General features: G+C 72.8%; 52 protein-coding genes (1 of these 52 running past the window's edge). 32 read left to right on the top strand and 20 right to left on the bottom strand.

The window, feature by feature from the left end; all coding sequences use genetic code 11:
* From QPJ90_RS08705 to QPJ90_RS08690, 4 genes are all read left to right on the top strand, one after another.
* A protein-coding gene (locus tag QPJ90_RS08705) for a nucleoside deaminase (protein WP_290134030.1) crosses the window boundary here: on the top strand, positions 1-152 show its 3' portion. 340 nt of this gene lie to the left of the window's left edge; only the last 152 of its 492 coding nucleotides appear in the window; its start codon lies beyond the left edge, outside the window; its stop codon occupies positions 150-152.
* Positions 153-228: 76 nt separating this feature from the next.
* Entirely contained in the window at positions 229-966 is a 738-nt protein-coding gene (locus tag QPJ90_RS08700) for a class I SAM-dependent methyltransferase (protein ID WP_290134029.1), read from the top strand.
* A 60-nt stretch (positions 967-1,026) separates the two neighbouring features.
* Positions 1,027-2,034, top strand: coding sequence for a LacI family DNA-binding transcriptional regulator (locus tag QPJ90_RS08695; protein WP_290134028.1), 1,008 nt, complete (start codon positions 1,027-1,029; stop codon positions 2,032-2,034).
* Between the two features lie 31 nt (positions 2,035-2,065).
* The gene (locus QPJ90_RS08690; protein WP_290134027.1) at positions 2,066-2,452 is read left to right on the top strand and encodes a VOC family protein; all 387 of its coding nucleotides are present in this window, start codon (positions 2,066-2,068) and stop codon (positions 2,450-2,452) included.
* Between the two features lie 161 nt (positions 2,453-2,613).
* Here QPJ90_RS08690 and QPJ90_RS08685 read toward each other — a convergent pair whose 3' ends face one another.
* Positions 2,614-3,336 carry an alpha/beta hydrolase gene (locus QPJ90_RS08685; protein WP_290134026.1) on the bottom strand — a complete coding sequence of 241 codons (723 nt, stop codon included), beginning with the start codon at positions 3,334-3,336 and terminating at the stop codon, positions 2,614-2,616.
* On the bottom strand, positions 3,333-4,106 hold the full coding sequence (locus QPJ90_RS08680) for an alpha/beta fold hydrolase (RefSeq protein WP_290134024.1): 774 nt from the start codon (positions 4,104-4,106) through the stop codon (positions 3,333-3,335). The genes QPJ90_RS08685 and QPJ90_RS08680 overlap by 4 nt, the downstream gene beginning before the upstream one ends.
* Before the next feature lie 84 nt (positions 4,107-4,190).
* Between QPJ90_RS08680 and QPJ90_RS08675 the strand changes: the two genes are divergently transcribed.
* From QPJ90_RS08675 to QPJ90_RS08665, 3 genes are all read left to right on the top strand, one after another.
* Positions 4,191-4,688, top strand: coding sequence for a hypothetical protein (locus QPJ90_RS08675; protein WP_290134023.1), 498 nt, complete (start codon positions 4,191-4,193; stop codon positions 4,686-4,688).
* Positions 4,689-4,713: 25 nt separating this feature from the next.
* Positions 4,714-5,262, top strand: a complete 549-nt coding sequence (locus tag QPJ90_RS08670) for a dihydrofolate reductase family protein (protein ID WP_290134021.1) — start codon at positions 4,714-4,716, stop codon at positions 5,260-5,262.
* 116 nt (positions 5,263-5,378) lie between these two features.
* Entirely contained in the window at positions 5,379-6,677 is a 1,299-nt protein-coding gene (locus QPJ90_RS08665) for an NAD(P)/FAD-dependent oxidoreductase (protein ID WP_290134020.1), read from the top strand.
* A gap of 283 nt (positions 6,678-6,960) precedes the next feature.
* Here the strand turns inward: QPJ90_RS08665 and QPJ90_RS08660 are convergent, their stop codons facing one another.
* A complete protein-coding gene (locus tag QPJ90_RS08660; protein WP_290134019.1) occupies positions 6,961-7,866 on the bottom strand; it encodes an SDR family oxidoreductase in 906 nt (301 codons plus the stop codon).
* Between the two features lie 95 nt (positions 7,867-7,961).
* Here QPJ90_RS08660 and QPJ90_RS08655 point away from each other — a divergent pair, with 95 nt between their 5' ends.
* The 4 genes from QPJ90_RS08655 to QPJ90_RS08640 all read left to right on the top strand — a co-directional run bounded on the left by QPJ90_RS08655 (position 7,962) and on the right by QPJ90_RS08640 (position 12,699).
* On the top strand, positions 7,962-8,534 hold the full coding sequence (locus QPJ90_RS08655; RefSeq protein ID WP_290134018.1) for a TetR/AcrR family transcriptional regulator: 573 nt from the start codon (positions 7,962-7,964) through the stop codon (positions 8,532-8,534).
* A gap of 92 nt (positions 8,535-8,626) precedes the next feature.
* Complete coding sequence (locus tag QPJ90_RS08650) at positions 8,627-9,859, top strand: acyltransferase (protein WP_290134017.1); 1,233 nt, start codon at positions 8,627-8,629, stop codon at positions 9,857-9,859.
* Positions 9,860-10,097: 238 nt separating this feature from the next.
* Positions 10,098-11,456 (top strand): MFS transporter, encoded by a 1,359-nt coding sequence (locus QPJ90_RS08645; protein ID WP_290134016.1) that lies wholly within the window; start codon positions 10,098-10,100, stop codon positions 11,454-11,456.
* Positions 11,457-11,514: 58 nt separating this feature from the next.
* On the top strand, positions 11,515-12,699 hold the full coding sequence (locus QPJ90_RS08640) for an NAD(P)/FAD-dependent oxidoreductase (protein WP_290134015.1): 1,185 nt from the start codon (positions 11,515-11,517) through the stop codon (positions 12,697-12,699).
* A 60-nt stretch (positions 12,700-12,759) separates the two neighbouring features.
* On the opposite strand, the gene QPJ90_RS08635 is transcribed toward QPJ90_RS08640, so the two are convergent.
* Both QPJ90_RS08635 and QPJ90_RS08630 read right to left on the bottom strand, forming a co-directional pair.
* Positions 12,760-13,620, bottom strand: coding sequence for a UbiA family prenyltransferase (locus QPJ90_RS08635; RefSeq protein WP_290134014.1), 861 nt, complete (start codon positions 13,618-13,620; stop codon positions 12,760-12,762).
* A complete protein-coding gene (locus QPJ90_RS08630) occupies positions 13,617-14,543 on the bottom strand; it encodes a DMT family transporter (RefSeq protein WP_290134012.1) in 927 nt (308 codons plus the stop codon). Before QPJ90_RS08630 ends, QPJ90_RS08635 begins: the two co-directional genes overlap by 4 nt.
* Positions 14,544-14,613: 70 nt before the next feature.
* On the opposite strand from QPJ90_RS08630, the gene QPJ90_RS08625 reads away from it, so the two are divergent.
* The 11 genes from QPJ90_RS08625 (at position 14,614) to QPJ90_RS08575 (ending at position 31,975) form a co-directional block, all read left to right on the top strand.
* Positions 14,614-15,465, top strand: a complete 852-nt coding sequence (locus tag QPJ90_RS08625) for a LysR family transcriptional regulator (protein WP_290134011.1) — start codon at positions 14,614-14,616, stop codon at positions 15,463-15,465.
* Positions 15,466-15,494: 29 nt separating this feature from the next.
* A complete protein-coding gene (locus tag QPJ90_RS08620; protein WP_290134010.1) occupies positions 15,495-16,322 on the top strand; it encodes a fructosamine kinase family protein in 828 nt (275 codons plus the stop codon).
* An 82-nt stretch (positions 16,323-16,404) separates the two neighbouring features.
* Positions 16,405-18,612, top strand: a complete 2,208-nt coding sequence (locus tag QPJ90_RS08615; protein WP_290134009.1) for a glycosyltransferase family 39 protein — start codon at positions 16,405-16,407, stop codon at positions 18,610-18,612.
* Positions 18,613-18,644: 32 nt separating this feature from the next.
* A complete protein-coding gene (locus QPJ90_RS08610) occupies positions 18,645-19,364 on the top strand; it encodes a response regulator transcription factor (RefSeq protein WP_290134008.1) in 720 nt (239 codons plus the stop codon).
* A 5-nt stretch (positions 19,365-19,369) separates the two neighbouring features.
* Positions 19,370-20,911 (top strand): HAMP domain-containing sensor histidine kinase, encoded by a 1,542-nt coding sequence (locus tag QPJ90_RS08605; protein ID WP_290134195.1) that lies wholly within the window; start codon positions 19,370-19,372, stop codon positions 20,909-20,911.
* A gap of 37 nt (positions 20,912-20,948) precedes the next feature.
* Complete coding sequence (locus QPJ90_RS08600; protein ID WP_290134007.1) at positions 20,949-21,224, top strand: hypothetical protein; 276 nt, start codon at positions 20,949-20,951, stop codon at positions 21,222-21,224.
* Between the two features lie 58 nt (positions 21,225-21,282).
* On the top strand, positions 21,283-22,587 hold the full coding sequence (locus QPJ90_RS08595) for a bifunctional glycosyltransferase family 2/GtrA family protein (protein WP_290134006.1): 1,305 nt from the start codon (positions 21,283-21,285) through the stop codon (positions 22,585-22,587).
* A 400-nt stretch (positions 22,588-22,987) separates the two neighbouring features.
* Entirely contained in the window at positions 22,988-28,564 is a 5,577-nt protein-coding gene (locus QPJ90_RS08590) for a glutamate synthase-related protein (protein ID WP_290134005.1), read from the top strand.
* On the top strand, positions 28,561-30,348 hold the full coding sequence (locus tag QPJ90_RS08585; protein WP_290134004.1) for a sulfite reductase subunit alpha: 1,788 nt from the start codon (positions 28,561-28,563) through the stop codon (positions 30,346-30,348). Before QPJ90_RS08590 ends, QPJ90_RS08585 begins: the two co-directional genes overlap by 4 nt.
* Before the next feature lie 214 nt (positions 30,349-30,562).
* Positions 30,563-30,907, top strand: coding sequence for a metalloregulator ArsR/SmtB family transcription factor (locus tag QPJ90_RS08580; RefSeq protein ID WP_290134003.1), 345 nt, complete (start codon positions 30,563-30,565; stop codon positions 30,905-30,907).
* An 84-nt stretch (positions 30,908-30,991) separates the two neighbouring features.
* Positions 30,992-31,975, top strand: a complete 984-nt coding sequence (locus QPJ90_RS08575; protein WP_290134002.1) for an SRPBCC family protein — start codon at positions 30,992-30,994, stop codon at positions 31,973-31,975.
* 161 nt (positions 31,976-32,136) lie between these two features.
* Here the strand turns inward: QPJ90_RS08575 and QPJ90_RS08570 are convergent, their stop codons facing one another.
* From QPJ90_RS08570 to mvk, 5 genes are read right to left on the bottom strand one after another with little or no spacing between them, the layout of a single operon-like run.
* Positions 32,137-33,297, bottom strand: coding sequence for a hydroxymethylglutaryl-CoA synthase (locus QPJ90_RS08570; RefSeq protein ID WP_290134001.1), 1,161 nt, complete (start codon positions 33,295-33,297; stop codon positions 32,137-32,139).
* Positions 33,294-34,358, bottom strand: a complete 1,065-nt coding sequence (locus tag QPJ90_RS08565; RefSeq protein ID WP_290133999.1) for a hydroxymethylglutaryl-CoA reductase — start codon at positions 34,356-34,358, stop codon at positions 33,294-33,296. The genes QPJ90_RS08570 and QPJ90_RS08565 overlap by 4 nt, the downstream gene beginning before the upstream one ends.
* Positions 34,351-35,451 carry a phosphomevalonate kinase gene (locus QPJ90_RS08560; RefSeq protein ID WP_290133998.1) on the bottom strand — a complete coding sequence of 367 codons (1,101 nt, stop codon included), beginning with the start codon at positions 35,449-35,451 and terminating at the stop codon, positions 34,351-34,353. Before QPJ90_RS08560 ends, QPJ90_RS08565 begins: the two co-directional genes overlap by 8 nt.
* Complete coding sequence (gene mvaD, locus QPJ90_RS08555) at positions 35,448-36,467, bottom strand: diphosphomevalonate decarboxylase (RefSeq protein WP_290133997.1); 1,020 nt, start codon at positions 36,465-36,467, stop codon at positions 35,448-35,450. The genes QPJ90_RS08560 and mvaD overlap by 4 nt, the downstream gene beginning before the upstream one ends.
* A complete protein-coding gene (gene mvk, locus QPJ90_RS08550; RefSeq protein WP_290133996.1) occupies positions 36,464-37,492 on the bottom strand; it encodes a mevalonate kinase in 1,029 nt (342 codons plus the stop codon). Before mvk ends, mvaD begins: the two co-directional genes overlap by 4 nt.
* 141 nt (positions 37,493-37,633) lie before the next feature.
* Here mvk and QPJ90_RS08545 point away from each other — a divergent pair, with 141 nt between their 5' ends.
* The 4 genes from QPJ90_RS08545 (at position 37,634) to QPJ90_RS08530 (ending at position 41,309) form a co-directional block, all read left to right on the top strand.
* Positions 37,634-39,286, top strand: a complete 1,653-nt coding sequence (locus QPJ90_RS08545) for a DHA2 family efflux MFS transporter permease subunit (protein ID WP_290133995.1) — start codon at positions 37,634-37,636, stop codon at positions 39,284-39,286.
* Between the two features lie 103 nt (positions 39,287-39,389).
* Positions 39,390-39,863 (top strand): MarR family transcriptional regulator, encoded by a 474-nt coding sequence (locus QPJ90_RS08540; RefSeq protein ID WP_290133994.1) that lies wholly within the window; start codon positions 39,390-39,392, stop codon positions 39,861-39,863.
* 22 nt (positions 39,864-39,885) lie between these two features.
* Entirely contained in the window at positions 39,886-40,308 is a 423-nt protein-coding gene (locus tag QPJ90_RS08535) for an organic hydroperoxide resistance protein (RefSeq protein ID WP_290133993.1), read from the top strand.
* 26 nt (positions 40,309-40,334) lie between these two features.
* Positions 40,335-41,309 carry a zinc-binding dehydrogenase gene (locus QPJ90_RS08530; RefSeq protein WP_290134193.1) on the top strand — a complete coding sequence of 325 codons (975 nt, stop codon included), beginning with the start codon at positions 40,335-40,337 and terminating at the stop codon, positions 41,307-41,309.
* Between the two features lie 57 nt (positions 41,310-41,366).
* On the opposite strand, the gene QPJ90_RS08525 is transcribed toward QPJ90_RS08530, so the two are convergent.
* The 5 genes from QPJ90_RS08525 to QPJ90_RS08505 all read right to left on the bottom strand — a co-directional run bounded on the left by QPJ90_RS08525 (position 41,367) and on the right by QPJ90_RS08505 (position 46,622).
* Positions 41,367-43,136, bottom strand: a complete 1,770-nt coding sequence (locus QPJ90_RS08525; protein WP_290133992.1) for a chloride channel protein — start codon at positions 43,134-43,136, stop codon at positions 41,367-41,369.
* Between the two features lie 68 nt (positions 43,137-43,204).
* The gene (locus tag QPJ90_RS08520) at positions 43,205-43,654 is read right to left on the bottom strand and encodes a MarR family transcriptional regulator (RefSeq protein WP_290133991.1); all 450 of its coding nucleotides are present in this window, start codon (positions 43,652-43,654) and stop codon (positions 43,205-43,207) included.
* 21 nt (positions 43,655-43,675) lie between these two features.
* Positions 43,676-44,380: a DUF4396 domain-containing protein gene (locus QPJ90_RS08515; protein WP_290133990.1), complete on the bottom strand. Its 705-nt coding sequence runs from the start codon at positions 44,378-44,380 to the stop codon at positions 43,676-43,678.
* A gap of 141 nt (positions 44,381-44,521) precedes the next feature.
* Positions 44,522-45,979, bottom strand: a complete 1,458-nt coding sequence (locus QPJ90_RS08510) for a sugar porter family MFS transporter (protein WP_290133989.1) — start codon at positions 45,977-45,979, stop codon at positions 44,522-44,524.
* 145 nt (positions 45,980-46,124) lie between these two features.
* Positions 46,125-46,622: a hypothetical protein gene (locus QPJ90_RS08505; RefSeq protein WP_290133988.1), complete on the bottom strand. Its 498-nt coding sequence runs from the start codon at positions 46,620-46,622 to the stop codon at positions 46,125-46,127.
* Between the two features lie 92 nt (positions 46,623-46,714).
* On the opposite strand from QPJ90_RS08505, the gene QPJ90_RS08500 reads away from it, so the two are divergent.
* The gene (locus QPJ90_RS08500; protein ID WP_290133987.1) at positions 46,715-47,629 is read left to right on the top strand and encodes a LysM domain-containing protein; all 915 of its coding nucleotides are present in this window, start codon (positions 46,715-46,717) and stop codon (positions 47,627-47,629) included.
* Between the two features lie 155 nt (positions 47,630-47,784).
* Here QPJ90_RS08500 and pgi read toward each other — a convergent pair whose 3' ends face one another.
* From pgi to QPJ90_RS08475, 5 genes are all read right to left on the bottom strand, one after another.
* The gene (pgi, locus tag QPJ90_RS08495) at positions 47,785-49,491 is read right to left on the bottom strand and encodes a glucose-6-phosphate isomerase (RefSeq protein ID WP_290133986.1); all 1,707 of its coding nucleotides are present in this window, start codon (positions 49,489-49,491) and stop codon (positions 47,785-47,787) included.
* Between the two features lie 198 nt (positions 49,492-49,689).
* A complete protein-coding gene (locus QPJ90_RS08490) occupies positions 49,690-50,700 on the bottom strand; it encodes a nitronate monooxygenase (protein WP_290133985.1) in 1,011 nt (336 codons plus the stop codon).
* 61 nt (positions 50,701-50,761) lie between these two features.
* Entirely contained in the window at positions 50,762-53,005 is a 2,244-nt protein-coding gene (locus tag QPJ90_RS08485) for a heavy metal translocating P-type ATPase (RefSeq protein ID WP_290133984.1), read from the bottom strand.
* Positions 53,002-53,220, bottom strand: coding sequence for a heavy-metal-associated domain-containing protein (locus QPJ90_RS08480; protein WP_290133983.1), 219 nt, complete (start codon positions 53,218-53,220; stop codon positions 53,002-53,004). The genes QPJ90_RS08485 and QPJ90_RS08480 overlap by 4 nt, the downstream gene beginning before the upstream one ends.
* Before the next feature lie 29 nt (positions 53,221-53,249).
* Complete coding sequence (locus QPJ90_RS08475; protein ID WP_175328007.1) at positions 53,250-53,552, bottom strand: metal-sensitive transcriptional regulator; 303 nt, start codon at positions 53,550-53,552, stop codon at positions 53,250-53,252.
* Between the two features lie 159 nt (positions 53,553-53,711).
* Between QPJ90_RS08475 and QPJ90_RS08470 the strand changes: the two genes are divergently transcribed.
* The 5 genes from QPJ90_RS08470 to QPJ90_RS08450 all read left to right on the top strand — a co-directional run bounded on the left by QPJ90_RS08470 (position 53,712) and on the right by QPJ90_RS08450 (position 56,586).
* Positions 53,712-54,869 carry a helix-turn-helix domain-containing protein gene (locus QPJ90_RS08470; protein WP_290133982.1) on the top strand — a complete coding sequence of 386 codons (1,158 nt, stop codon included), beginning with the start codon at positions 53,712-53,714 and terminating at the stop codon, positions 54,867-54,869.
* A gap of 187 nt (positions 54,870-55,056) precedes the next feature.
* Complete coding sequence (locus QPJ90_RS08465; protein WP_290133981.1) at positions 55,057-55,506, top strand: Asp23/Gls24 family envelope stress response protein; 450 nt, start codon at positions 55,057-55,059, stop codon at positions 55,504-55,506.
* On the top strand, positions 55,499-55,690 hold the full coding sequence (locus tag QPJ90_RS08460; protein WP_022902999.1) for a DUF2273 domain-containing protein: 192 nt from the start codon (positions 55,499-55,501) through the stop codon (positions 55,688-55,690). The genes QPJ90_RS08465 and QPJ90_RS08460 overlap by 8 nt, the downstream gene beginning before the upstream one ends.
* Complete coding sequence (locus QPJ90_RS08455) at positions 55,687-56,001, top strand: hypothetical protein (RefSeq protein ID WP_290133980.1); 315 nt, start codon at positions 55,687-55,689, stop codon at positions 55,999-56,001. Before QPJ90_RS08460 ends, QPJ90_RS08455 begins: the two co-directional genes overlap by 4 nt.
* A 9-nt stretch (positions 56,002-56,010) precedes the next feature.
* The gene (locus QPJ90_RS08450; protein WP_290133979.1) at positions 56,011-56,586 is read left to right on the top strand and encodes a DUF6286 domain-containing protein; all 576 of its coding nucleotides are present in this window, start codon (positions 56,011-56,013) and stop codon (positions 56,584-56,586) included.
* Positions 56,587-56,651: the final 65 nt, after the last annotated feature.

Raw genomic sequence — 56,651 nt, 5'->3', positions numbered from 1 at the left:
ACTACGAGGACGGCAACCGCCTGATGACCCTCGGCGGCTTCTACGCCGAGTACGCCAAGCCCGTCGAGGAGCGCACGCTGCGCGCCCAGCAGGGCAGCGTCGACGACCCGACCGCGCCGTTCCGCGCGTGGAACGCCCGGCACGCGGACTGACGCAGTGGACGCGCCCCTGTGCCGGACGGGAGGTTCGGGGCGGGCCCTCCCGTCCGACAGGTGCCAGGGTGGGGACATGACCTTCGAGCAGCACGCGCGCTCCTTCGGCAGCGCGGTCGACGCCTACGAGCACGGGCGGCCGGGGTACCCGGCCGCGGTGGCCGACTGGTTGGTCCCCCACGCGGCGCGGCGACTCGTCGACGTCGGTGCGGGGACCGGCAAGTTCACCCGGACGCTGCTCGACCGCGGCGCCGAGGTGGTCGCGGTCGAACCGGACCCGGCGATGCGGGCGCGGCTCGCGACGCTGCTGCCGGATGTCCGCGCGCTGGACGGCACCGGTGAGGTGGTCCCGCTGCCGGACGCGTCCGCGGACGCGCTGACCTTCGCGCAGTCCTGGCACTGGGTCGACCCGGCCGCCGGCATCACCGAGGCTGCACGGGTCCTCCGGCCCGGCGGCGTCCTCGGCCTCGTCTGGAACGTGCGCGACGAGTCCTCGGACTGGGCGCAGCGGCTCGGCAACGTCATCACGCGGCCCGAGGCCCAGCGGATGTCGTACGACGACGAGTCGGTGCTCGACGGGCCCTTCGGGGAGCGGGAGCACCGCGTGTTCGCGTGGGTGCACGAGCAGGACCGGTCGGCGTTCCTCGACATGGTCCTGTCGCGCAGCTACGTCATCGTGCTGCCGGACGCCGAGCGCGCCGACCTGCGTCGAGCGGTCGAGGAGCTCCTCGACACCCACCCGGACACGGCTGGGCACGACGTCGTCCGGGTGCCGTACCGCACGCACGTCCACCGGTACGAGCGGCGGCCGTAGCGCGGCCAGCACTGGCGCGGCCAGCCCGTGCACGGCCGACCCGGGCGGTACGCTCGGACGATGCGCGCGACCGTGCGGGAGGTGGCCGCCCTCGCCGGGGTGTCACCGAAGACCGTCTCCAACGTCGTCAACGGCGGCGTCCCCGTGCGCCCGGAGACCCGGGCACGCGTCGAACAGGCGGTCGCCGAGCTCGGGTACGTGCCGAACCTGTCGGCCCGCGGGCTGCGGAACGGCCGGTCGGGCGTCATCGCGCTCACCCTGCCGGAGATGCGGAACCCCTACGCCGCGGAACTCACCGAGTGGTTCGTCGAGCTCGCCCGCGACCACGGCTGGGTCGTGCAGCTCGACCAGACGGGCAACGACCCCGAACGCGAGCAGGACCTCGTGTCCCGCGCCCGCGCGCACCTCGTCGACGGGCTCGTGCTCAACCCGGTGACGCTGAGCGCGAGCGTGCTGGCCTCGACCGAGGGACTCCCGCCGACCGTCGTGATCGGCGAGGTCGAGCCGGAGCACGTCGACCAGGTGCACGTCGACAGCCGGGCCGCGGCGGAGGAGGCGACGGCGTTCCTCCTCGGCGCCGGTCACCGGCGGATCGCGATCGTCGGTGCGGCGGCCGCCGTCCGGGCGACCGCGACGAGCGAGCTCCGCGAACGCGGACACGGCGATGCGCTGACCGCGGCAGGCATCCCCGTCGACGCAGGGCTCCGGGTGCCGCTCGACGACTGGTCGACGGCGACCGCAGCCCGCGAGTTCGGTGCGTGGCTGGACCGGAACGACCTGCCCGACGCGGTGTTCGCGTTCACCGACTCGATCGCGTTCGGCGTGCTGCACGTGCTCGCCGCCCGCGGGGTCCGGGTGCCGGAGCAGGTCAGCGTGATGGGGTTCGACGACATCGCGGCGGCGGCGTTCGCGATCCCCGCGCTCACGACGGTGGCGTTCGACCGGAAGACCCTCGCGGGTGCAGCGCTGCGGCTGCTCGCCCGGCGGATCGACGACCGGACGGCGCCGCCGGAGACGTTCGTGGTGCCGCACCGGATCGTCGAGCGCGCGAGCGTCACCCCGCGCTGACGCCCGGCAGGACGCGCGTACGCTCCGCCGCATGACGAGCGACGACGCGACGATGCCGACCCTCGTGGCCACGGTGGTGCAGTCCCCCGAGCCGATCCGACTGGCGCGCTTCTACGGGGCGCTCACGGGGTGGACGGTGCACGAGGACGACCCGACGTGGGCGCGGGTCCGGCCGGTCGACGGCGCTGGACTGTCGGTGCAGTACGACCCGGAGTACGTCGCCCCGGTCTGGCCGAGCGAGGCCGGCGCGCAGAACATGCAGCTCCACGTCGACTTCCAGGTGGAGGACCTGCCCGGTGCCGTCGCCCGGGCGGTGGAACTGGGCGCCCGCGAGGCAGCGTTCCAGCCGCAGGACGACGTCCGCGTGCTGCTCGACCCGGACGGGCACCCGTTCTGCCTCTTCCTGCCCGGCGCATGAGCGGACCGCGGGCGCGGGTGGGCCCAGGCGGGCGCGGGCGGGCGCGGGCGCCGAGACTCGGCTGGGCGGACAGTTCGGTGGTCGTCGCGCCGCGAAGGTGTCCGCGGAGCCGAGACTCGGCCCGGGCTGAGCCCGGCCGAGCCCGGCCGGCCGGCCGCGCCTCAGTCGGTGGCGGCGAGCACGGCCTCCCGGGTGCGGGGATCGCCGAGGATCCGGAAGTGCCCGCCGACCGGCAGCCGCACGTTCGTCGCCCCGGCGAGCTCCGACCCCTCCGGTATGAGCGTGTCGAACACCCCGTAGACCGAGGTGATCCGCGCGTTCACCGCGAGCTCCCGCCCCATCGCCGCGAGCACCGGGTCCGCGGCGCGGAACACCCGGAGGTGCGCGACGGGGGCCAGCCTCGCGAGCGACGAGCCGCCGAACGGCGTGGAGACCGCCACCATCCGGTCGATCCGGCGGTCAGGGTCGAGCGACGCCATCGCGTACTTGCCGATGAGACCGCCCTTGCTGTGCGCGACGAGCAGCACCTCGTGCAGGTCGTGTTCCTCGAGGTACGCGACGACCTCCTCCGCCGAGGCAGGCACCGGGCGGACGTTGTGCCGGAGGACGGGCAGCACATGCACGGGGTGGCCACGATCGTGCAGCGCGTCCATCAGCGGTCGCATGAAGTGCCACGTCTCGTAGACGCCCGGGATGACCACGACGGGCGGCCGGTCGCCGTCGAGGTAGTCGTCCGCCGTGGTCGGCCCGAGGCTCCGCACCTGCCAGCGCGCGGCGTAGAGCCAGTCGCGTGCGGCCCACGCGGCGCGCGTGAGCAGCCCGACGGGAGGCACGGATCGCCCGTCCGGGTCGGCCTGCGTCGTCGAGGCGGTCGGGTCGGTCATCCGAGGCGCTCCAGGGTCTCGACGCGCCGGAACTCGGCGACCAGGTCGGCGAACGCGACCGGGCGGTGCTCCTGCACGTGGTGCGCGCCGGGGAGTTCGACGAACGCGCCGCGGCGGGCGTTGGAGGCGACCCGGGCGGCCCAGGCGTGGCGGGCGATCGGGTCCCGGTCGCCGCGGACGACGAGCACCGGGACGTCGAGGCCGGCGACCCGCTCGAGCAGCGGGTAGCGGAGCATCGGACCGAGCTCCCGGACGTACTGTCGGACGCTGCGCAGGTAGTCGGTGAGGACGATGGCGTTCATCCGCGGCCCTTCGGCGAACGAGTCCCGACCGAGGTCCACGGCCTGGTGGAACAGCGTCCGTCGACGATCGTCCACGACGGGTCCGACGAGCACGACCGACGACACCGCACCCGGGTGGCGGAGCCCCGCCTCCACGGCGACCTGCGATCCCATCGACTGCCCGACCACGACGAGTTCCCCGGCGCCGCGGGACCGTGCCGCGCGCACCACGAGGTCGGCCAGCTCCTCGGCGTCGAGCCGTCGACCGGCCGGTGGCAGCCCGCCGAAGCCCGGGAGGTCGACGGCGACCGTCCGGTGCGTCCTCGCCAGCGCCTGCTGCGAGCGGGCGAACGAGCGGTGCGACATGCCGATGCCGTGCACGAGCAGCACCGTCGGGACCAGGGCGTCGTGGAGGCGACCGGCCGGCGCCAGCGTCCGGAGCCGCACGGGCAGCCCGTCGACCGACACCGTCTCGACCTTCGCGCGCACGGCTCCGACGCTACGCCCGGGTCCACAGTGCAGCGTCAGCGTCGTCATCACCGGTTGATAGCCGGGCGGTGTGCACTCGTCACCATGAACGACACCACCCCGACGACACCGCCCCGGCAGTACCCGTCCGCTCCGGACGGGTGGGGCGCAGCACCTGCAGCCGCACCGAGCGGGTGGGACGCCGCGCCGACCGCCGGTCAGACGGCGACGGACACCCGCACACCCGGCACGGACCCGTACGCCGCCGAGTGGGACACCGCGCGGCAGACACCGACCCCCTGGTACGGCAACGCCCAGGCCCAGGGGCGAACGAAACCACGCCCGCCGTGGTTCTGGCCGGTCATCGCGGCGGCGGTCGGGGTGGCTGCGCTCCTCGTCGGCGGCGGCGTCGGCTTCGCGATCGGGCACGCGATCGGCGGGACGCAGTCCCAGGGCACGTCGCAGTTCCCCGGCCGTGGGACGAACGGCTTCCCGGGGTACGGCGGCGGCACCGGGCAGCAGCCCGGCGGCACCCAGGGCGACAGCGGAACCCAGGGTGACAGCGGCACCCAGGGCGGCACCGACTCCGGGTCTGGTAGCTGACCGGCCCCGCCGCTATCCTCCGAGCATGCGGAAGGTCACCTCGGGTCTCTTCACCTCGGTCGACGGCGTCGTCGACGAGCCCTACAAGTTCCAGCACGACAGCTTCGACGACGAGCTCGGCGCGGGCATGACGGCGTTCATGTCCCGCACCGACACGGTCCTCCTCGGCCGGAACAGCTACCTCGAGTGGGCGGAGTGGTGGCCGGCGCACGCCGACGACCCCTTCGGCCAGTGGATCAACCCGATGCCGAAGTACGTCGCATCGACCACGCTCGGCGACGACCTCGCGTGGGAGAACAGCACGCGCATCACGGGCGACCTCGACGCCTTCGTCCGCGACCTCAAGCAGCAGGACGGCGGCGACATCGCGGTCACGGGCAGCATCTCGGTCGTCCGGCACCTGCTCTTCGCCGGGCTGCTCGACGAGCTCCAGCTCATGATCCACCCGGCGATCGCCGGCCCCGGCCGGCGGCTCTTCGAGCCCACGGACCCGCCCACGCGCCTGACGCTGGTCGACAGCACCGTGACGAGCAAGGGGAACGTGCTGAACACCTACACGCGGCGAGACGGCTGACGGACCCGGGGCGGGCCTCCAGGCCGGGTCGGTGGTGAACGCCCGGTCATCGGAGGGCCCTGAGCGCGCGTACCCTCGGAGGCGACCATCCGCCGTCCGAGGAAACCAGGGAGCTCATGCCGCAGGACACCCGCCCACACGTCGTCATCGTCGGTGGAGGCTTCGCCGGCATCGCGGCCATGCGGGAGCTCGCGGACGCCGACGTCCGGGTCACGCTCGTCGACCGCCACGTCTACAACATGTTCCAGCCCCTCATGTACCAGGTGGCGACCGGCGGCCTGAACGCCGGCGACGTGACGTACTTCCTCCGCAGCCTCCGGGCGAAGCAGTCGAACGCCGAGTTCCGGCACGGCCTGCTCACCGGCATCGACCCGGTCGAGCGGATCGCCGAGATGTCCGACGGCGAGCACCTGCACTACGACTGGCTGATCCTCGCCAACGGCGTGAACACGAGCTACTTCGGCACACCCGGCGCGTACGAGTACGCCTACTCGATGTACTCCCGGTCCCAGGCGCTCCGCATCCGCGACGAGCTGTTCACCCGGCTCGAGGAAGCCGCCGCGAACCAGGGCCCGGACGAGATCAAGATCGTGATCGTCGGCGGTGGTGCGACCGGCGTCGAGATGGCCGGTGCGCTCGCCGAGCTCCGGGACCAGGCGCTCGTCGGCGCCTACCCCGAGATCGAGCGCGGCAACATCTCGATCACGCTCGTGCACCGCAGCGGCGAGCTCCTCAAGCCGTTCGCGCCGCGCCTGCGTCGGTACGCGGCGAAGATCCTCCGGAAGCGCGGGGTCGTGCTGCGGCTCAACACGGGCGTCGCCGAGGTCCGTCCGGACGGCGTCGTCACCGCCGAGGGCGAGTTCATCCCGGCCTCGCAGGTCATCTGGGCCACCGGCGTCGCGGCGCACAAGGAGGTCTCGGGCTGGGGCATGCCGCAGACCCACGGCGGCCGGATCCAGGTGGACGACGACCTCCGCGTCAAGGGTGTCGACCGGGTCTTCTCCGCCGGTGACATCGCCGCCCAGGACGACGCGCTCGCCCAGCTCGCCCAGCCGGCGCTCCAGGGCGGCAAGCACGTCGCGAAGCAGATCAAGCGCCTGCTCGAGGGCAAGCCGACCGAGCACTTCAAGTACTTCGACAAGGGCACGATGGCCACGATCGGCACGAACGCCGCGGTCGCCCAGCTCCGCGGCGGGATCACGATGGTCGGCCCCGTGGCGTGGGCGGCGTGGGTCGCGGTGCACATCGCCTCGCTGCTCGGCAACGGCAACCGGCTGTCGACGCTGTCGCACTTCTTCGTGCGGTACCTGTGGTTCATGCGGAAGCGCGCGATCCCGATCGTCGGCGACGTCCGGCCCGTGCGGCCGAACGGCGACCGCGAGCCCGAGCCCTGGCAGATGCAGAAGGCCGAGTAGGCGCCGGGAGCGCGGGGGCTCCTGCGCTCATCGTCCGCGACGAACACGCGTCGATCGACACGCGTTTCGTCGTTCGTTGCGACCGCATCGGATGCGCGTGCATGTTGCGACGACACACGCGTCGATCGACGCTCGCATTGTCGAACCCGCTCGGCACGCGGCAGGCGCGAGCGGCAGGAGCACGCACGGCGCGCCGTGGACGCGACCCGGCACCGGACGGGAGGCGCGGTGCGGGCCCGCACCGTGCCTCCCGTCCGGCGGGTGGTCCGCCGGGCGCGGGGCGCTACGCGCCCCGAAGCGGGAAGTACGCCCCGCCCGCGATGTCGTCGAGCAGGCCGACGCCCGTCGGCTCCCACCCGAGCAGTTCGCGCGTCGCGTCCGAGGTCGCCGACATCTCCATCGCGAAGAAGCGGCCGATGAAGCCGAAGTGCTCCTCGGCGTCCGCCGGGTCGACCGACGTGACCGGCAGGCCGAGTCCGGCCCCGATCGCCTCGGCGATGTCCCGCGTCGGGATGCCGGACTCCGTGACGGCGTGCAGCCGCGTCCCCGCCGGGGCCTGCTCGAGTCCGAGCCGGACGAGCCGGGCCGCGTCCGTGACGTGCACGGCGGCCCACCGGTTCGTGCCGTCCCCGACGTAGCCGGACACCCCCGTGCGCTGGGCCGCAGCGACGATCGCCGCGATGAACCCGTGGTCGCCGGTGCCGTGCGTGGTCGGGCTGAACCGGGCGGCGATCGCACGGACGCCCTGCGCGACGAAGTCGAAGCCGCGGTTCTCGCTCCCGCCGCGCATGCTGTCCGGGCCGACGAACGGGTTGTCGTCCGACTCGGTCGCCGGACGACCCTGTGCGAGACCCGCGACCCCGGAGGCCACGACGAGCGGCCGGTCGGTGCCGACGAGCGCCGACGCGAGGGTCTCGACGGCAGCACGCTCGGCGGCGTTCGTCGCGACCGGGTCCGCCCAGTCGTGCTTGTTGGCGAGGTGGAGGACCCCCTCGGCGTCGCCGGCGCCGCGGTGCAGGGCGTCGAGGTCGTCGAGGTCCCCGCGGAGCACCGCGGCACCCTTCCCCTCGAGCGCGGCGGCGGAGGCGTCCGAGCGGGCGAGTCCGGTGACGGTGTGTCCAGCGGCGAGCAGCTCGTCGACGGTGTGGGAGCCGATCCATCCGGAGGCCCCGGTGACGAACACGTGCATGTGCGTTTCCCTTCACGGTGTCCGTGGCGCTGATGTCACGAACTGACATCACGGTAGCACTCGATGTCAGTCGCTGTCATCAGTAGACTGCCGACATGGTCCGATGGCAACCCGGTACGCGCGAGCGACTGCAGTCGACGGCGATGCAGCTCTTCGCCGAGCAGGGCTACGACGCCACGACCGTGGCCGAGATCGCCGGGGCGGCCGAGGTCACCGAGCGCACCTTCTTCCGGCACTTCGCCGACAAGCGCGAGGTGCTGTTCGCCGGGCAGGACGACTTCCTCGCGATGTTCGCGGACCCGATCGAGCAGTCCCCGGACGGCACCGCGCCGTTCGAGCTGGTCCGCCTCGCGATCACCGCCGCCGGTTCGTTCTTCGACCACGAGAAGCGGCCGTTCTCCCGCGCCCGCCAGGCGATCATCGAGGCGAACCCGGCCCTGCAGGAACGGGAGCTCGCCAAGCTCGCGACCCTGAAGATCCACCTGGGTGCCCTCCTCCGCCACCGCGGCGTGGGCGAGCCCGCCGCGACGATCGCCGCCGAGACGGCCGTCACGGTGTTCCACCTCACGTTCCAGCAGTGGATCGCGCCGGACGAGGACCGGTCGTTCGAGGACGTCGCGGCCGAGCGGCTCGACGCCCTGACGGAGCTCGTGCACCCCGTTCGTTGAGACTCCTCTTACCTCGGGCGAGCATCCTGTAACGATCAGGTCACGGTCCGCTCGTCGGTCCGGGCAGCAGAACGATCTCGCAGGAGGCGACCGTGGCGACCACCACGATCTCGCCGGAGCGGACCCGCAGCACCTCCGCACCGGCCACGACCGACGGCAGCACGCACGCCGACGGCACCGCACGCAGGGGCGGCAGCACGACTCCCCCGCCGCCGTTGACGTCCCGTGCGCCCGCGCTCGACGGGCTGCGCACGATCGCGATCCTCGCCGTGATCCTCTACCACCTCCACGTGTCGCACTTCGACGGCGGCTTCATCGGCGTCACGGTGTTCTTCGTGCTCTCCGGCTTCCTCATCACGACGCTGCTGCTCGGCGAGCGCCGGAAGACCGGCCGCATCCGCCTCGGCTCGTTCTGGGGCAAGCGCGTGCTGCGGCTCTACCCGGCACTCATCGCCTTCGTGGTCGTCGGACTCGCGCTCTGGAACTGGGTCGGCGACTACAAGGGCGCGACGTTCTCCGCCGGCGAGGCCGCGTTCATCGCCCTGAGCTACACGGGCAACCTCTTCCGCTCGTTCTGGGACACCACGCAGGGCGTGTTCGCCCACACGTGGAGCCTGTCGATGGAGGAGCAGTTCTACCTCGTCTGGCCGCCCGTGCTCGTGCTGCTCTTCGCGATCCGGTCGCGTCGCCGGTGGCTGATGGCCGGGCTCGGCGTGGTCATCGTCGGCGCCTCGATCGCGTCGTTCCTCAGCTACGAGAAGCCCAACGGCGGCGCGACCCCGGACGTGTACTTCTCGCCCGTGCTCGGCGTCGTCCCGCTCGCGACCGGGTGCCTGCTCGCGCTGCTGCTCGACGACGAGCGCGTCCGTCGCGTCGCCGCGGGCATCGCCGGCCACCTGGCCACGTGGGTCGGGCTGGCCGCCCTCGTCGGCGTCCTGCTCTGGATCGACGGAGACTGGACGCAGCACGCCTCGACGTTCGGTGTGGTCCTGCCCGTCACCGGCCTCGTGTCGGCGGTGCTCATCGGCGGACTCGTCTCCGTCCGCACCCCGGTGTCGGCGGTGCTCGCGTGGACGCCGATGTCCTGGTTCGGCCGTCGGGTGTCGTACTCGGCGTACCTCTGGCACCCGCTCGTGATCGCGCTCCTCGGGACGTTCGCGATCGGTGCGTGGGGCAAGGTGTGGCTGGTCGGTGCGGCGCTCCTCGTGGCGGTCGGCGCGGCCTACGCGGTCGAGGTGCCGGTCGAGAAGGCCCGCAAGCGCTTCCGCGAGGCCAAGCGTCTCGTCGCCGCGGATCGCGCCGCGCGCGAGCACGCCACCGCGTAGCGCCGGCAGCGGCTGTCGCACGCGACCAGACGACCGGCGGGAGGCCCGTGGCGGCGCCGCCACGGGCCTCCCGTCCGTGTGGTGGTCGCGACCAGACCCTGCAACGGCACGCGCGCGGTTCGTGGATCCGGTGGCCGAAGCCAGCGCGCCGCACGGAGGACAACCTGGGACACCGGCGGCGGGGTCCGGCCTACGGTCCGGTGGGCGTCGCCACGGTGGCGGCGCTCGAGGAGCGACCATGACCCAGCGCGGCACGACCGCCACCCCTGCCGGACGGAACGGGTTCCTCCGGCGCATGACGTTCGCGTGCGCATGGGGTGAGGGCCTCGACGGCTTCGACCTCGGCGTCATCAGCGTCGCCCTGCCGTCCATCACGATCGCGCTCGGCCTCGACCCGGTGCTCGCCGGGCTCATCGGCGCGAGCTCGCTGATCGGCATCTTCATCGGAGCGCCACTCGCCGGGTGGCTCACGGACCGGTTCGGCCGCAAGCGGGTCTTCACGATCGACGTCCTGCTGTTCATCGTGCTCGGGCTGCTGCAGGCGTTCGTCGCGGACGGCTGGCAGCTCTTCGTCGTGCGCGTGCTGCTCGGCATGGCGATCGGTGCGGAGTACTCGATCGGTGCCGCGATGCTCGCCGAGTTCGCACCGTCGAAGGACCGGGGCCGACGGCTCTCCGGGCTGCTCGTCTGCTGGTACGGCGGGTACCTCGTCGCCGTCGTCACCGCCTACGCCCTGATCGACTGGGCCGGGCTGAGCTGGCGGTGGGTCCTCGTCACGAGCGCCCTCCCCGCGGTCGTCACGGCGCTGGCGCGGCTGGGCTTCCCCGAGTCACCGCGGTGGCTGCTCCAGCACGGACGGACGGAGGAGGCCCGGACGATCGTGACCGAGCGGCTCGGCGGCGACGCGTACTTCCGCGACGAGCAGTACGCGGCCGAGGAACAGCGCGAGGGCGGGTACCGGGTGCTGTTCGCGAAGGAGAACCGGCAGCGCCTCGCCTTCATCTCGCTGTTCTGGGCGTGCAACGTCGCACCGTACTTCGCGATCTTCACCTTCGCGCCGACCGTCCTGAAGTCGCTGCAGCTGCACGACGAGGCGACCGGGACGATCATCGTCAACGCCATGGCCGCGATCGGTGCGCTCGTCGGCATGCTCACGATCGAGCGGCTCGGTCGACGCCGGCAGCTCATCCCGCCGTTCTGGATCATGGCCGTCGCCCTCGCCGTCGTCGGGCTCTGGGGGTCGGCACCGGGTGTCGTCGTCGTCCTCTGCTTCGCGGTGTTCTCGTTCATGAACGCGGCGCAGGGGAACCTCACCGCGGTGTACCCGATCGAGGTGCTGCCGACCGAGGTCCGCTCGACCGGCGTCGGCTTCGCGGCCGCGTGCAGTCGGGTCGGTGCCGCTGCGGGGACCTTCCTGCTGCCGATCGGCATCGACTCCATCGGCATCGGTGCGTGCATGCTCATCGCCGCCGCGATCTGTGTCGTCGGAGCGCTCCTGTCCCAGGTGATGGCGCCGGAGACCACCGGCAAGGGTCTGCACGACACGAGCACCCAGCCCCTGCGCGAGCAGGCCCGGACGACGACCGCCGCCCGGTGAGCCGGTCCGGGGTGCGCACCTGCACGGGGACGGCGGCCGTGGTCCGTAGGCTCCGAGCGTGACCACCGAGCGCGTCGACGTCCTCGTCGTCGGCGGCGGCCCCGTCGGCTGCTTCGCCGCGGCACTCCTCGCCGAGCGCGGCATCGACGTCGCGGTGTGGGAACGACGTGCCGACCCGCCGAGCGGCTCCCGGGCCATCGGCATCCACCCGCCGTCGCTCGACGCCTTCGCAGCGATCGGTCTCGACCGGGCGGTCCTGTCGGAGGCCGTGCTCGTCCGCACCGGTGTCGCCCGGAGCCGGGGCCGCGAGCTCGGTGCGCTCTCCTTCGCGGGCGCCTCGGCCACGCACCCGTACGTCGCGACGCTCGACCAGCACCGGACGGAGACGCTCACACGCAGGCGGCTGCCAGCGGGAGCCCTCCGGACCGGCACGACACTGACCGGCCTGCACCAGGACCGGTCACGTGTCCTCGCCGAGGGGACCGGACCGGACGGCAGCCCACGGTCGGTCGAGGCGGCGTTCGTCGTCGGCGCCGACGGCGGCCACAGCACGGTGCGGGAACTGCTCGGCATCGCGACCCGTGGGCGGGACTACCGCCACCGCTACGTGATGGGCGACTTCGCCGACCCCGAGGACCCGTCGGCACGATCGACCGCGCTCGTCGACGTCGGGCCGGACGGGGTCGTCGAGTCGTTCCCGCTGCCGGGTGGTCGACGGCGGTACGTGGCGCTCGTGGGCGTGACCGGCGAGGGCTCCGACCGCTCGGACTCCACCGGAACGGCGGCCGCCCGTCTCGCCGACGTCGTCGCCGAGCGCACCGGGTCGACCCCGGACCCGTCGACCTGCACGATGACGAGCGACTTCGGTGTCCGCCGGCGGGAGGCCACCCGGACCGGGATCGGTCGGGTCGTGCTCGTGGGCGACGCGGCGCACGAGATCAGCCCGATCGGCGGCCAGGGCATGAACCTCGGCTGGCTCGACGTGACGTCACTCGTGCCGATGCTGGCGACCGCGCTCCGGGCCGGTGCGGGCGCGACGGTGCCGATCACCGCGCGGACGGCGTGGGCGCGGCGTCGCCGAGCCGCTGCCCGGCGTGCGGCGCGGCAGGCCGAGGTCAACATGGCGCTCGGACTCCCCGCCGGGGTCGCCGGGTCCCGCGGCCGGGACGCGCTGTTGCGCACGGCGTTGGCGCTCCCCACGGCGTCGACGCTCGCCGGCCTCTACGCGATGCGCTGGGCCTGAGCGGGGCCCGCGCTCCGGCGGCACGCCGGCCGGTCAGGCGACCAGCCGCGCCCCGGCCGGTCAGGCGACGAGCCGAGCCCCGGCGACCGCGAGCTCGACGACGAGCACGAGCGACGACGCGATCACCAGCCGGAAGAGCGCGCGCGTCGGCCGACCGGCGAACACGAGCCGCACGCCGACCACCGCCAACACCACCACGACGACCGTCCCGACGACCGCCAGCACGGCAGCACCCCCGCCCGCGGCACCGGCCCCGCCGAGCCGCCCGCCGAGCACCAGCAGCGCCGCGACGACGAGCGCACCGAACGCCAGCACGCCCGCACCGCGCAGCCCGAGGCGGTGCGGGAAGCCCCGGACCCCGGTCGCCGCGTCGTCGAGCAGGTCCGGCAGGACGTTCGTGCAGTGGATCGCGACGCCGAACACCGCACCGGTCGCGATCGCCCACCACGCCGGCCAGGCACCGCCACCGCCGGCCGACACGGCGACGACGGGCAGCAGGCCGAACGCGACGACGAACGGCACGACGGACCAGACGGTGCGCTTGAGCCACGCGTCGTACGCCCAGCCCGCAGCGACGAGGACGACGTGGGCGACGGCCGCGACCGGGCCGAGCAGCACCGACAGCACGACGGCCACGCCGGCCGTGGCGAACGCCGCCGTCCGGACGGTCCCGACGGCGATCAGGCCTCCGGCGACGGGCTTGTCCGTCCGCCCGACCGCGCGGTCACGGTCGGCGTCGATCCAGTCGTTGGCGAGGCCGATCGACAGCTGCCCGGCGACGACCGCGAGTGCGACGAGCACGACCAGCCACACCGGGTGCCCGACGGCCGCGGCGACGACCGTCGCGAGGACCGTCACGGTGACGGTCGGGCCGGGGTGCGACGACGCGAACAGCAGCCGCGCGGTCGAGGGGTGGCTCACCCGGCCGAGCGTACCGACGGTCGACTGCGCGTCGCGTCGGGGTGGCGGCGGCGCAGCACACCGGACGCGAGCGCGATGCCGAGCAGGACCACGAGCCCTCCCACCGGTTCGTTCCAGCGCAGCGGCTCACCGAGCACGAGGACGCCGAGGGCGACCCCGACGACCGGCGTCAGGTACGTCACCGTGGACGCACGTCCCGCGCCCCACGCCCCGACCAGCCGCGTGTTCCAGGCGTAGGCCAGCCCCGTGCCGACCGCGCCGAGCGCGACCATCGAGGCCACGATCCTCCAGTCCAGCCGCACCGGACCGGTGGCGATGACGGGCGCGACCAGCAGCATGAGGACTGCCGCGAGCGCGAGCTGCACCGTGGCGACGGTCGTCGGGTCCTGCCCGCTGCCGACGCCGAACCGGCGCAGCCACGCGAGGCCGATGCCGTACGACGCGGTCATGCCGAGCAGCGCCACCTGACCGGGAACCGTGGCGAGCACCGCCGGGTCGCCGACGAGGTCCCACGGTCCGACGAGGACGAGCACCCCGACGATCCCGAGCACGATGCCACCCAGCTGTCGGCGGCTGAGTCGCTCGGACGGCACGAGGACCGCGAGCGCGAGGAGCGTCATGATCGGCGTCGTCGCGTTGTAGATGCTCGCGAGGCCGGACGGCACCGTCTGCTCCGCCCAGGCCATGAGCGACGACGGCACCGCGTTGAGGAACACCGCCACGACGAGCAGGTGTCCCCACACCCGCGGCTCGCGGGGCCACTTCCGACGAGTCGCGAGCAGCACGACGACGAGGGTGACCGCGCCGAGGACGGTCCGCACGGTGGCGACCTGTTGCGGCGCGAGCCCCTCGAGTCCGATCTTCGCGAAGAAGAAGCTCGAACCCCAGGTGAGGGCGACGAGGACGTAGAGGAGGGCGTTCACGAGGGCTAGCATCGACCACCACCGCACATGTGTCGAACGCATGTGCCTCATGCCACCATGAGGAGGACGCATGACCGTCTCGATCCCCCAACTCCGGGCCTTCACCGCCACGGTCGACGCCGGATCGTTCACCGGCGCCGCCGCTGCCCTCGGCGTCGGACAGTCCGCCGTGTCCCACGCGGTCGCGGGGCTCGAGCGCGAGGTCGGCGGTGCCGTCGTGCACCGCGGCGGCTCCGCCACCGCCACCCCGCTCGGGGAACGCCTGCTCGCCCACGCCCGCAGCGCGGTCGCCTCGATCGACGCCCTGGAGGCAGTGGTCACCCCCGCCACGGCGCGCGGCACCGTGCGGCTCGCCGCGGTCCCCACGGTGTGCCAGGGCCTGCTCCCCCGCCTCCGCGAGCTCTGGGCGGTCACGCTGCCCGACGTCGACGTGCAGGTGTACGAGGGCGACGACGAGGAGATGCCGGAGTGGCTCGAGGGCGGCACCGTCGACGCCGCGGTGCTCGTCGACCCCGCGCCGGTGCCGACCGGTGCCGTGGTCGTCGCGCGGGACGAGATGGCCGCCGTCGTCCGCCGGGACCACCCGCTCGCGAGCCAGACGGCGCTCACGCTCGACGACCTGCACGAGGACGGCCTCGTCGCGGGTGGCGGCGGGTGCGAGGTGCAGATCCAACGGCTGCACGAGCTCGACGGGCAGCCGTTCCGGTGGGCGCACCGGGTACGGGAGATGAACACGATGTTCGGGATGATCCAGCGTGGCGAGGGCGTCTCGATCGTGCCGACGCTCGGACGGAGCATGCTGCCGGACGACCTCGTGATGCTGCCGCTCGAGCGACGGCTCACCCGCACGCTCGTGCTGAGCGGACCGTCGTCGCGGCCGTGGCACCCGCTCGCACAGGCGCTCGTCGACGCGGTCCGGTGACCACCAGCGGCCGCGAGCAGGATGGCGTGATGGCCGAGACCTACGTGAAGACCTTCACCGACCCCGACGAGGCGACCGCGGAGGCCGCCGGGCTGGAGTGGCTCGCCGAGGCCGAGGACGCCGGCGGCACCCGGATCGCCCGGGTCCTCGCGCACCCGGAGCCGCGGGTCCTGCACCTCGAGCAGATCAGCGACGGGGCGCCGACGACGGAGCAGGCCGAGCGCTTCGGCCGGTCGCTCGCCCACACGCACGCGGCCGGCGCTCCGCACTGGGGCGCACCCTCGCCGGGGTTCCCGCAGCAGGGCTCGCTGCGGATGGGTCGGTCACGGACTGCGTTCGTCTCCGCCGCGGACGCCCCGGACACCTGGGGCGAGTTCTTCGCCGAGTACCGGATCCGCGACTACGTGTCGCGCATCGTCGACCAGGGCGGGTTCGACGGCGCCGAGGCCGCGGTGTTCGAGCGGGTGGCCGAGCGCCTCGAGGACGGCGAGTTCGGCGCACCGCAGCCGTCGCTCGTCGGGGACGGTCCCGCGCGGCTGCACGGTGACCTCTGGGCGGGGAACGTGCTCTGGCCGACACCGGGGCAGCCGGTGGACGGCACGACGCCGACGGGCGCCGTGCTCATCGACGCGAACCCGCACGGAGGGCACGCCGAGACCGACCTCGCGCTCCTCGGGCTGTTCGGGCTGCCGCGGCTCGAGACCGTCCTCGCGGCCTACGACGAGGCGTCCCCGCTCGCCGACGGCTGGCAGGACCGCGTGGAGCTGCACCAGCTCGCGCCACTGTTGCTGCACGTCTTCCTGTTCGGCGGGTCGTACACGGGGGCAGCGCTCCGGGCAGCCCGGCGCTACGCCTGACGCGGACCCCTGCCGACAGGTCTTAGGGAGCGCCAAGGCAGTACATCGGCGCGTTCGGGGAACGCCCGGGAACCTCATCGTCATGACCACGTACCCGACCCCCGTGACCGACCGTCGCGAGCGCGCCCACCCCGGGACCACCACCCGGGACCGCCGCCCGCCACTCGCTCGCCTGTTCCTCGGCGAACGAGAGGACGCCCGCTGGCTCCGGCCGGCGTTCTGGGCGCTCCTCGCCCTGACCGCCGTCGTGTACCTGTGGGACCTCAGCATCTCTGGGTACGCGAACAGCTTCTACGCCGCCGCCGTCCAGGCCGGCACGAAGTCGTGGGAGGCGTTCTTCTTCGGCTCCCTCGACTCGTCGAACTTCATCACGGTCGACAAGCCGCCGGCATCGCTGTGGGTGATGGTGCTGTCCGCGCGGCTGTTCGGCTTCTCGTCGTTCATCCTCCTCCTCCCCCAGGCCCTCATGGCCGTCGGGTCGGTCGCGCTCGTCTGGGGCACCGTCCGCCGCACCCTCGCACGTCTCGGGGCGATGACGGCGAACGTCGGGGCCCTGCTCGCCGGGTTCGTCGTCGGGGCCACCCCCGCGGCGGCGCTCATGTTCCGGTTCGACAACCCGGACGCGCTGCTCGTGCTGCTCATGACCGCCGGCGCCTACTGCACCGTGCGGGCACTCCCCCGGGGCAGCTGGCGGTGGATCGCCCTCGCCGGGGTGGCCCTCGGGTTCGCGTTCCTCACGAAGATGCTGCAGGGGCTCCTGGTGCTGCCGGCGTTCGGCCTCGTGTACCTGGTCGCCGCGCGGACCTCGTGGGGTCGTCGTGCGATCGGACTCGGCATCGCGGCGGTCTCGCTCGTGGTCTCGGCCGGTTGGTGGGTCGTCGCCGTGTGGCTCTGGCCCGCGGAGTCCCGCCCCTACATCGGCGGCTCGACGAACAACACCGTGCTCGACCTGGTCTTCGGCTACAACGGCCTCGGTCGCATCTTCGGCGGCTCGGGCAACGGCGGCGGCGGGATGGGCGGCGGGACCGCCGGGTCGTCGTTCGGTGGCTCGACCGGGCTCGACCGGCTGTTCTCGTCCGAGATGGGGCTCGAGATCTCGTGGCTCCTGCCCGCGGCGCTCCTCGCGCTGGTGCTCGGCCTCGTGGTCGTCGGTCGGCGGCACCTCGGTGACCCGGTCCGCGTCGGGCTCGTGCTCTGGGGCGGCTGGCTGCTCGTCACCGGCCTCGTCTTCTCGTACATGTCGGGGACGATCCACCCGTACTACACGGTCGCCCTGGCCCCGGCGATCGCCGGCCTCGTCGGCACCGGCGGCGCCCTCCTCTGGAGCGTGCGCGACCGCGTGATCGGTCGCCTCGGACTCGCGGGCATGGTCGGCATCACCGCGTACTGGGGCTTCTGCCTGCTGAACGAGGACCCGACCTGGCTGCCCTGGCTCCGGTGGGTCGTGCTCGTCGGCGGCCTCCTGTCGACCGCCGCGATCCTCGTCGGCAACGTGCCCACGCTCCGGAAGGCCGTCACCGTGGGCGTCCTCGCCGGCACGCTCTTCGGACTCACCGGGACCACCGCCTACGCCGTCGCCACGACGACCGTCGCGCACTCCGGTTCGATCCCGAGCGTCGGTCCGTCCGGCAGCGGCTCCGGCGGGATGGGCGGCGGCACCGGCGGTGGACAGCCGGGAGGCACGGGAGGCCCCGGCGGATCGGCCTCCGGTTCCGAGAGCGACAGCTCCGACTCCTCGGACGGCTCCCAGCAGGGTCCCGGCGGCACGCCGCCCGGCGGCACCTCGGGCGAAGCGCCCGAGGGCACGACGGGCGAGGCCCCGTCGATGCCGGACGGCACGTCCGGCGACCAGGACGGCACCGGCATCCAGGAGGGATCCGACGGGGCGACCTCCGACGGCGAGTCGGGGACGGGCCTCCAGGCCGGTGGCGGCGCGATGGGTGGCGGAGACGCGTCGACGTCGTCGGCGTTGCAGAAGCTGCTCGAAGCGACCGACACGACCTGGGCCGCCGCGGTCAACGGTTCGCAGTCCGCCGCGCAGCTCGAGCTCGACACCGACACCGCCGTCATGGCGATCGGTGGCTGGTCGAGCGACCCGACGCCGACGCTCGCCGAGTTCAAGGCGTACGTCGCCGAGGGCAAGATCCCGTACTACATCTCCTCCGGGACCGGAGGCGGGATGGGAGGCGGCTCCTCCACCGCCTCGGCGATCCAGGAGTGGGTCGCGGCGAACTACAGCAGCACGACGGTCGGCGGGTCGACGGTCTACGACCTGAGCGCCGCGAAGTGATGCACGACGAGGGCGCGGATAGGCTCGCCGACATGGCCGGCACCCCGCTGCAGCGCACGGACGGCACGCCCGTCCGCGCCCTCGTCGTCGACGACGAGCACGCGCTCGCGGACGCCGTCGCCCTCGCGTTCGCGGGCGACGGCTGGGCCGTGCGCGCCGTGCACCGCGGACGGGACGTCCTGTTCGCCGCGCGGGAGTTCCAGCCGGACGTCATCGTGCTCGACGTCATGCTGCCGGACATCGACGGGTTCGAGGTGCTCGAACGGCTCCGCGACGCCCGGGACGACGTCCGCGTCCTGTTCCTCACCGCGCGGGACGCCCCCGAGGACCGGCTCGCCGGGCTCACGGGCGGCGGTGACGACTACCTGACCAAGCCGTTCGGCATCGAAGAGCTGCTCGTGCGGGCACGCATCCTCGCCCGGACCTCGGCTCGGGTCGCGGCAGCCGGACCGGCCGGGATCGTCGTCGGCGACCTGCGCCTCGACGAGGACGCCCGGAGTGTGACCCGGGACGGCGACCCGCTCGAACTGACGCCGACGGAGTACGAGCTGCTGCGGCACCTCGCCCGGAACGCGAACCGCGTGCTGTCGCGGGAGCAGATCCTCGCGAGCGTGTGGGGCATGGACTTCGGGGCGTCGTCGAACCTCGTGGACATGTACGTGTCGTACCTCCGCAAGAAGCTCGACGCCGGCCGGGAGCCGATGCTGCAGACCGTCCGTGGGGCCGGGTACGTGCTCCGCCCGACGACGTGAGCCGGATGCGTCGGCCGGGTGCCGACCGGGCGGGTGCCGTGCGGGCGGGTGCCGTGCGGGCGCCCTCGCTGCGGTGGCGGATCGTCGGGGCGGTCGCGCTGCTGCTCGTCGTCACGAACGTCGTGGTCGGGGCGGTCACCGTCGTGGCGTTCCGGGAGTACCTCGTGGGGCGGCTGGACGCGGAGCTCGCCACGGCAGCGGGGCGGGTCGTGGGGGACGGCAGGCCGCCGGGGTCGGGGTCGGGGTCGTCGGGGTCGGGCTCGTCCGGCGGTTCCGCCGGGCAGCCGGACCCGGACAACGAGTTCATCGGTGCGCCGGGGCAGGCCGCCGGGACGGTCGTGGCCGTCCTCCGTTCGGGGTCCACCGTGCTCGCCGGCTACACCGACAGCGAGGGTCGGCAGCACGGGCTCACGGCCGCGCAGGAGCGCACACTGTCGGCGATCGACCGCGACGGCACGCCCGTCACGGTGCAGCTCGGAGCGCTCGGCGCCTACCGGGCGCAGGCCGTCGGCAGCGGCGGGGATGTCTTCGTCACGGCGCTCCCCCTCGGGGCGCTCGACTCGACCATCACCCGCCTCGTCCTGGTCTTCGGCGGCGTCACCCTGCTCGGGCTCCTCGTCGCCGCGTGGGCCCTCGCACTCACCGTCCGACGGGCGCTGCGGCCGCTCGAACACGTCGCCGGCGTCGCCTCCGACGTCGCCGCACTCGACCTCGAACACGGCGAGACCGACATCACCGCCCGGGTGGGCGCGGCCGACCTCACCGCGAACCGCGAGGTCGGGCAGGTCGGCACCGCGCTCAACCGCCTGCTCGGCCACGTCGGTCAGGCACTCACCGTCCGCCGCGAGGCCGAGTCCGGCATGCGGACCTTCGTCGCCGACGCCTCCCACGAGCTCCGCACGCCGATCGCCACCGTCCGGGCCTACGCCGAGCTCTCGACGAGCTCGACCGACCTCGACGCGGTGCACGCGAACGTCGGCCGGATCGCGACCGAGGCCGTCCGGATGGGTGACCTCGTCGAGGAACTGCTGCTGCTCGCACGGCTGGACGCCCGCGCGCTCGCCGGGACCCCGCCGCTCGTCGTCGACACGGTCGACCTGACCTCGATCGTGGTCGAGGCGACGATGGACGCACGCACGACCAACCCGGACCACCGCTGGACGCTCGAGGTCGACGACGAGCCCGTGACCGTGGACGGCGACGCGGCGCAGCTCCGGCGACTCGTGCGGAACCTGCTCTCGAACGCGGCGCAGCACACGCCGAGCGGATCGGCCGTCGTGGTCTCCCTGCGGCGTGTGCCGGGAGCGCCCCGGCCCTCCGTCCGACTCGTCGTCGCGAACGACGGGCCGCCGATCGATCCGGCGCTCCTGCCGAACCTGTTCGACCGCTTCACGCGCGGCGAGGCCTCACGATCGCGAGAGCACGGCACGAGCGGCCTCGGTCTGGCGATCGTGCGGGCGGTGACCGCGGCCCACGACGGGACGGTCCGTGTGGTGTCCGAGCCGGGGCGCACAGCGTTCACCGTGGAGTTGCCCGCGACGTCCTGAGCCGTTCCGGTACGCTGCGGGCGACGAAGGGGGCGCCATGCCGGACGACTACACCCGACTCCCGGAGAGCCCGCGCCCCGAGGACCTCGTGGTCGAGGTCCCGGCGTTCGAGGACGACCGCCCGCAGCCGGAGCCCGAGCCGCCAGCGGCAGCACCGGAGCTCGTCGCCGCGACGCGGTTCGCCCAGACCTCGCACGCGGCGCCGACGATCCGGCGGACGCAGGTGCGCGCCGGGCTGTGGATCGCGGGCGTGCCGATCGTCGTGCTCGCGCTGATCGCCGTGGTGCAGGTCCTCGCCGGCGTCGTCGACTGATCGCCCGGATGCCCGCGCGGCGTTCTTAGGGCCGCCACAGGGTCCTGCAGCGGGGCGCATGAGCCGGCTGCCGAACCTGATCGGCATGACGGAGACGAACCAGCCCCTCGACATCGACATCGTCGTCCCCTGCCACAACGAGCAGGACACGCTCGCCGCGCACGTCCGCCGGCTCCACACCTTCTGCCGCACCTCGCTGCACCACACGTGGCGCATCACCATCGCGGACAACGCCTCGACCGACGACACCGCCCGCATCGCCGACGACCTCGCCGCGATGCTCCCCGAGGTCCGCGCGGTGCACCTGCCCCTGAAGGGTCGCGGCCGGGCACTCAAGGCGGTGTGGGGCACGTCCGAGGCGCAGGTGCTCGTCTACGTCGACGAGGACCTCTCGACCGACCTCGCCGCGCTCGAGCCACTCGTCGCACCGCTGCTCTCCGGACACTCGGACCTGGCGATCGGCACGCGGCTCGCGGGGTCGTCGCGGGTGGTCCGGGGCGGGAAGCGCGAGTTCATCTCCCGCTCGTACAACCTGCTGCTGCGCACGACGATGAGCGTCGGGTTCTCGGACGCGCAGTGCGGGTTCAAGGCCGTCACCCGCGAGGCCGCGCAGCACCTCCTGCCGCTCTGCGAGGACGACGCGTGGTTCTTCGACACGGAGCTCCTGGTGCTCGCCGAGCACGCCGGGCTCCGCGTGCACGAGGTCCCGGTCGACTGGGTCGACGACGTCAACTCCTCGGTGCACATCGCCTCGACGGCGACGGAGGACCTCAAGGGGATGTGGCGGGTGTCACGGGGCCTCGCGACCGGACGCATCGCGGTCGCCCCGGTCTACGACGCGATCGGCCGCCGTCCGTTCACACCGCCGCACGTCGGGATCGTCGGGCAGGTCCTGCGCTTCGGTGCCATCGGTGTCCTGTCGACGGTCGCGTTCGCGGTGCTCTACGCGCTGTTCCGGCCGGCGATCGGGGCGCAGACGGCCGACTTCACCGCGCTGCTGCTGACCGCGATCGGCAACACCGCGCTCAACCGGCGCTTCACGTTCGGGGTCCGAGGCCGGGCGGGCGCCGGGATGCACCACGTGCAGGGGCTCGTCGTGTTCGGCATCGCATGGGCCATCACCGCGGGGTCGCTCGTCGTCCTGCACGCGACCACCCCGGACGCCACGCACGGGACGGAGATCGTGGTCCTCACTGCGGCGAACCTCGTCGCGACGCTCGTGCGGTTCGTGTTGTTCAAGGCGTGGGTGTTCCGCTCCCGTCGGCGCCCCGAGCTCATCCGCCCCGGTACCACGCCGGCGGCGGACGCGTCCACGGAGGCACGCACCGAGCCGATCCCGGTCGACGAGCACCGCGCGGCCTGAGCGGCGCGGAGCGCGCCGCACAACCGAAGGCACCTCGAACCACGGAGATCCGCGGCGCGAGGTGCCTTCGGTTGTGCGAACGTTAACCGCACCACGCACCGTGCCACGCGCCACGCGCCGCGCCCGCGCCACGCGCCGCGCCCGCGCGCCGCGCATCGCAACGCACGCCGCGCCCCGAGCGCCCGCGCACCGGGCCGGACGCGACTGCCGGAGCCGCGTCGCGCCTCCCGTCCGGCCGGTCTGTTGCGTCGGCGGTATACCAACCCGTAGCATCACCTCACCGCACCACAACCCCACAGGGCCCGACCGTCACCACCCGACGGCCTGCCCGCGGCGAGCGCTCCGAGGATGCAGCGTGGCCGTCCGCTGCCTGTCGGCACACGCTCCACTGGACCCGCACGTGAACCACTCCTCCTTCGGTCTGTACGACCCTGCCCGCGAATCGAGCGATTGCGGCGTCGGCTTCATCACCCGTCTCGACGGCACGCCGACCCACGACGTGATCCGCAAGGGCGACGAAGCGCTCTGCTCGATCCCGCACCGCGGCGGCAAGTCCGCCGAGGGCGTCGGCGACGGCGCGGGCGTGAGCATCGACCTGTCGGTGGAGTTCTTCAGCGCGATCACCGGCGAGGCACTGCGCGCCGGCCACTTCGGTGTCGCGAACTGCTTCGTGCCGGGCGACACCACGCCGGCCGGCGCCGCCGAGCGCACCGCCGCCGTGCAGATCGTGACCGACGCGATCGAGCACGAGGGCTTCGAGCTCCTGCTCGTCCGCGACGTCCCGGTGGACCACTCGGTCGCCCGGCCCGAGGCCGAGCAGTACCAGCTGCCGATCGTGCAGTGGGTGTTCCGTGCGCCCTCGTCGTGGGAGCGCTCGGAGGTCGACGCCGCGGCGAACCGGGCGCTCCTCGCCGTCGAGCGCGTCTCGTACACGCAGGCCGCCGAGGCGCACGCCCCGCACGCCGCCCTGTACCCGCTGTCGCTCAGCGCCCGGACCCAGATCCTCAAGGGCCGGCTGAACTCGGGCGAGGTCATCTCGTACTTCCGCGACCTCACGGACCCGCGGCACTCGGTGCGGACGCTCTACTTCCACACGCGGTTCTCGACGAACACCGAGCCGCACCCGACGATGGCGCAGCCGTTCCGCCTCATGGCGCACAACGGCGAGCTGAACACCGACCGGAAGAACCGCCTGTCGGACGAGGCGCTCGCGCGCGCCCGTACCCGGAGCATCGTGCGTCCGCCGGGGCAGTCGGACTCGAGCCGGCTCGACCAGACGCTGCAGAGCCGGGTGTTCGACGACGGCCTGGACATCGTCGAGGCCGTGGTGTCGCTCATGCCGCCGGCGTGGGAGAACGACCGGACGCTGTCGTCCGACGTGCGGGACATGCTCGAGTACTTCTCGCTGTACGAGGAGAAGAACGACGGCCCGGCCGCCGTGATCTTCAGCGACGGCGACGTCGTGGGCGCTCGGCTCGACCGGCTCGGGCTCCGCCCGCTGCGCACGGTGCAGACCGACGAGTACCTGATGGTGGCGTCCGAGGCGGGCCAGGTCACCTTCGAGCCCGAGGGCGTCGTGCACCGGGGCCGGATCGAGGCGGGCGGCATGCTCGTCGTCGACCACCGCACCGGGTCGCTCATGCGCTCGGACGACGTGCTGCGGATGCTCGCCGGCCGCCGCGACTACGGCAGCCTGCTCGACGCGGCGCGCGTGAACCTCGACGACCTGCCGGCACCGGACTACCGGCGCGGGACGACGACCCTGGGCTACGACGGCGACCTGTCGCTCGCGGGCCGCTACGTGGCGTACTCGCTGAACCAGGAGAGCTTCCGGTTCATGCTCGACCCGATGCTCGCGAACGGGTCGGAGCGGATCTCGGCGATGGGCTACGGCAACGCCATCAACGCGCTCAGCGACACCGAGGGCGGCATGGCGAAGTACTTCTCGCAGCGCTTCGCACAGGTGACGAACCCACCGCTCGACTCGATCCGCGAGGCCGACGGCATGTCGATGCGCGTCGCCCTGGGCAGCAAGCCCGACGGGACGGGCAGTGGCGACGGGACGCCGACCCGACAGCTCGTCGTGCAGTCCCCCGTGCTCGGGCACCTCGACATGGTGCGCCTCCGCGACCAGGACATCGTGCCGCTTGAGCGCTTCGACATGCTCTACGTACCGGTCCTCGGGGACGAGCAGGCGAACGCGGACGCCGTGCGCGCCGCCACCGAGGAGCTCGCGGACGCCGTCGCCGCGTTCGCCGAGCGCGCGGGCGGCATCGCGGTCCTCACCGACCGCAGTGTCTCGTCGACGCATGCTGCCCTCCCCGTGATCCTCGCCGTGGCCGCGGTCAACCAGCGACTCATCGAGACCGGGCTGCGGCTGCGGGTCTCGATCGTCGCCGAGTCCGGTCAGCTGCCATCGTCACACCACGTCGCGACGGCCCTGGGCTTCGGGGCGTCGGCTGTGTACAGCCTGTCGGCACGGCTCCGTGCGGAGGAGAAGTACCCCGCCGAGGCTGCCCCGGCCGGCGAGTACACCGCGACCGACCTCGCCCTGAAGCGCTTCCGGAAGGCCGCCGAGAAGGCCCTCGCGAAGACCATGGGCCGCGTCGGCCTGTGCACCGCGGAGAGCTACATCGGCGGCGAGTTCTTCGAGCCGAACTACCTCGACACCGGCGACGACCTGTTCGCCCGGGTCTTCCCGCACATGGACGCTCCGGTCGGCGGTGTCGGCTTCGCCCGCATCGCGCAGGCCGCGACGGACTGGCACGAGCGCGCCCGGAGCGTCGCGACCGAGGGCCAGGTGCCGCTGCTCGGCCTCTTCAAGGAGCGCTCGGACGGCGCCGGACACTCGTTCGGCGTCGCGAGCGTCCGCGGCTTCGGCGGCATGACCGAGGAGCGTCCCGCGTTCGAGCGCTCCGGCGACTCCGACGCGCTCCGGCTGCTCACGCTCGGGCAGCTCGACGACTCGTTCGGCATCACGGACGCCGCGTACCGGAACACCGGGTACGACCGGCTGAGCGACGCCGAGATCGACGCGCACCGGGTCACGCCCGGCTACGTGTCGTTCCTGCAGACCACGCACGACGAGCGGTCGCGTCGCCCCGCGGCACTCCGGGACGTGCTCGCGCTCCCCGCGGACGTCACGGGCATCGACGAGGCGGAGGACTTCGCCCGCGAGCTCGGCCGCTTCGCGACGCGCGGGAACGCCAGCATCACGGTGCGCGGCCTCGCCGGCTCGCGTGACGACGCCGCGGGACTGCCGGGAGGCACGACGCGCTTCCGCCTGCAGCTCACCTCGACCGGGTCGACGGGTGCGCTCCGCCACCAGGCACTCGCGGACGGGCTCGCCCTCCTGCACCCCGGCCTGGTCGACGTCGACGCCGTCGCCGACGACCAGGTGACGCTGCGCGCCACCGGCGCAGCCGCCGACCTGCTCGGACTCCTCCAGCAGGCCCCGGCGAGCGTCGACGTGGCCGAGGTCCAGCCGGCGCACGAGATCACCCGCACACTCGCGTCCGGCGCGATGAGCCACGGTGCGCTCGTCGCCACCGCGCACGAGGCGGTTGCGCACGGCACGAACATGGTCGGCGGGATGTCGAACTCGGGCGAGGGCGGCGAGCACCACTCCCGCTACGGCACGATCCGCGGCTCGCGCATCAAGCAGTTCGCGTCCGGTCGGTTCGGCATCTGGGCGGGCTACCTCGCCGACCCGATGCTCGAGGAACTCGAGATCAAGATCGGCCAGGGCGCCAAGCCCGGCGAGGGCGGGCAGCTCCCCGCACCGAAGGTCACGGTGGACATCGCCGCGGCCCGGGGTGGCACGCCCGGCGTCGAGCTCATCTCGCCGCCGCCGCACCACGACACGTACTCGATCGAGGACCTCGCGCAGCTCATCCACGACTGCAAGGCCGCCCGGGTCCGGGTGATCGTGAAGCTCGTGTCCTCGGAGGGCATCGGGACGATCGCGGTCGGCGTCGCGAAGGCCGGCGCGGACGTCATCAACGTCGCGGGGAACACCGGCGGGACCGGTGCCGCCGCGGTCACGAGCCTGAAGTACGCCGGGCGTTCGGCGGAGATCGGCGTGGCCGAGGTCCACCAGGCCCTCGTCGTGAACGGCCTCCGCCAGAAGGTCACGCTCCGATGCTCGGGTGCGCACCAGACCGGCTCCGACGTCGTCACGAGTGCGCTGCTCGGCGGGGACTCGTTCGAGTTCGGCACGACGGCGCTGATGATGCTCGGCTGCGTCATGGCGAAGAACTGCAACGTGAAGTGCCCGGCGGGCCTCACCACGAACGCCGAGGCGTTCGAGGGCGACCCGCGTGCGCTCGCGCAGTACCTGCTCAACATCGCCCACGACGTGCGGCAGATCCTCGCCCGCCTCGGCCTGCGCTCCCTGCGCGAGGCCCGCGGGCGCACCGACCTGCTGCAGCTCCTCGACCACCCGGCGAGCGTCGGTCGGCTCGACGTCCGGAACCTGCTCGCGCAGGTGCCGGAGAAGGTCGTCACGGACCCGGAGTACCTCGAGAAGGGCTTCCGGACCGACGACTCCCTCATCGAGCAGGTGCGTGCAGCGCTCATCGACGGCCACGACCACGCCCTGACCGTGGACGGCATCGCGTTGGGCAACGCCGACAAGTCCGTCGGCGGGCAGCTCGGCATCGACGTCGAGCGCATCCTCAACCACGAGCTGCGCGGCGTCGACCTGTCGGCGCACCCCGCGATCACCACCGACGACCGCGGTCGCCGACGCCTCGTCGACGGTGCCCTGACGATCCGCACGAGCGGGTCCGCGGGGCAGTCCTACGGCGTCTTCACGAACGACGGCACGACGCTCGAGCACGTCGGCACCGCGAACGACGGCGTCGGCAAGAGCCAGTCCGGTGGTCGGATCGTCGTCCGGGCGCCCGGCGGCGGCAGCGTCGAGCGCGGCGGGAACGTCCTCGTCGGCAACTTCGCCCTGTTCGGCGCCACGGGTGGCCGCACGTTCGTCGAGGGTGAGGCGGGCGACCGCTTCGCCGTCCGCAACTCCGGCGCGACCGCGGTCGTCGAGGGCGTCGGCGACTTCGGCTGCGAGTACATGACCGGCGGTGCCGTGTTCAACCTCGGTGCGTACGGCAAGGGGCTCGGCAACGGCATGTCCGGCGGCTTCCTGTACCAGTACGACCCGTCGGGCGCGGTGACCGAGCGGGCGAGCACCGACTCGCTCCTCGTGTTCCCCGTCACCGAGACCGAGCGCGGTGCGTTCCACGAGGCCGCTGCGAAGCTCCTGCTCGAGTGGCACCTCGAGGCCACGGGCTCACCGCTGGCCGCGCGGCTGCTCGACGAGTGGGAGACCACCCGTGCGCACGTGTACGTCGGCATGCCCCGCGCGCTCCTGCTCAGCCAGGACGCCGACGAGATCCTCGCCGCCGCGACCCGTCCGGAGCTCCTCGACGAGCTCGCGAACTCCGTGGCGACCGACAAGCTCCGCGCGTTCAAGGTCGACTACCGCGACCAGCGCACCGTGCTCGACGGTCGTGCCCCGGCGCTCGGCGACCAGGGCGAGGACATGTTCTCGCTGCTCTCGTCGTACACCGTGCTCGGGGTCGCCCAGGACGTCGCGCAGGAGCGGGTACCGGGCGCCGGTGCGTCCGACCCGCGCGTGACCGAGGCCGTGAAGAACCTCATCCTGACCGAGGACTTCCAGGTCAAGCAGCGCGTCGTGAAGTACCTGCGCGGGACGTTCGACCGGTTCGCCGACGACGAGCTCGCGACCCTCATCGCCGTGAAGCGGCTCGACGACTCGAAGCGTGCGCTCGCGCAGCGGAACAACCGGAGCACGGACATGCCGGGCACCACGGGGTGGATCATGCACCAGAACGCCAAGAACGCCGGACGCGTCCGGGCTGCCCGCTTCGACGAGCTGCTCGCGAACGCCGCGCTCGAGGACATCGCCGGCCGCGCCCCGCAGGCCCCGACCGAGGCGGTGTCGGCATGACCACGCTCCCGCCCACCGGGCAGCTGATCCCGGTCGACGCCCCGTTCTCCGCAGCGCAGGAGTCCTGGCTGGCGGGCTTCATCGCGGGCATCGCCGCCGCGGGCAAGCGTGCGGCCGGTGGTGCCCCGACGACGACGATCGACGTGCTGTTCGGCACGCAGACGGGCAACGCCGAGTTCCTCGCGGACGAGCTCGTCGCCGGCGCGAAGGCCCGCGGGCTCGGCGGCCGGGCGACCCCGCTCGACGCCGTCACGCCGGAGCAGCTCGCCGGGATGTCACACGTCCTCGTGGTCACCTCGACGTACGGCGAGGGCGAGATGCCCGACAACGCCGGACTGTTCTGGGACGCGATCCAGGCGTCGACGGTCCCGCGGCTCGAGAGCCTGCAGTACGCGGTCCTCGGTCTGGGCGACACGAGCTACGACGAGTTCTGCCAGGCCGGCAAGCTCCTCGACACCCGCTTCGAGCAGCTCGGCGCGACCCGCATCCACGACCGCGTGGACTGCGACGTCGACTTCGAGGACCCGGCCGCCCTCTGGAGTGCCGCGGTGCTCGACCGCCTGGCCGCCGAGGCCGGCGCACAGCCGGCCGCTGGTGGCCCCGCCGCCGGGGCGACCACCGGGTCCGCCGCAGCCGACGGGGCGGGCGCGAGCCGTGCCTCCCGGCCGGGTTCCCAGTGGAACAAGCGCAACCCGTACCGCGCACCGCTCGTCGTCAACCGCCTGCTCTCCTCGCCGCGCAGCGCGAAGGAGATCCGGCACTTCGAGTTCGACCTCGGCGACTCGGGCATCGAGTACGCCGCCGGCGACGCGCTCGCGGTGGTGCCGCACAACGACCCGGCGCTCGTCGACCAGCTGCTCGGACACCTCGGGGCGGACGGCTCCGCGGACTTCGACGGGCGGCCGCTCGCCGAGGTGCTGCGGCTCGACCGCGAGATCCGCACGCCGTCGAAGGACCTCGTGGCCGACCTCGTGCAGCGTGCTCCCGCGTCGGAGCTCGCGGCCGTCGTGTCGCACGGTGACAAGCACGAGCTCGACCGGTGGCTCTGGGGGCGGGACGTCCTCGACCTCCTGCGCGACGCCGGGAGCGCGGCGCCGACGATGGAGGAGCTGCTGCCGAACCTCCGCGGGCTGCAGGCTCGGCAGTACTCGATCTCGTCGAGCCCGCTCGCGCACGAGGGCCGCGTCCACCTCACGATCGCGTCCGTCCGCTACGGCGACGTGCACCGCTCCCACGCGGGTGTCGCGTCCACCTACCTGGCCGACCGCGTGCAGGCCGACGGCGAGGTCGACGTGTACCTCCAGCCGAACGCCGCGTTCGGGGTGCCCGCCGACGGCGACGCCCCGGTGGTCATGATCGGCCCGGGCACCGGCATCGCACCGTTCCGCGGGTTCCTGCACGAGCGCGCCGCCGCCGGGGCGACCGGCCGCAACTGGCTGTTCTTCGGCGACCAGCACCGCGACACCGACTTCGTGTACGAGGACGAGCTCACGGACCTGCAGGAGCGGGGCGTGCTCACCCGGGTCGACCTCGCGTTCTCGCGCGACCAAGCCGAGAAGGTCTACGTGCAGACGCGGATGCGGGAGCAGGCGGCGGAGCTGTACCGGTGGCTCGAGGACGGTGCGTTCGTGTACGTGTGCGGCGATGCCTCGCGGATGGCGAAGGACGTCGAGCAGGCGTTGCTCGACGTCATCGCGGAGCAGCGCGGACGCGGGGCGGACGACGCCGCCGCGTACGTGGCCGACCTGCGGCGCGCGAAGCGCTACGTGCGCGACGTGTACTGAGGCGCGGCGCCCGGCGCGGGGCGCGGGGCGCGGGGCGCTCGGGGCCTGGGGCGGGGCACGCGGTGACGCTCGTCGCGAGTCGCCCTGCACACGGGGACCGCGAAAGCGACAGACGGGCAGGAAGCGCGCTCGACCGGACCGCGGAAGCGACAGATCCCGGGGCCGCCCACGCACCCCTTGCGCAGTGCGCGCAGCCGGCGTAACGTGCAACCAGATGGTTGTACGACCCGAACTCACCGACGCCGAGGTCGACCGCGTGTTCCACGCGCTCGCCGACGCCACGAGACGGGACATCGTGCGGCGGACCCTCGCCGACGGTGTCACGGTCTCGGTCCTCGCAGCGGCCTACGACATGTCGTTCGCCGCCGTGCAGAAACACGTCACCGTCCTCGAGGGAGCAGGACTCGTGACCAAGGAACCCCGCGGGCGCGTCCGCATCGTGCGCGCCGACCCCGAGCAGCTCGACCGTGTGCGCGGCCTGCTCGAGGAGTACGGCCGGCTCTGGCACGGCCGCATCGACCGACTCGACACCCTGCTGGCGAGCGACGACGAGCGCTGACGCACAGCAACGACGAACACCAGCACGACCACGACCACGACCACGACCACGACCTGCGACCACCGGACTCGACGAGGAGCCACCATGCCCGTGACCAGCGTCCACACCGACCCGGAAGCCCTGACGACCACGCTCGTCGCGGACTTCCCCGTCCCGGTCGAACGACTCTGGGGAGCGTTCACCGACCCCCGGCAGCTCGAACGGTTCTGGGGCCCGCCGAGCTTCCCCGCCACGTTCTCGGAGTTCGACCTCCGTCCCGGCGGCCGCGCCCGCTACGACATGACCGGTCCGGACGGCGAGACCTACCGGTCCGTGTGGCTCGTGCACACCGTGGAGGAACCGGTCCGTCTGACGTTCGACGACCTGTTCGCCACCGAGGACGGTGAGGTCGACCCCACGCAGCCGACGAGCACGAGTGTCCTGGACTTCGAGTCGACCGACACCGGCTCCCGCGTGCGGATCACCACGACGTTCCCGGACGCCGGAGCCCTCGAGACCCTCCTCGCGATGGGCATGGAGCAGGGCTACACCGAGGCGTTCGGGCAGCTCGACCGGGTGCTCGCGGACCTCCGGGAGTACGCGCTCGGGAAGGGCGTCGTCACCGAGGTCCTCGACGACACCCACGTCCGCTTCACCCGCGCGTTCGAGGCCCCGCGACACGTGCTCTGGCGCGCGCACACCGAGCCGGAGCTCGTGCGCCGGTGGCTGCTCGGCCCGGACGGCTGGGAGATGACGGTCTGCGAGAACGACCTCCGGCCGGGCGGACGGTACCGGCAGGCCTGGGCGCCCGTCGGGGACACCGAGGGCGAGCCGTTCGGTTTCGAGGGTGAGAACACCCTCGTCCAGCCCGAGCACCGTCTGGTCAGCACCGAGGCGATGACCGGGGCTCCGTACCCGCCGAACACGAACGACCTCACGCTCGACGAGGTGGACGGCGCGACGCTCCTGACCCTGCTCGTCACCTACCCGAGCGTCGAGCAGCGGGACGCGATCCTCGCGACCGGCATGACCGACGGCATGGAGGCGAGCTACCAGCGTCTGGAGCGCGAGGTGCTCGCGACGGCGTGACCGGTCGCGTCACGGCGTGACCCGGTGACGGCCGGGAGGCCCGTGGCGGCGCCGCCACGGGCCTCCCGGCCGTCACCGGATCGCGCCGGGTGCGGGGCGCCGCGAGAGCGACAGATCCGGCTGGCAGGACGGCCGCACCCTGTCGCTTTCGCGTAAGCGCGTCAGTCCTGCGTCGTCGCCTCGTAGCGGCGGGCACCGCCACGGACCCCGGCGAACCGGTACGGCCCGCTCGTGACCCGCGGCCGCTCGGTGTCCTCACTCGTCGCGGCACCCGCGGCGTGGAGCTCCCGGTACGCGTCGACCGTCAGCGGGACGCGGGCGTCGAGCATCGACCGGACGCGGCCCTCCCGGCGGTGCGAGCGGTACCCGGGCCGGACGATGCCGGTCAGGAGTTCGCCGACGCTGCCCGAGCCGTAGCTGAACATCGCGATCCGCTGCCCGTCGAGGTCGTCGTCGAGGTCGAGCAGCGCCGCGAGGGCGATCCAGATCGACGCCGTGTACGTGTTGCCGGTCTGCTTGTTGTACGTGAAGCCGATCGCGAGCTCGGCGTCGTCGAACGGCTGCCCGACGTGCTGCGCGAGCTTCCGGTGCGCCTTGATCGCCATCTTCGTGAACGGCTGGTGGTGCACCCAGCGCGTGATGTCCTCGTAGCCGGGTCCACCCTGCGCCACGAGGTCGTCCCAGGCCCCGACGAACGCGTCGACGTAGGCGGTGACCGACAGGCGACCGTCGACGAGCGCGGTGGAGCGGTCGTTCGGCCGCCAGAAGTCGTCGACGTCGGCGGTGAAGACACCCGCAGCCGGTTCGATCTCGATGAGGTCGGGGTCGGCGGTGACGAGCACCGCCGCGGCACCGGCACCCTGGGTGGGCTCGGCCGCCGTGTCGACGTCGTACCGTGCGACGTCGGCGGCGATGACGAGCACCCGCTCGTGCGGCGCCCGCGCGACGATCCCGAGGGCGAGCTGCACGGCGGCCGTCCCGCCGTAGCAGGCCTGCTTCAGCTCGACGACCCGGACGGACTGCGGCAGCCCGAGGAGGCCGTGCACGAACACGCCGGCGGCCTTCGACTGGTCGACGCCGGACTCGGTGGCGAACAGCACGGTCCGGATGCCCTCGACGCCGTGGCGGTCGATGATCTCCTTCGCCGCCGCCGCTCCCATCGTCACGATGTCCTCGTCCGGCGCGGGCACGCTGAAGGCGTCCTGCCCGATGCCGACGTGGTACTTCGCCGGGTCGACGCCGAGCCGCTCGGCGAGGTCGTCGAGCTCCAGCACGTGGTGGCCGGTCGCGATCGCGATGTCGTGGATGCCGATGGCGGTCATGCTGCACCTCCTGCTGCCGCGCCGCGTCGTTCCATCGCGACGTGCGCTGCCATGAGTTCTCCCGGGTTCGTCTGCGCCGCGAGGAGCGACAGCTCCCCGCACAGCACGGTCGCCGCGCACAGGGCGGCCAGGCGGCGGGCGTTCTCCCCGGGTGCGCGCTCCTCGCGGCAGCCGAGCCGCACGAGGGCGTCCTCGACGACGGGCAGGTCTCCGCCCTTGCCGTTGCCGACCGTGCCGACGATGAGGTGCGGCAGCGAGGTCGCGAAGTACAGGTCGTCGCCGCGGACCTCCGCGGACGTGATGCCCTGGGACCCCTCGACGATGTTCGCCGCGTCCTGGCCGGTGGCGAGGTAGAACCCGAGGAGCATGTTGGCGTAGTGGGCGTTCGCGGAGCGCAGGGCGCCGGCGATCGTGGAGCCCACGAGGTTCTTCGCGACGTTCAACTCGGCGATCCGCTCGGGGGTGGAGCGCAGACGCTTCGCGACGACCTCCCCCGGGATGACGATCTCGGCGATGGTGTTGCGGCCGCGACCACGGATGCCGTTCACCGCGGTGGCCTTCTTGTCGGTGCAGAAGTTGCCCGAGATGCTGACGTACCGCAGGCCCGGCTCCCACGACAGGATCGCGGGCAGCAGCTTGTCGGCCGCCTGCGTGACCATGTTGTGGCCCGAGGCGTCCCCCGTGGTGAACGCGAAGCGGAGGAACAGCAGGTCGCCGACGATCTCGGGGTGCACCTCGATGAGCTTCGCGAACCGGCTCTGCCCCGTCACGAGTGCCTCGAGCTCGTCCTGCCGCGCGAGGATGCGACCGGCCGCGACGTGGGCCGCAGCCGCGCTGTCGGCACGCACGACGACGGACCGCGTCATGCGTTCGTCGACGACGGTCGCGACGATGCCGCCCTCGACTAAGCGCGAGATGCGCGCCCCGCGGCCGACGGACGGCCACAGCGGCGACTCGTAGGTGGCGAGCGGGACCTCGTGCTCACCCTCGACCGCGTTCCCGGAGACGCGGATCGGCCCGACCCACTTGGTCGGGATCGGGGTGGTGGTCGGGTCAGTCATCGAGGTCTCCTTCGGGCGCCTGCACCGCGACGCTGAGGTGCCTGATGTCGTGCGCCTCCCAGGCGCGGTGGATGGCGGTGAGGTCGGTGTCCGCCGGGACGAGCGCGATGCCGCAGTCGCCGCCGCCGGCTCCGGACGGTTTCGCCGCCCCGCCGGCCTGCTCGACGACGTCACACAGGGTGGCGAGCCGTTCGGTCTCGATCTGCGACCCGACGGACGCGCCGAGGCGCTGGAGCAGGACGCGGGCGCGTCGGAGCGCGTCGAGCGTCCGCTCGGCGTCGCCGGACTGGAGGCCCGTGGTCAGGTCGTCGACGCAGGCCCGGCTCTCGTCGAGGAACGCCTGGTACCCGCCGTCGCGGTGCTCGCGCACGACGCTGACGAGCTTCATGGTCGACGCGGGCGAACCGGTCCAGCCGACGAGGAGGCGGAGGTCGGTCGGCGCCGGCAGACGCTGCACGTCGAAGCCGGTCCAGGCGTCGGCGTCGTCGAGGATGCCCGAGACGCTGCCGTCGCCGCGGTCGGGAGCGGGCTGCAGCATCGCGGCGAGCAGTTCGCGGTCCGGGGCACTGTAGCGGAGCCACCCACCGAAGGTGCTCGCGGCGAGGTCACCGCCGGAGGCCCGGGGGTTCACCCGGATCGTCGCCAGCAGCGCCACGCGGAACCGGTCGCGCTGCGTCAGACCGAGGCCGTAGAAACGGTCGAGGGCACCCACGGTCGCGACGGTGACCGCGGCGGACGAACCGAGCCCGAACTTCCGGCCGCTCGCGTCGTCGAGCTGGCTCTGGATCCGGAGGTCGTGGAACCGCGGCGCGATCCCCCGCTCGGCGCGGAGCTTCTCGACGAGGTCGATCGTCGCCATCACGTAGTCGTACGGGTGGTGCTCCCGGTCGAGCGCGAGGCCGTCCTCGGCACGGGTCCACGTCAGCGGCAGGTGGCCGTACTCTTCCGAGTGCACGCTGCCGGACCCGTGGCCCTCGCTGACCCGGGCGGTGATGGCGCGGTCGAGCGCGATGAGCACGGACGGCTGCCCGGGCTCGACGACGGCGTACTCCCCGGCGACGAACAGCTTGCCGTGGGCGCGGAACTCGATCACTCGGCGGACTCCTCCGGTCGGACGACGGCCGGGGCGGGTGCCTCTCCGGTCGTCGCGGTTCCTTCGGAGCGGACGAGGTGCGCGCCTGGTCCGGTGCCGGACTCGATGACGTCCCCGTGCCCGGCGAGGGCGGTGGCGACGGCGGACCGGTCCCGTGGTGTGGTGAGCACGACCACGTTCGGGCCCGCGTCGGCGGTGGCGTACGCCTGCAGTCCGGCGGCGCGGAGCTCGGCGACCGCGTCGAACACGGCGACGCTCCGAGCGGTCAGGTAGCGGATCGGGGGGAAGGCTCCCTCGATCGTGGCGTGCATGCGGAGGGCGTTGCTCTCGGTGAGCTCGCCGATGCGGGGGAAGTCCCCGGCGGCGCAGGCCGCGAGCACCTCGGTGACGGTCTCCGTCGTCGAGGTCACCCAGGCCGGGTAGAACGGCGACGTCGCGATGGTGCGGCGCATGGCCTCGCGGGAGCCGATCGGCTTCGGACCGGCGTCGATCGTCACCACGACCATGGCCATCGGCGGGGCGGGGACGGTCTCGGCGTACGAACCCTGGTCGTCACCGGCGTGCCAGACCGCGACGCCTCCCGGGATCGACCGCGTGGCCGACCCGGAACCCCGGCGGGCGAGCCGGGACAGGTCACGCTCGGACAGGTCCAGCCCGTACGCGGCAGCGGCGGCGGTCGCGAGGGCGGCGAACCCCGAAGCGCTCGACGCGAGGCCGGCACCGGTCGGGACGGTGTTCTCGCTGACGACCGAGGCGTGCTCGGTCGACCCGGCGAGCGTGCGCACGAGGTCGAGGAACTGCGTGACCCGCACCAGCGCACCGTCGGTCGTGACGGCGCCGTTCAGCGTCAGGGTGTCGTCCGCCGTCCCGCCGACCGTGACCGTGGTGGTCGTCGGGAACACGTCGAGCCCCATCGAGACGCTGCCGGTCGCCGGCAGCGCGAGGGTCGCGTCCGCCTTGCCCCAGTACTTGACGAGGGCGATGTTGGGGTGCGCCACGGCCGTTGCGGTGGTCATGCGCGGTCTCCGATCGTGGTGGTCCAGGTGGCTGCGGCACCTGCGCCGCGCAGGGCTGCCGCGATGCGGTCAGCGTGGTCGTCGTCGGTGGCGAGGGCGAGGACGCAGCCCCCGCGGCCGCCGCCCGTGAGCTTCGCGCCGAGGGCACCGGCCCCACGTGCCGCGGTGACGAGCCGGTCGAGGTCGGTGCTCGAGACGTCGAGGTCGGCGAGCAGCCCGTGCGCGGCGTCCATGCTCGCACCGAGCGCCTGGGCGTCCCCGCGCTCCAGGGCGGTCCGGGCAGCGCGGGCGAGCTCGCCGATCGCATCGACCGTCGCTCGGACCGCGACCGGGTCGCGCTCGAGACGGTCCCGGACGGACGCGACCGCTTCGCGCGTGTGTCCGGGGACGCCGGTGTCCGCGACGACGAAGGTGCACCGGGCACCGAGGGCGACGGGTTCGACACGACCGCCCTCGAACCAGACGGGGGCGTCCGCGACGACCCCGCGCGCGTCGAGTCCGGACGGGCGCCCGTGGGCGATGCGCTCGCACTCCTGGATCAGCTCGTGGTGGGCGTCGGCGTCGAGGGTCTCACCGAGGGCGTCGGCCACGGCGGCGGTGACGGCGGCGGCGACCGCGGCACTCGACCCCATCCCCCGGGCGGTCGGGACATCGCTGTCGACGCGGACGTGGAACCGGCGGTCGGTCACGCCGAAGTGGCGCAGCGTCGCGGTCACCGCGGTGACGGTCGGCAGGACGGCCGCGGGCGCGGTGTCGAGGGGGCCGGTGTGCACCGCGGACTCCAGCAGGTGGCCGGTCGCGGGGTCCGTGTCGGGGCCGCGGTCGACGCGCGCGGGGTCGGGCTCGACCGGGGTGACCGTCGCGACCACGACCGCGTCGAGGACCGGCAACACGAGTGCGGGTGCGCCGTGGACCACGGCGTGCTCCCCGATGAGGATCGTCTTGCCGTGGGAGGCGGCGCGTCCCGTGCGGCGGGTGTCGCCGGCGGCGGGGGCCGCGGTGTGGTCGAGGTGGTTGCTGGTCATCGTGGGTCACGTCAGCCTAACCGTCCGTGCCCATGCGCGTGCTCGACGCCGGCCGTACCCCGTCGGTGAGCGACCTCCACGCGGGCGTGGCAGGCGGCGTACGGTGATCATCAGCATGCTGACGATCCCAGGAGGCACCGCATGAGCACCCCACACCCCCGCGCCGTCGAGGACCCGGCCGCGATCGACCGCCGGCGCTGGGCCGGCCTCGTCGTGATCAGCATCGCCGTGTCGCTGATCATCGTGGACTCGACCATCGTCAACGTCGCGATCCCGAGCATCGTCCGCGACCTGGACATCGGCTCGACCGCGGTGCAGTGGGTGCAGGAGAGCTACACCCTGGTGTTCGCGGCGCTGCTGCTCGTGTTCGGCTCGCTCGCCGACCGCCTCGGGCGACGGCTCCTCATGGTGACCGGCGTCGCGGTGTTCGCGGCGGCGTCGGTGCTCGCCGCGCTGGCACCGAGCGGGGAGCTGCTCGTGCTCGCCCGCATCGTCCAGGGCGTCGGAGGCGCGATGGTCCTCCCGACGACGCTGTCGCTCGTCAACGCGAACTTCACCGGCCGCGAGCGCGGCATCGCGTTCGCCGTCTGGGGGTCGACGATCGGTGGCATGGTCGCCGTCGGGCCGCTGCTCGGCGGGTGGCTCACGACCGCGTTCTCGTGGCGCTGGGCGTTCGGCATCAACATCCCGCTCGGCGTCGCGATCGTCGTCTGCGCGTTCCTCTTCGTCCGCGAGTCCCGCGACGCCGTGCACGCCGGCCGGATCGACGTCGTCGGGGCGGTGCTCAGCGTGCTCACGAGCGCGTCGCTCGTGTTCGGACTCATCGAGGGGCGGACCTACGGGTGGTGGACGAACGCCGAGCGGCTCCGGATCGGCGACTGGTCGTGGCCCGGCCCGCTCTCCCCCATCCCGTACGCGTTCGGCCTCACCGTGGTCGCCGGCGTGCTGTTCGTGCTCTGGACGCTGCGACGGCAGCGGAGCGGCCGCTCGACACTCATCGCCCTCGACCTGTTCGGCATCGCGTCGTTCCGCGGCGGCTCGATCGCGGCGCTCATCGTGTCGCTCGGCGAGTTCGGCATCATCCTGTCGCTCCCGCTGTGGCTGCAGAACGTGCTCGGCTACTCGGCACTCCAGACCGGGTTCGTGCTGCTCGCCCTCGCCGTCGGGTCCTTCGTGGCGAGCGGGTTCGCCGCCACGGCCGGACAGCGCATCGGCGCCCTCCGGATCGTCCGGCTCGGCATCGGCGCGGAGATCGTCGGCGTCGCCGCGGTCGGGTTCGTCGTGTCGTCGTCGACCCCGTGGTGGGCGATCGTGCCGTGCCTGTTCGTGTACGGCTTCGGCGTCGGCCTCGCCACCGCGCAGCTCACCGGCGTCGTGCTCCAGGACGTCCCGGTCGAGCGGAGCGGTGAGGCCTCCGGCGCACAGAGCACGGCGCGGCAGATCGGGTCCGCGCTCGGCATCGCGGTGCTCGGCACCGTCCTCTTCACCTCGACGAACACGCTGCTCGAACACCGACTGGAGGACGCCGGTACACCGTCCGCGACCGCCTCACAGGTGGCCGACGCGGTCGTGACGTCCTCCGGCGGGGCGATCGCCGGACTCCGCGAGCAGGACCCGTCGGCCGCGGACGCCGCAGCGGAGGCCTTCAGCGACGGAACCCGCGCGGCGGCGTGGTCCGCTGCGGGCTTCCTCGTGCTCGGTCTCGCCGCGACGCTGCGCTTGCGGAGTCGCCCCGAGGACGCGGACGTGACCGCGCCGGACGACGCATCCGCGACCGCCGTCGCGACCGACTGACGGACGGGAGGCGCGGGTCGGCCCCGCCCCGCGCCTCCCGTCTGTCACTGTGCGCCCGTCCAAACCAGTTGTGCGCAACTGAGTTGCGTGCAACACTGTCGTCATGCCCGTGACCGACGAGATGGTGTGCTTCTCCCTCTACGCCGCCTCCCGCGCGACGACCCAGGCGTACCGCACGATGCTCGAGCCCTGGGGCCTGACGTACCCGCAGTACCTCGTGCTGGTCACCCTCTGGATCGAGGGCGACCAGACCGTCTCGTCCCTCGGCGACCACCTGCAGCTCGACTCCGGCACCCTGTCGCCGCTCCTGCGCCGCATGGAGCAGGCCGACCTCGTCCGCCGCGAGCGACGGAGCACCGACGAGCGCGTCGTCACCGTCACGCTCGGTGACCGCGGGCGCACGATCCGTCCCGAACTCGCGCACGTCCCCGCCCGCATCGCACAGGGCATGGGGCTGCCGGACGAGCAGGCCGCGCTCGAGCTCATCGGCACGCTCCAGCGCCTCACCGCCACCATGCACGCCGCAGCCGAGCCCCGGGCCGACGAGCCCTCCGGCGCGGCGCTGCAGCAGCACTGACCCCCACGAAGGAAGGAACCACATGGAAGCCCTCTACACCGCCGAGGCCCTCTCCACCGGTGCCGGCCGCGACGGCCGTGTCGCGACCAGCGACGGCTCGTTCGCGCTCGACCTCGCGATCCCGAAGGAGATGGGCGGCTCGGGCAACGGGACGAACCCGGAGCAGCTGTTCGCCGCCGGGTACGCCGCCTGCTTCCACTCCGCACTCCAGGGTGTCGCGCGTGCGCAGAAGGTGAAGATCACGGACTCGTCCGTCGGCGGCCGCGTGCAGATCGGCCCGAACGGCGACGGTGGCTACCAGCTCGCCGTGCTGCTCGAGGTCGTGCTGCCCGGACTCGAGCACGACCAGGCCCAGGCCCTCGCGGACGCCGCGCACCAGGTGTGCCCGTACTCGAACGCCACCCGCGGCAACATCGACGTCACCATCACCGTCTCGGAGGACTGACCATGACCGACACCACCCCCACCGCCATGCGCGCCGTCGTCCACCACGAGTTCGGCGAGCCCGCCGACGTGCTGACCGCCGAGGAGCGCCCGGTCCCCACCCCGGGCGCCGGCGAGGTCCTCGTCCGCACCGTCCTCTCCCCGATCCACAACCACGACCTGTGGACCATCCGCGGCACGTACGGCTTCAAGCCCGAGCTCCCCGCGGCCTCCGGCACCGAGGCGCTCGGCGTCGTCGAGGCGCTCGGCGAGGGCGTCACGAACCTGTCGGTCGGCCAGCGCGTCGCCGGTGGCACCTTCGGCGTCTGGGCCGAGTACTACGTCGCGAACGCCGCGGGTCTCGTGCCGGTGCCGGACGCGATGACCGACGAGGACGCCGCGCAGCTCGTCTCGATGCCGTTCAGCGCCATCAGCCTGCTCCACTCGCTCGACCTGCACGAGGGCGACTGGCTCATCCAGAACGCCGCGAACGGTGCGGTCGGCCGCATGGTCGCGCAGCTCGGCAAGGCCCGCGGCATCAACGTCATCGGGCTCGTCCGTCGCGCCGCCGGTGTCGAGGAGCTCCGCGAGCAGGGCATCGACCGCATCGTCGCCACGGACGCGGACGACTGGCAGGACCAGGTCCGCGCGATCACCGGCGGCGCCCCGATCATCGCGGGCGTCGAGTCCGTCGGCGGCAAGGCCGCCGGTGACATCGCCTCGGTGATGGGCGAGAACGGCACCCTCGTCGTGTTCGGCGCGATGGCCTCCCCCACCCTCGAGATCCCGTCGGGCAAGGTCATCTTCGGCCAGCTCACGGTCAAGGGCTTCTGGGGCGCGGTCGTCAGCAAGACCATGGACGCGCCGCTCAAGCAGCAGCTCTTCGGCGAGCTCATCTCGCGCGTGCTCGACGGTTCGCTGACCCTCCCGGTCTCGGAGGTCTTCCCGTTCGAGGAGGCCCGCGCCGCGGCGCGCGCCAGCGACACCGCCGGCCGCGTCGGCAAGGTGCTCCTGCGCCCGTAGCGCACGCAGCAGACGGACTGGAGGCGCGGTGCCAGCTGGTACCGCGCCTCCAGTCCGTCAGGCGGCGGGGACCAGAGCCCGCAGCGCGTCTGCCCGACCGAGCCACCCGACCGGGCGGCCGTCCCCGTCGACCGCCGGCAGGCCGGCGGTGTCCGACGCCTCGATCACGTCCTGCACGACCCCGTCGAGCTCGACGTCGTCGTGGACCGCCGTCACGTCGGACGCGACGTCGAGCACCGGACGGTCCGCGAAGTCCACGTCGGTGAGCACCGATTCGCCGGCCGACCGCGCGGACACGACGCCCGCGAAGCGTCCCTCGGCGTCCACCACGACGACCGGTGCCCCACCGCCGGTCTCGACGGCCACGAGCGCCTCGGCTGCGGTCGCGGTCAACGGTACCAGCGCGCCGAGCGGCCGCGCGGCACCACCGACCGTCGCCCCCGAGGACCGGCGGACCGGGACCGCCGAGTCGGTCAGGTCCACGCCGCGGCGACTGAGCTTGAGCGTGTACACGGTGTCGCGCGACAGGACCTTCGACACCGCCGTCGCGATGACGACCGCGACGACGACCGGCAGGACGAGCGCGTAGTCGCCGGTCAACTCGAAGAGCATGATGCCCGCCGTGATCGGTGCGCGGGTCGACCCGGCGAACACCGCTCCCATCCCGACGACCGCGAACGCCCCGATCTGCCCGTGCAGGGCCGGCTCGACCACCGCCGCGGCCTCGCCGAAGGCCGCACCGACCATGGCCCCGATGAACAGCGACGGCGCGAACACCCCGCCGGAACCGCCGATCCCGAGCGTCAACGAGGTGGCGAGCACCTTCCCGACCACGAGCACGGCGAGGAACCCGAGCGCGTACTGCCCGGCGACCCCGTGCTCGAGGACCGGGTACCCGACGCCGTACATCTGGGGCAGCGCGAGCAGGAGCAGGCCGAGGAGCAGGCCGCCGACGACGGGCCGCAGCCACTCCGGACCGCGGCTCGCCCGCCACAGGAGGTCGCAGGCGTCCTCGACGAGGTAGAGCACCCGGGTGAAGCCGATGCCCACCGCTCCCGCGACGAGCCCGAGCAGCGCGAAGAGCAGGTACTCCGGTGGGGTGACCCCGCCGATGGCCGGCAGGTGCAGGAACGCCGAGTCGCCGAAGACCGAACGCCCGACGAGCGCCGCTGTCACACTCGCGATCGCCACCGCGCCGAACGACGTCGGGGTGAAGTCGCGGAGGAGGAGCTCGAGCGCGAAGAAGACCCCGGCCACGGGAGCGTTGAACGTGGCGGAGATTCCGCCGGCCGCACCGCACGCGACGAGGGTCTTCAGCCGGACCTCGGGCATCCGCATCCACCGGCCGATCGTCGAACCGAGTGCCGAGCCGATCTGGATGATCGGACCCTCCCTGCCGACGGAGCCGCCTGCCCCGATGCAGATCGCGCTCGCGAGGGCCTTCACGACGGCGACGCTGCCGCGGATCCGACCGCCGTTCCGGTCGACCGCGAACATGACCTCGGGCACGCCGTGCCCCCGCGCCTCACGCGCGAACCGGTGGATGAGCGGCCCGTAGAGCAGCCCGCCGACCGCGGGGGCGAGCACCACGAAGCCGGCGCCGAGCCACGGGACCCACGGGTTCGCGGGGTGCCCGCTGGTCGCGGAGTAGTCGGCGTGCCCGCTGAAGACCCACGTGGCGTGCTCGATGAGCCAGCGGAAGACGACGGCGGCGAGCCCGGCGCCGGCACCGACGACGAGGGCGGGCAGGCCGAGTCGGACGGCGGCGCCGCCGAAGCGGGTACCAGCGGCGTGCAGGTGGGAGCGGGCGGGAGCGGATGTCGACACGGTCCTCCAGAGTTGTACGAGCACAATGATTGTACGCGTGCAACTACAGGGAGGCGAGCACTGCTGGGTCAGCCCCCGAAGGCCGAGACCTCCTCCGGCAGCGGCTCGTCCATCGCCGTCCGCAGCGCCCGCATCCCGGCGACCACCGCGGGCCGCTCCGCCTCGGGCACCCGCTCCAGTACCTCCGCCAGCTCACGGCTCCGTCGCGCGCTGACCTCGTCGACGAGCGCCCGACCGCGGTCCGTCGCGGCCACGAGCACCTCACGCCGGTTCGCAGCACCCGGCCGGCGCTCGACCCAACCTCCGGCCACGAGGCGGTCGACGTTGCGCGTCAGCGTGGAGGGTTCGACCGCCAGACGCTCGGCGAGGTCGCCGGCACGGGTCGGCCCCAGCGTGGTGACGAGCACGATCAGCCGGAACTGCGGGACGGTGACGTGCTCGAGGGCGGGCGTCAGCGAACGCGCGACGATGCCGAGCAGCCCTCGGGACGCCGCGAGCACCTCGTCGATCTCAGCCATGCCCACCATCCTCGCAGCCCGTCACATGGCCTCCTTGATCCCGCGACGCACCAGCCAGGCGTTCACCGGGTAGGCGCACACGAACCCGGCGACCATGGCGAGCTGCATCGCCACCCAGAACTCCGGCGAGAAGACACTCGCCCGTCCGCCGAAGAGCGCGGGGAACACGACGAGCTGCCACACGGCCATGAGCCCGTACATCCCGATCTGCCACGCGACGATGCTCAGCGTGTCGGCCTTGAGCGCGGCGACGAGCCCGGCACGGACGCCGAGGCCGCGCATCGGGGCGATGGCGAAGTACTGGAAGCCGATGCCGAGCAGGTAGGCGAGGACGAAGTCCACGACCCACCCTGCGACCATGCGGTCCTGGTAGAGCGAACCCAGCCCGATGACGGCACCGATCGCCGGGAACCAGGCGAGCCCGAACTCGCCCACCAGGTCGCCGAGTGCACACCCTGCGCCGCAGTGGCTCGTGTCGATCGCCGTCCCGGCCCACCGGCCGTGGTCCGGCGCGGTCGCCCTCCCGCGTCGGAGGTAGAACACGAGCCAGACGACGCTGCCGAACAACATCGTCAGCGGCCAGACGAGCGCCATCACCCGCATCCGCGGCGGGTGCCGGACGACGTCGACGGCGACGAACGCCGTGCAACCGACCGCGACGACCAGGAGCACCGCGCAGAGCGCGGTGAGCGGGGACGGGAAGGCATGGGTCCCGAGCTCGACCACGGCCACCACCTCGACTTGTACGCGTACAACGACAGGTCGAGCCTACGGTCGGGTCACCACGCGGCTCTCAGCCGGGTGACTGACGGACGGGAGGCCCGTGGCGGATCCGCCAAGGGCCTCCCGTCCGTCAGTCGTGCGCGGTCAGGCGCGCGCCTTCTTCTTGTCGACCACGAAGATGTTGCCGGTGGTGACGCCCTCCTCGACCTCCTCCAGGGTGCGGCCGCGGCTCTCCGGTACGAACTTCCAGATGAAGAGCAGGGCGAGGACGCCGACGACGGCGAAGCCGAAGAACGTCCCGGTGATGCCGGTCGCCGCCACGATCGTCGGGAAGTACAGCCCGAGGAACGCGTTCGCGATCCAGAGGCAGAACACCGCGATGCCCATGCCGAGTGCGCGGATCTGCGTCGGGAAGATCTCGGACAGGACGACCCACACTGCGATGTTGAGGAAGGTCTGCATCGATCCGACGAAGGCGACGACGAGGAACAGGATCACCCACGGGCGCGCCGGGTTGCCCGTCACGAGCAGCATCGAGGCGATGCCGATGAGGAAGTGGCACACGGTGGTCAGCGAGAACCCGATGATGAGCGTGGTCCGACGGTTGATGCGCTCCATGTTCGCGAGGGCGATCACCCCACCGATCACGGCGATGACACCGGGAGCGATGTTGGCGATGAGCGCTGCCTGCGCCTCGAAACCGGACTCGATGAGGACCGTCTGGCCGTAGTACATGATCGAGTTGATGCCGGTGAGCTGCTGGGCGACGCCGAGCCCCGCGCCGATGAGCACGATGCGGATGAGCCACTTGTTGCCGAGCAGCGTGCGCCACCCGCTCTGCCGCTGGACCTTCGCCTCGAACTCGTTCGTCCGCTTGATGTCCTCGAGCTCCGCCGTCGCGCGCTCCTTCGAGCGGATCTGCCCGAGCACCTCGAGCGCCTCGTCGTTGCGCCCCTTCGACGCGAGCCACCGCGGCGACTCGGGCACCCGCAGCATGCCGACGAACAGCGCGATCGCGGGGAGGGCACAGACGGCGAGCATGACGCGCCAGACGCCACCGCCCTCACCCCAGAGGCTGCCGATGATCGCGTTCACGACGAACGCGGCGAGCTGGCCGATCACGATCATGAGCTCGTTGCGGCCGGACAGCGAACCACGGATCTCGTAGGGCGCGAGTTCCGCGAGGAACACTGGGACGACGGTCGAGGCGCCGCCCACCGCGAGTCCGAGCAGCACACGGCCGACGACGATCACACCGAAGGACGGGGAGAAGACGCAGATGAGTGTGCCGACGAAGAACGCGACGGCGAGCAGGATGATCGTCTTCCGGCGCCCCCACCCGTCGGCGACCCGACCGCCGAGCATGGCGCCGATCGCCGCGCCGAACAGCAGGGAGCTCGTGACGACGCCCTCGGTGAGGTTCGTCAGGCCGAGCTCGGCCTTCATCGGGTTCAGGGCACCGTTGATGACACCGGTGTCGTACCCGAAGAGCAGGCCGCCGAAGGTGGCGACGAGCGCCAGCACGCCGAGGCGACGGCGGTGCGGCCCCGTGCCGACGGGGGGCAGTGCGACAGCCGGTGCTGTCGGCTTGATGTCGACCATTCGGTGACTCCTTCGTCCGTGATCGCGCTTCATCGCGTGGAGCGATCGTAACCCGAATCCATGTCCTGTCAATCAGTCATTCTGTCGTCAGACCGTTTGGATCGGTCCACGAAAGCCCTGGTCAGCGTCGGAGCGGTCCAAACCGTCAGTGCTCGTCCGGTTCCCGCCGCGGGGACTCGTCACGGAGGACGTCCCCCAGTGAGGCCATGCCCGCGCCGTGGTCCGTGTACCGACGCACCGTCCGGCGCGCCGCAGCACTCGCGGCTCCGGCGAGCTTCGGGTCGCGCCGAGCGGCGTCGGCGACACGGCCGGCGTGCCCTGCGGTGGACAGCAGCACGTTCGCGAGGGCTCGGGCACCACCCTGCTCGGGGACACCGGCGATCGACCACGCGGAGCGGACCTGGTCGTCGGGGCTGACACCGCGACGGGTACCCATCCGGTGCCAGTCCGACAGCACCCCCTCGGTGCGGTCGGCGGCGCGGGCGGATTCGTCGGACCGTCGACGAGCGGCATCGTCGGCCAGGGCATCGCGCGCCGCGACCGACTCGGCTCGCGCTCGGGCCGCAGCGTCGTCCCCGCCGGACTCGGCGATGCGGGCGGCGTGGGCGGCTGCTGCTGCGGCGAGGATCTCGGAACGGTCCATGCCGACGACGCTAACGCCTGCGGCCGACAGCGAGCGACCGGTTCGCGTGCACGGTCTCCCCCCGGTTAGCATCGCACGGGAGGGGGAACACGATGAGGACTGCACCGAGGACGGTCGCCACGCTGGGGTTCGTGACGATCGGCATCGTCACGTTGGGCGGGTGCGCGCTGCTCCGCGGCACGGAGTCCGTTCCGGGACCGACACGCACCTCGCCCTCCGCGAGCGTCTCCGCGAGCCCGACCCCGACGCCGGACGAGTCGTCGGCCGAGGCCCTGCTCGAGGCGTCGGCACATCCGCGGACACCGACCCCCGAGCCGTCGGAAGCGGCGGCTCCCGCGCCGACCCTGAGCCGGATCGCCGCCGGCACGGTCGTGGCGGAGGGGAACGTCGCGTCACCGCTCGGCAGCGTCCACTTCCACTTCCGCATGGTCTCCGACGGGGACGACACGTTCTCGGCGCAGTACTCCGGCTTCACGTCGACGCTGCCCGTCCCGGTGTCGGTCTCCCTGTTCGAGAAGCCGCGGTCGGTCGGCGACGGTCTCACCTACCGCGGCGTCGGCGACCACCAACTCGGCGGCGCGACCGCGGCACCCGGATCCTCGGCGACGGTGCCGCTCGACGGGTCGGGCGTCGACCCGTCCGGGCTCACGACCCTCGTGACGTACTCGTCCGCCGGGCCGGACGCCGCGGTCCCGGTCGAGCTCGGCCCCGGCAAGGTCCTCGCCGTGACGACGGTTCGCTGGTCGGTGCCCGCACGGACGACGAACGTGCGACCCGTCGACGGTGGTTCACGGTCGAACGCTGCCGGGAAGGTCACTGCGACGACGCCGAGTGGCGCGCCGAGGTCCTACGTCGTGGCGCCGGACGACCTCATCGGTGACGTCGCGGCGCGGTTCGGCATCAGCGTGCGCGCGCTCGTGTGGTTGAACGAGGGCGTGCAGGTGTTCGGCGACGACCAGTACCTCTACGAGGGAACGACGCTCAACCTCGACCCACTGGCGCGCTGACGCGCTCGCGCGCGCCGTACGTGCGTGCGTGCGTGCGTGCAGACGGGAGGCCCGTGGCGGATCCGCCCCTCGCTCGCAGGCTCGCTCGGCGCACCCCGCACGACGCTTCGCGTCGCCGCCGAGCGGGGTGCGCCCGTCTGCTGTCCGGTCGCGTGCTACTTCCGCAGCTCCAGGTACTTCGCGATGAGCGCCTTGGTCGAGGAGTCCTGCGCGTCGAGCGCGTCGCGGTCGCCTTCCACGGCCGGGGTGACCTGCAGCGCCAGCTGCTTGCCGAGCTCCACGCCCCACTGGTCGAACGAGTCGATGCCCCAGATGGTGCCCTCGGTGAACACGATGTGCTCGTACAGCGCGATGAGCTGCCCGAGGACGCTCGGGGTGAGTTCCGGCGCGAGGATCGACGCGGTCGGCTTGTTGCCCGGGAACGTGCGCGCGGCGACGATCCCCTCGTCCGTGGTGCCCTCGGCGCGGACCTCGTCGGCGGTCTTGCCGAACGCGAGCGCCTTGGTCTGCGCGAAGAAGTTCGCGAGGAACAGGGTGTGCACGTCGGTGCCCGGCTGGACGCCCTTGCCGTCGCCGGTCTCGTCCGTGAAGGGACGCGGCGGGTTCGCGATCGTGATGAAGTCTGCCGGGACGAGGTTCGTGCCCTGGTGGATGAGCTGGTAGAACGCGTGCTGGCCGTTCGTGCCGGGCTCGCCCCAGAAGACCTCACCGGTGGAGGTCGTCACCGGGCTGCCGTCCCAGCGGACGCGCTTGCCGTTCGACTCCATGGTGAGCTGCTGCAGGTAGGCCGGGAAGCGGTGCAGGTACTGCGTGTACGGCAGCACCGCGTGGCTCTGGGCACCGAGGAAGTTCGAGTACCAGACGTTGAGCAGCCCCATCAGGACGGGGACGTTCTGCTCGAGCGGGGTCGTGCGGACGTGCTCGTCGATCGCGTGGAACCCGGCGAGGAACTGCTCCCAGTTCTCCTTGCCGATCGCGACGACCACGGCGGTGCCGATCGCGGAGTCGACCGAGTAGCGGCCGCCCACCCAGTCCCAGAAGCCGAAGGCGTTCTCCGGGTCGATGCCGAACGCGGCGACCTTGTCGAGGGCGGTCGAGACGGCGACGAAATGCTTCGCGACCGCGTTCGCCTTGTCCTCGTCGGAGCCGTCGGTGAGCCCGAGACGCTCCCAGAGCCACTGGCGTGCGAGCCGGGCGTTCGTCAGGGTCTCGAGCGTGCCGAAGGTCTTCGACGCGACGATGAAGAGCGTCGTCTCGGGGTCGAGGTCGGCGGTCTTCTCGTAGATGTCGGCCGGGTCGATGTTCGAGACGAAGCGGGCCTCGAGCCCCTGCTGCACGTACGGCTTGAGGGCCTCGTAGACCATGACCGGCCCGAGGTCGGAGCCGCCGATCCCGATGTTGACGACGGTCTCGATCCGCTTGCCGGTCACGCCGGTCCAGGCGCCGGAGCGGATCTGCTCGGCGAACGCGTAGACCTTGTCGAGCGTCGCGTGCACGTCGGCGTCGACGTCCTGCCCGTCGACGACGAGCGCCGGGGAGGCTCCGGCCGGGCGACGGAGCGCCGTGTGAAGGACGGCGCGGTCCTCGGTGACGTTGATGTGCTCACCGGCGAGCATCGCGCGGAAGCGCTCGGCGACGCCGGTGTCCTCGGCGACCTGCAGCAGGTCGGCGAGGATCTCCTCGGTCACGAGGCCCTTGGACAGGTCGACGGTGAGGTCGGCGGCCTGGAACGTGTACTTCGCAGCACGCTCGGGGTCGCTGTCGAACCACCCACGCAGGTCCGGGGTGAAGCCGTCGGCGATGGCGGCGAGCTTCTTCCAGCCGTCGGTCGATGTGGGGTCGACGGGAGCGGATTCGGTCACGAGGGGTCCTCCTGGATCACGTGGGAACACAGTCCGCCGGTCACCGCAGCACTGCGTCGCGGACCACGTTCGAGCGTAGTGCCGTCGCGGTGCGCCCGCGCACAGTCCGCGTTCGCTGTGGACGGACCCTCGCCGGGCCCCGCCGGTGCAGGACAGGTGCCGGATCCGGACCACCTCGGCGCCCGCAGCGTGCCCGGGTCAGGCGAGCAGCGCCTCCAGGGCGTCGGCGACCGGACCGTCGGACGCGGCCCGCCAGGCACGACCCGCCCACAGGTGCAGGCGGTGCGGATCGCCGCTCGCGGCGGCGTCGGTCCGGAGCGGCCGCGTGAGGTGGTGCAGCGCCGGGTAGCCGAGCGGCGCGTCCGGGTGCGCGCGGGTGAAGGCGTTCGCGAGGGCCCGGGCCGGACGACCCGTGAAGGCCCGCGTGAGCACCGTGCGGTCGAAGGCCGCGTCCGCGAGCGCTGCGCGGTGGGTCGACGACGTCCCCGCCTCGTCGGTCCGCAGCACGGCGGTGCCCACGGCGACCGCCGAGGCTCCGGCCGCGAGCTGCTCGCCGACGTCCTCCGCCCCGCCGATGCCGCCGGCCGCGACGACCGGCAGCGGCGTCGCCGCCACCACGGACCGGACCAGCTCCACGAGCGGCACCGCCCGCACGGGCACCCGCGGATCGAGCACGGCGGAGTGCCCACCGGCGGCCTCCCCCTGGACGAGCAGGACGTCGACGCCGCGCTCCGCTGCCGCGACCGCCTCGACGGGGTCCGTCACCGACTGCACCGTGACGACGCCGCGACGCCGGAACGCCCGCACGACCGACCTGTCGGGCAGGCCGAACGTGAACGAGACGACCGGGACGGGGTCGTCGAGGAGCGCCGCGACCTTGTCCGCCCAGGCGTCGTCGTCCTCGTGGTGGGGCGGCAGCGTCCGGCCGGCCTCGTGCTCGAGCTCGGCGCGGTAGGCCTCGTACGCCTCCGGGTCGATCGGGACCGGGTTCGGGACGAACAGGTTCACCCCGAAGGCCTCGACGCCGGCTGCTCGGACCGCCGCGACCTGCGAGGTCATGGCGTCGACCGTCTGGTACCCGGCGGCGAGCTGCGCGAGGTGCCCGGCGCTGGCTGCGGCGACCACGAGGCCGGGCGCGCTCGGGCCGCCGGCCATCGGTGCGACGTGGACGGGCGCTGCGGTACCGAGGACTCCGGGCAGGGAACGCATGTGCCCATCCTGCCGCGGCAGCCGGCGAGCGTCGGGCCGTCGAGGATCAGGCCGTCGAGCATCAGGCCGTCGGTCGGAACCGCCGCAGTCGCAGGCTGTTGGTGACGACGAACACCGACGAGAAGGCCATCGCCGCCCCTGCGAGCACCGGGTTCAGGAGTCCCGCCATCGCGAGCGGGATCGCCGCCACGTTGTACGCGAAGGCCCAGAACAGGTTCCCCTTGATCGTGCGCAGGGTCGAGCGGGACAACCGGACGGCGTCCGCCACGACCGTCAGCCGGCCGCTCACCACGGTGATGTCGCTCGCGGCGATCGCCGCGTCCGTCCCGGCACCCATCGCGATGCCGAGGTCGGCCGCCGCGAGCGCTGCCGCGTCGTTCACGCCGTCGCCGACCATCGCGACGACCCGGCCCTGGGCCTGCATCCGCCGCACGGTGTCGAGCTTCGACGCGGGGGTCGCCCGGGCGTGCACCTCGTCGATGCCCACGGCGTCGGCCACCACCCGTGCGGCACCGCCGTTGTCACCCGTGAGGAGCACCGGGTGCAGGCCGAGCGCGCGGAAGCGCTCGACCGCGATCGCCGACTCGTCCTTCACGGTGTCCCCGACCACGACCACGCCGAGGACTGCGCCGTTCCGCGCGACCACGACGGCGGTGGCTCCGTCGGCCTCCGCACGAGCGACCGCGTCCACCGTGTCCGACGGGACGTCGACCGCCCACGCGTCGCGCACCCATTCCAGGCCGCCGACGAACACGGCGTCGCCGTCGACGACGGCCTGGACACCGGCACCCGGGGTCGCGACGAAGTCAACGGCGCGGACGACCTCGACACCGCGGTCCCGTGCGGCAGCGACCACTGCCCGGGCAACGGGGTGCTCGGAGCCGTCCTCGACGGCGGCGGCCAGGGCGAGCAGGTCGACGTCGCGGAGTCGGGGTCGGGGTCCAGCGCCGTTCGCGGGCACGACGACCCGCACGGTCATCGCACCCGTCGTCACCGTCCCGGTCTTGTCGAGCACGATCGTGTCGACCGTCCGGGTGCGCTCGAGCACCTCCGGACCGCCGATCAGGATGCCGAGCTGCGATCCCCGTCCGGTCCCGACGAGCAGGGCCGTGGGTGTCGCGAGTCCGAGCGCGCACGGGCAGGCGATGATGAGCGTCGCCACCGCAGCCGTGAACGCGGCCGTGACGGAGCCACCGAGGACGAGCCAGCCGACGAACGCGAGCAGTGCGAGTCCGATGACCACGGGCACGAACACCCCGGACACCCGGTCGGCCAGCCGCTGCACGTCGGCCTTGCCGGTCTGGGCCTCCTCGACGAGCCGTCCGATGCGGGCGAGCTCCGTCTCGGCACCGACCGCGGTGATCGTCACCTCGAGCCGGCCGCCGACGTTCACGGTCGCCCCGGTGACGTGGTCGCCGGTCCGGACCTCGACCGGGACCGCCTCGCCGGTGAGCATGCTGAGGTCGACCGCCGACGACCCCGCCCGGACGACGCCGTCGCTCGGGATGCGCTCGCCCGGCCGGACGACCACCACGTCACCGACGACGAGGGACGACACCGGCACGCGCGACTCGTCCCCACCGCGGAGCACGGACGCGTCCTTCGCTCCGAGCTCGAGCAGCGCCCGCAGCGCCGCCCCGGACTCCCGCTTCGCGCGGGCCTCCATGTACCGCCCGGCGAGCACGAAGACCGTCACGGCGGACGCGACCTCGAGGTAGAGCTCGGTCCCCTCCGGATCGGCGGCGAACCACGAGAACGCCATGTGCATGCCGGGCACCCCGGCGTCGCCGAGGAACAGCGCGTAGAGCGACCACAGGAAGGCCGCGGCGACGCCGACGCTGACGAGGGTGTCCATCGTCGCGGCACCGTGCCGCGCGTTCACCCACGCGGCACGGTGGAACGGCAGGGCGCCCCAGACGGCCACGGGCGCGGCGAGGGCGAGCGCCGCCCACTGCCAGTTCGGGAACTGCAGGACCGGCACCATCGAGAGCACGACGACCGGGAGCGCGAGCACCGCCGACACCACGAGCCGGCGACGGAGCAGCGTGGTCTCGTCGTCCGGGCGAAGTGTGTCCGTGGATGCCGCAGGCGGAGTCGGCACCGTCGCCCCGTACCCCGCCGACGCGACGGTGGCGATGAGCCGGTCGACGTCGACGTCGGCGGCGTCCTCGACACGCACCTGCGCCTTCTCGGTCGCGTAGTTCACCGTGGCCGTGACCCCGGGGAGCTTGCCGAGCTTCCGCTCGATGCGGTTCGCGCACGAGGCGCAGGTCATGCCCGTGATGTCGAGCTCGACGTCGCTCACGACCGCACGACCTCGTACCCCGCTTCCGCGACTGCGCTGCAGAGGACGTCGTCGTCGACGGGCGCGTCCGAGGTGACCGTGACGGTCGACGAGCCGCCGGGCACGAGGTCGACCTCGACGCCCTGGACGCCGTCGACCTCGGACAGTTCCTCGGTGACGCTCATCACGCAGTGCTCGCAGGTCATGCCGGTGACGAGCAGGGTCTCGGTGGTCATGCTGGTTCCCTCCATCGGGTTCGGTCGGTTCAGGAGCGCACGAGGCGGGCGATCGCGTCGCTCGCCTCGCGCACCTTCTGGTCGGCGGCGTCGCCGCCCTCGGCGACGGCCTCGGCGACGCAGTGCTTGAGGTGGTCCTCGAGCAGCGAGAGTGCCACCCGTTCGAGCGCACGGTTCGCCGCGGAGATCTGGGTGAGGACGTCGATGCAGTACGTCTCGTCCTCGACCATGCGCGCGATGCCGCGCACCTGGCCCTCGGCGCGGCGGAGCCGCTTGAGCAGGTCGTCCTTGTCGCCGATGTACCCGACGTGCGCGTGCGTGTCCTCGTGCATGGTTCCTCCGTCCACGACAACAGGGTACCCCCCTGGGGTATTCCGGGTCACCCGGTCGCCGGGCACGACACCCGGACGGGAGGCACGGGTCGGCTCCCACGGATCGAGTCACGCCCGTCGGGGGGCCGGTTGTCCACCCCGATCGTGTAAGCAGTCCCCATGAGCACCGCGTCGTCCAACGGGTTCCGGAAAGCGCGGTACACGCACGATGACGGCACGGACTACGGCACGATCTTCACGTCCGAGTACGCCGGGCGGCAGTTCGCGAGCGAGACCTACGCGACGCCGGACACCCGCTACGAGTACACGGTCGTCGGTGACGACGACCTCACCCTCCGCTCGATGCGGGCCCTCGGTGGCCGCCGTGGCGGGGTGATCGGGCCGCGGACCGACCACGTGGTGTTCTGGCTGACCGAGGGCGAGCTCGAGATGCACTTCCCGGACCGGACGCGGGTCGTCCGACCGGGAACGCCGTACATCGCGTCCGCGTCCGAGGCGTACCGCTTCGAGTCGTCCGGCACGATCTACCACGGCATCCACGTCGCTGACTCGTTCCTCCGGGAGGTCGGACGGCAGCTCGGCTTCCGGCTGCCCGAAGGCCCGCTGCTCTTCGAGCAGCAGGACGAGGCGATCGCACGACGTGAGCCACTCCGTCGGCTGCTCCGCGAACTGCAGTGCTCCCTCCTGGACGAGCGCGTGACCGGGCCCATGCGGACGGCCCTCAACCGCCGGCTGGCGACCGTGGTGCTCGACACGTTCCCGATCCGGAACCGCGGGGACGACGTGCCGGTGGCGAACCGGCTGCGGGACGCCGTGCGCTTCATCGAGGAGCACGGCGCCGAACGTCCGTCCGTCGCCCGCATCGCGGCGTCCTGCGGGCTGAGCGAACGCGGCCTCCAGGAGGTGTTCGCCCGCACGATGGGCACGAGTCCACGCCGGTTCCTCCGCGACCACCGACTCGACCGGGTCCGGGACGAGCTGCTCCAGGGCGATGACCAGACCGTCTCGGCCGTGTCCGCCCGCTGGGGCTTCACCAACCCGGGGCGGTTCGCACGCGACTACCGGGAGCGCTTCGGCGAGGACCCTGCGGCGACGCTCCGTGACCGGTCGAACGCGCGACTCCGGCTCGCGGTCGCGTTCATCGAGCAGCACGTCGACGACCGCCTGACGGTGTCCCGGATCGCCGAGGCCGCCGGTGTCCGACCGCGTCGACTCCAGCAGCTGTTCCAGGCCGAACACGGAACGACGCCGAGCGCTTACGTCGCCGCGGTCCGGCGACGGAAGGCTCCGGAGCCGGCCGCAGTCCGGACGCACTGAGGCAGCCGCTTCCCGCGTCCCGGTCATCCGCGTCAGTCGCCGGGGTACAGGAACCAGTGCGCTCCGCGACCCTTCCTGGGAGTCCACTGATTCCTCTCAGACCGCCGTGACGACGGTCGGTGGTGCCCCGTCTCATCCGTGAACAGCAACCGCTGGGAACGCCCGGCGGGACACGGAAGGAGCAACCATGGCTGACACCACGACCACCTCGACCACCACCACGCCGCGCACCGCCGCAGCGGGCTCGTCCAGCGCCTCGGGCAAGACCGTCATCGACGACACCGTCGTCGCGAAGGTCGCCGGCATCGCCGCCCGCGAGGTCAACGGCGTCCACTCGCTCGGCACCGGTGCGGCCCGCGCGATCGGTGCGATCCGCGACGCGATCGGCCAGCGCGACTTCGGCCAGGGCGTCAAGGTCGAGGTCGGCGAGAAGCAGGTCGCCGCTGACGTCGTGATCGTCGCCGAGTACCCGGTCGCCCTCCAGCAGGTCGCCGACGGCGTCCGCTCCGGTGTGGCACGGGCCCTCGAGCAGATCGTCGGCATGGAGGTCGCCGAGGTCAACGTGACCGTCCAGGACGTCTACATCCCGGGCGACGACGACAACGACGACGAGAAGAAGGAGTCCCGCGTTGAGTAACACACTCGTCGGCGCACTGATCGGCGCCATCCTCGCCGTCGTCGCACTCCAGTTCGGATTCTGGGGCTTCGTGCTCGTGATCGTGTTCGGTGCGATCGGGGCCCTCGTGGCCGCGATCAGCTCGGGCAAGATCGACCGCGGTGCCCTGACCGACGTGCTGACCGGACGTCGGAGCTCCCGGTGACCGCCGGCCCGGGCGTGCCCGGCCGCGTCGAGGTCACCGCCCGGGCTCTGAACTCGCTCGCGCGGGCCGTCGCAGCCGAACGGCTCGGCGCCCCCGCCAAGCGGGTCCGGGTCGGACTCGGCGACGCGGCCGGGGCCCTGACGATCGACGTCGAGAGCCCCGTCCGCGCGCAGGACGACCTCGTCACCGCCACCGGCCGCGCTGCCGGTGACATCCGCGACCGCGTGGCGGCCCTCACCGGCCGACGCGTCGGCTCCACCCACATCGAACTCACCGGCATCGTGCGCGAGCACGACGGCCGTGTCCGCTAGGAGGTCGTCATGAGCAACGGTTCGGTCGAACGACGGATCCGTCGCCGGAGCGTGCACCCGTCCCGTTCCACCGCGGTGTCGGTCGCGCTCGTGGTGCTCGTCCTCGTGGCGGCGTGGATCGGCACCGAGTCGGTCCTCAAGGCCGTCGGTGCGGCGCCGCTGTTGGCGGACCCGCAGACGGTCGTCGACGCCGCGCTCAAGCCCGACGCCGCGTTCGTGACGATCGTCGAGGTCGTCGCGGTCGTCCTCGTGGTCCTGGGCGTCGTGCTGATCGTCCTGGCCCTCAAGCCCGGCCGGCAGCACCGGTCAGCGGTCGAGCACGACCGGGGCGCAGTGGTCATCGACACCCGCATCCTCGCGTCCACGGCAGCGAACGCCGCCGGACTCGCCGCCGGCGTCCCCGAGGACAACACCTCTGCGACCGCCCGCGGCCGGAGCACCGAGGTCCGCGTCGTGCCCGTCACCGGTGTCCCGGTCGACGAGGCCTCGGTCCGGTCCGCGGTCGAGGAACGGCTCGGTCGTCTCGATGAGCGGTTCGGCAAGCGTGTGAAGGTCCGTGTGGAGGAGAAGGGAACGTTGGCATGACCAAGAGCAACCGCACCCTGAACCGCATCATCCTGCTGGTCCTCGGCCTGGCCGCCGTCCTCGTC

Origin of the sequence: Curtobacterium sp. 458, from assembly GCF_030406605.1 — a bacterium.
In the GTDB taxonomy this organism is placed as follows: domain Bacteria; phylum Actinomycetota; class Actinomycetes; order Actinomycetales; family Microbacteriaceae; genus Curtobacterium.
Note: the sequence above shows the minus strand (reverse complement) of the source record. Positions and strands in the feature narration are given on the sequence as shown.

What these genes read in the sequence shown, in the direction of transcription:
- mvaD (WP_290133997.1), bottom strand. Translation starts at nt 36,467, where the DNA reads ATGACCACCGCAACGGCCGTGGCGCACCCCAACATCGCCCTCGTCAAG.
- QPJ90_RS08530 (WP_290134193.1), top strand. Translation starts at nt 40,335, where the DNA reads ATGCGCGCCGTCGTCCACCACGAGTTCGGCGAGCCCGCCGACGTGCTG.
- QPJ90_RS08700 (WP_290134029.1), top strand. Translation starts at nt 229, where the DNA reads ATGACCTTCGAGCAGCACGCGCGCTCCTTCGGCAGCGCGGTCGACGCC.
- QPJ90_RS08610 (WP_290134008.1), top strand. Translation starts at nt 18,645, where the DNA reads ATGGCCGGCACCCCGCTGCAGCGCACGGACGGCACGCCCGTCCGCGCC.
- QPJ90_RS08520 (WP_290133991.1), bottom strand. Translation starts at nt 43,654, where the DNA reads ATGGCTGAGATCGACGAGGTGCTCGCGGCGTCCCGAGGGCTGCTCGGC.
- QPJ90_RS08490 (WP_290133985.1), bottom strand. Translation starts at nt 50,700, where the DNA reads ATGCGTTCCCTGCCCGGAGTCCTCGGTACCGCAGCGCCCGTCCACGTC.
- QPJ90_RS08595 (WP_290134006.1), top strand. Translation starts at nt 21,283, where the DNA reads ATGAGCCGGCTGCCGAACCTGATCGGCATGACGGAGACGAACCAGCCC.
- QPJ90_RS08615 (WP_290134009.1), top strand. Translation starts at nt 16,405, where the DNA reads ATGACCACGTACCCGACCCCCGTGACCGACCGTCGCGAGCGCGCCCAC.
- QPJ90_RS08575 (WP_290134002.1), top strand. Translation starts at nt 30,992, where the DNA reads ATGCCCGTGACCAGCGTCCACACCGACCCGGAAGCCCTGACGACCACG.
- QPJ90_RS08465 (WP_290133981.1), top strand. Translation starts at nt 55,057, where the DNA reads ATGGCTGACACCACGACCACCTCGACCACCACCACGCCGCGCACCGCC.
- QPJ90_RS08690 (WP_290134027.1), top strand. Translation starts at nt 2,066, where the DNA reads ATGACGAGCGACGACGCGACGATGCCGACCCTCGTGGCCACGGTGGTG.
- QPJ90_RS08660 (WP_290134019.1), bottom strand. Translation starts at nt 7,866, where the DNA reads ATGCACGTGTTCGTCACCGGGGCCTCCGGATGGATCGGCTCCCACACC.
- QPJ90_RS08570 (WP_290134001.1), bottom strand. Translation starts at nt 33,297, where the DNA reads ATGACCGCCATCGGCATCCACGACATCGCGATCGCGACCGGCCACCAC.
- mvk (WP_290133996.1), bottom strand. Translation starts at nt 37,492, where the DNA reads ATGACCAGCAACCACCTCGACCACACCGCGGCCCCCGCCGCCGGCGAC.
- QPJ90_RS08510 (WP_290133989.1), bottom strand. Translation starts at nt 45,979, where the DNA reads ATGGTCGACATCAAGCCGACAGCACCGGCTGTCGCACTGCCCCCCGTC.
- QPJ90_RS08545 (WP_290133995.1), top strand. Translation starts at nt 37,634, where the DNA reads ATGAGCACCCCACACCCCCGCGCCGTCGAGGACCCGGCCGCGATCGAC.
- QPJ90_RS08625 (WP_290134011.1), top strand. Translation starts at nt 14,614, where the DNA reads ATGACCGTCTCGATCCCCCAACTCCGGGCCTTCACCGCCACGGTCGAC.
- QPJ90_RS08695 (WP_290134028.1), top strand. Translation starts at nt 1,027, where the DNA reads ATGCGCGCGACCGTGCGGGAGGTGGCCGCCCTCGCCGGGGTGTCACCG.
- QPJ90_RS08500 (WP_290133987.1), top strand. Translation starts at nt 46,715, where the DNA reads ATGAGGACTGCACCGAGGACGGTCGCCACGCTGGGGTTCGTGACGATC.
- QPJ90_RS08685 (WP_290134026.1), bottom strand. Translation starts at nt 3,336, where the DNA reads ATGACCGACCCGACCGCCTCGACGACGCAGGCCGACCCGGACGGGCGA.
- QPJ90_RS08655 (WP_290134018.1), top strand. Translation starts at nt 7,962, where the DNA reads ATGGTCCGATGGCAACCCGGTACGCGCGAGCGACTGCAGTCGACGGCG.
- QPJ90_RS08580 (WP_290134003.1), top strand. Translation starts at nt 30,563, where the DNA reads ATGGTTGTACGACCCGAACTCACCGACGCCGAGGTCGACCGCGTGTTC.
- QPJ90_RS08540 (WP_290133994.1), top strand. Translation starts at nt 39,390, where the DNA reads ATGCCCGTGACCGACGAGATGGTGTGCTTCTCCCTCTACGCCGCCTCC.
- QPJ90_RS08535 (WP_290133993.1), top strand. Translation starts at nt 39,886, where the DNA reads ATGGAAGCCCTCTACACCGCCGAGGCCCTCTCCACCGGTGCCGGCCGC.
- QPJ90_RS08645 (WP_290134016.1), top strand. Translation starts at nt 10,098, where the DNA reads ATGACCCAGCGCGGCACGACCGCCACCCCTGCCGGACGGAACGGGTTC.
- QPJ90_RS08480 (WP_290133983.1), bottom strand. Translation starts at nt 53,220, where the DNA reads ATGACCACCGAGACCCTGCTCGTCACCGGCATGACCTGCGAGCACTGC.
- QPJ90_RS08450 (WP_290133979.1), top strand. Translation starts at nt 56,011, where the DNA reads ATGAGCAACGGTTCGGTCGAACGACGGATCCGTCGCCGGAGCGTGCAC.
- QPJ90_RS08605 (WP_290134195.1), top strand. Translation starts at nt 19,370, where the DNA reads ATGCGTCGGCCGGGTGCCGACCGGGCGGGTGCCGTGCGGGCGGGTGCC.
- QPJ90_RS08600 (WP_290134007.1), top strand. Translation starts at nt 20,949, where the DNA reads ATGCCGGACGACTACACCCGACTCCCGGAGAGCCCGCGCCCCGAGGAC.
- QPJ90_RS08675 (WP_290134023.1), top strand. Translation starts at nt 4,191, where the DNA reads ATGAACGACACCACCCCGACGACACCGCCCCGGCAGTACCCGTCCGCT.
- QPJ90_RS08565 (WP_290133999.1), bottom strand. Translation starts at nt 34,358, where the DNA reads ATGACTGACCCGACCACCACCCCGATCCCGACCAAGTGGGTCGGGCCG.
- QPJ90_RS08475 (WP_175328007.1), bottom strand. Translation starts at nt 53,552, where the DNA reads ATGCACGAGGACACGCACGCGCACGTCGGGTACATCGGCGACAAGGAC.
- QPJ90_RS08505 (WP_290133988.1), bottom strand. Translation starts at nt 46,622, where the DNA reads ATGGACCGTTCCGAGATCCTCGCCGCAGCAGCAGCCGCCCACGCCGCC.
- QPJ90_RS08620 (WP_290134010.1), top strand. Translation starts at nt 15,495, where the DNA reads ATGGCCGAGACCTACGTGAAGACCTTCACCGACCCCGACGAGGCGACC.
- QPJ90_RS08670 (WP_290134021.1), top strand. Translation starts at nt 4,714, where the DNA reads ATGCGGAAGGTCACCTCGGGTCTCTTCACCTCGGTCGACGGCGTCGTC.
- QPJ90_RS08470 (WP_290133982.1), top strand. Translation starts at nt 53,712, where the DNA reads ATGAGCACCGCGTCGTCCAACGGGTTCCGGAAAGCGCGGTACACGCAC.
- QPJ90_RS08585 (WP_290134004.1), top strand. Translation starts at nt 28,561, where the DNA reads ATGACCACGCTCCCGCCCACCGGGCAGCTGATCCCGGTCGACGCCCCG.
- QPJ90_RS08665 (WP_290134020.1), top strand. Translation starts at nt 5,379, where the DNA reads ATGCCGCAGGACACCCGCCCACACGTCGTCATCGTCGGTGGAGGCTTC.